This is a genomic window from Mesorhizobium subarcticum (genome assembly GCF_055456085.1).
The window spans coordinates 792621-850291 of sequence record NZ_CM144237.1 but is presented as its reverse complement, the minus strand read 5'-3'; the positions used below and the strand labels follow the sequence as shown (position 1 = coordinate 850291).

At 63.5% G+C, this 57671-nt stretch carries 53 protein-coding genes and 1 tRNA gene (2 of these 54 cut by a window edge); 27 read left to right on the top strand and 27 right to left on the bottom strand.

Annotated elements, in window-relative coordinates; genetic code table 11:
• The 5 genes from ACZYHG_RS03925 to ACZYHG_RS03905 form a co-directional block, all read right to left on the bottom strand.
• Positions 1-712 carry the 5' portion of an Ldh family oxidoreductase gene (locus tag ACZYHG_RS03925; RefSeq protein WP_464614614.1) on the bottom strand. 290 nt of this gene lie to the left of the window's left edge, so only the first 712 of its 1002 coding nucleotides appear in the window; it begins with the start codon at positions 710-712; its stop codon lies off the left edge, out of view.
• A gap of 142 nt (positions 713-854) precedes the next feature.
• Positions 855-1664, bottom strand: a complete 810-nt coding sequence (locus ACZYHG_RS03920) for an ABC transporter permease (protein ID WP_464612628.1) — start codon at positions 1662-1664, stop codon at positions 855-857.
• Positions 1664-2377, bottom strand: a complete 714-nt coding sequence (locus tag ACZYHG_RS03915) for an ABC transporter permease (RefSeq protein WP_464614613.1) — start codon at positions 2375-2377, stop codon at positions 1664-1666. The genes ACZYHG_RS03920 and ACZYHG_RS03915 overlap by 1 nt, the downstream gene beginning before the upstream one ends.
• 160 nt (positions 2378-2537) lie before the next feature.
• Positions 2538-3338, bottom strand: a complete 801-nt coding sequence (locus ACZYHG_RS03910) for a transporter substrate-binding domain-containing protein (RefSeq protein WP_464612627.1) — start codon at positions 3336-3338, stop codon at positions 2538-2540.
• A gap of 55 nt (positions 3339-3393) precedes the next feature.
• Positions 3394-4206, bottom strand: a complete 813-nt coding sequence (locus tag ACZYHG_RS03905; protein ID WP_464614612.1) for an ABC transporter ATP-binding protein — start codon at positions 4204-4206, stop codon at positions 3394-3396.
• A gap of 219 nt (positions 4207-4425) precedes the next feature.
• Here ACZYHG_RS03905 and ACZYHG_RS03900 point away from each other — a divergent pair, with 219 nt between their 5' ends.
• From ACZYHG_RS03900 to ACZYHG_RS03890, 3 genes are all read left to right on the top strand, one after another.
• A complete protein-coding gene (locus tag ACZYHG_RS03900) occupies positions 4426-5274 on the top strand; it encodes a dimethylarginine dimethylaminohydrolase family protein (RefSeq protein ID WP_464614611.1) in 849 nt (282 codons plus the stop codon).
• Complete coding sequence (locus ACZYHG_RS03895; protein ID WP_464612626.1) at positions 5271-6887, top strand: 5-guanidino-2-oxopentanoate decarboxylase; 1617 nt, start codon at positions 5271-5273, stop codon at positions 6885-6887. Before ACZYHG_RS03900 ends, ACZYHG_RS03895 begins: the two co-directional genes overlap by 4 nt.
• Positions 6888-7120: 233 nt before the next feature.
• On the top strand, positions 7121-7828 hold the full coding sequence (locus ACZYHG_RS03890) for an SDR family NAD(P)-dependent oxidoreductase (protein WP_464612625.1): 708 nt from the start codon (positions 7121-7123) through the stop codon (positions 7826-7828).
• Between the two features lie 111 nt (positions 7829-7939).
• Here the strand turns inward: ACZYHG_RS03890 and rpsA are convergent, their stop codons facing one another.
• From rpsA to aroA, 4 genes are all read right to left on the bottom strand, one after another.
• The gene (gene rpsA, locus ACZYHG_RS03885) at positions 7940-9637 is read right to left on the bottom strand and encodes a 30S ribosomal protein S1 (RefSeq protein ID WP_464612624.1); all 1698 of its coding nucleotides are present in this window, start codon (positions 9635-9637) and stop codon (positions 7940-7942) included.
• A gap of 209 nt (positions 9638-9846) precedes the next feature.
• On the bottom strand, positions 9847-10497 hold the full coding sequence (gene cmk / locus ACZYHG_RS03880; RefSeq protein WP_464612623.1) for a (d)CMP kinase: 651 nt from the start codon (positions 10495-10497) through the stop codon (positions 9847-9849).
• A 65-nt stretch (positions 10498-10562) separates the two neighbouring features.
• Positions 10563-10925: a hypothetical protein gene (locus ACZYHG_RS03875; RefSeq protein WP_464612622.1), complete on the bottom strand. Its 363-nt coding sequence runs from the start codon at positions 10923-10925 to the stop codon at positions 10563-10565.
• 86 nt (positions 10926-11011) lie between these two features.
• Positions 11012-12370: a 3-phosphoshikimate 1-carboxyvinyltransferase gene (gene aroA, locus ACZYHG_RS03870; protein WP_464612621.1), complete on the bottom strand. Its 1359-nt coding sequence runs from the start codon at positions 12368-12370 to the stop codon at positions 11012-11014.
• 207 nt (positions 12371-12577) lie between these two features.
• On the opposite strand from aroA, the gene ACZYHG_RS03865 reads away from it, so the two are divergent.
• Positions 12578-12967 (top strand): TIGR02300 family protein, encoded by a 390-nt coding sequence (locus tag ACZYHG_RS03865; protein WP_027032688.1) that lies wholly within the window; start codon positions 12578-12580, stop codon positions 12965-12967.
• A 171-nt stretch (positions 12968-13138) separates the two neighbouring features.
• Positions 13139-13214 (top strand) — tRNA-Ala (locus ACZYHG_RS03860).
• A 113-nt stretch (positions 13215-13327) separates the two neighbouring features.
• Here ACZYHG_RS03860 and ACZYHG_RS03855 read toward each other — a convergent pair.
• From ACZYHG_RS03855 to ACZYHG_RS03835, 5 genes are read right to left on the bottom strand one after another with little or no spacing between them, the layout of a single operon-like run.
• Entirely contained in the window at positions 13328-13747 is a 420-nt protein-coding gene (locus ACZYHG_RS03855) for a DUF4952 domain-containing protein (RefSeq protein ID WP_464612620.1), read from the bottom strand.
• Positions 13748-13793: 46 nt separating this feature from the next.
• On the bottom strand, positions 13794-14117 hold the full coding sequence (locus ACZYHG_RS03850) for a hypothetical protein (protein ID WP_464612619.1): 324 nt from the start codon (positions 14115-14117) through the stop codon (positions 13794-13796).
• A gap of 8 nt (positions 14118-14125) precedes the next feature.
• Entirely contained in the window at positions 14126-14614 is a 489-nt protein-coding gene (locus ACZYHG_RS03845) for a DUF6985 domain-containing protein (RefSeq protein WP_464612618.1), read from the bottom strand.
• Between the two features lie 60 nt (positions 14615-14674).
• Positions 14675-15823, bottom strand: coding sequence for a galactonate dehydratase (dgoD, locus tag ACZYHG_RS03840; protein ID WP_464612617.1), 1149 nt, complete (start codon positions 15821-15823; stop codon positions 14675-14677).
• 6 nt (positions 15824-15829) lie between these two features.
• Positions 15830-16519, bottom strand: coding sequence for a FadR/GntR family transcriptional regulator (locus ACZYHG_RS03835; RefSeq protein WP_464614610.1), 690 nt, complete (start codon positions 16517-16519; stop codon positions 15830-15832).
• A gap of 257 nt (positions 16520-16776) precedes the next feature.
• On the opposite strand from ACZYHG_RS03835, the gene ACZYHG_RS03830 reads away from it, so the two are divergent.
• The 6 genes from ACZYHG_RS03830 to ACZYHG_RS03805 all read left to right on the top strand — a co-directional run bounded on the left by ACZYHG_RS03830 (position 16777) and on the right by ACZYHG_RS03805 (position 23763).
• Positions 16777-17766 (top strand): arabinose ABC transporter substrate-binding protein, encoded by a 990-nt coding sequence (locus tag ACZYHG_RS03830; RefSeq protein ID WP_464612616.1) that lies wholly within the window; start codon positions 16777-16779, stop codon positions 17764-17766.
• Positions 17767-17834: 68 nt separating this feature from the next.
• Positions 17835-19346, top strand: a complete 1512-nt coding sequence (araG, locus tag ACZYHG_RS03825) for an L-arabinose ABC transporter ATP-binding protein AraG (RefSeq protein ID WP_464612615.1) — start codon at positions 17835-17837, stop codon at positions 19344-19346.
• Positions 19347-19355: 9 nt separating this feature from the next.
• On the top strand, positions 19356-20306 hold the full coding sequence (gene araH / locus ACZYHG_RS03820; protein ID WP_464612614.1) for an L-arabinose ABC transporter permease AraH: 951 nt from the start codon (positions 19356-19358) through the stop codon (positions 20304-20306).
• Between the two features lie 24 nt (positions 20307-20330).
• Complete coding sequence (locus ACZYHG_RS03815; protein ID WP_464612613.1) at positions 20331-21110, top strand: SDR family oxidoreductase; 780 nt, start codon at positions 20331-20333, stop codon at positions 21108-21110.
• A 14-nt stretch (positions 21111-21124) separates the two neighbouring features.
• A complete protein-coding gene (araD, locus tag ACZYHG_RS03810; RefSeq protein WP_464612612.1) occupies positions 21125-22837 on the top strand; it encodes an L-arabinonate dehydratase in 1713 nt (570 codons plus the stop codon).
• Between the two features lie 11 nt (positions 22838-22848).
• A complete protein-coding gene (locus tag ACZYHG_RS03805) occupies positions 22849-23763 on the top strand; it encodes a dihydrodipicolinate synthase family protein (protein WP_464612611.1) in 915 nt (304 codons plus the stop codon).
• Between the two features lie 31 nt (positions 23764-23794).
• Here ACZYHG_RS03805 and ACZYHG_RS03800 read toward each other — a convergent pair whose 3' ends face one another.
• A complete protein-coding gene (locus ACZYHG_RS03800) occupies positions 23795-24469 on the bottom strand; it encodes a GntR family transcriptional regulator (RefSeq protein WP_464612610.1) in 675 nt (224 codons plus the stop codon).
• Positions 24470-24815: 346 nt separating this feature from the next.
• Here ACZYHG_RS03800 and ssuD point away from each other — a divergent pair, with 346 nt between their 5' ends.
• The 11 genes from ssuD to ACZYHG_RS03745 all read left to right on the top strand — a co-directional run bounded on the left by ssuD (position 24816) and on the right by ACZYHG_RS03745 (position 36537).
• Complete coding sequence (gene ssuD, locus ACZYHG_RS03795) at positions 24816-25988, top strand: FMNH2-dependent alkanesulfonate monooxygenase (RefSeq protein WP_464612609.1); 1173 nt, start codon at positions 24816-24818, stop codon at positions 25986-25988.
• Entirely contained in the window at positions 25985-27445 is a 1461-nt protein-coding gene (locus ACZYHG_RS03790; RefSeq protein WP_464612608.1) for an FAD/NAD(P)-binding protein, read from the top strand. Before ssuD ends, ACZYHG_RS03790 begins: the two co-directional genes overlap by 4 nt.
• A gap of 166 nt (positions 27446-27611) precedes the next feature.
• Positions 27612-28712 (top strand): dimethylsulfone monooxygenase SfnG, encoded by a 1101-nt coding sequence (gene sfnG / locus ACZYHG_RS03785; protein ID WP_464612607.1) that lies wholly within the window; start codon positions 27612-27614, stop codon positions 28710-28712.
• Between the two features lie 120 nt (positions 28713-28832).
• Positions 28833-29783 (top strand): ABC transporter ATP-binding protein, encoded by a 951-nt coding sequence (locus ACZYHG_RS03780; RefSeq protein ID WP_464612606.1) that lies wholly within the window; start codon positions 28833-28835, stop codon positions 29781-29783.
• Positions 29780-30679: a branched-chain amino acid ABC transporter permease gene (locus ACZYHG_RS03775; protein ID WP_032937304.1), complete on the top strand. Its 900-nt coding sequence runs from the start codon at positions 29780-29782 to the stop codon at positions 30677-30679. The genes ACZYHG_RS03780 and ACZYHG_RS03775 overlap by 4 nt, the downstream gene beginning before the upstream one ends.
• 3 nt (positions 30680-30682) lie before the next feature.
• Entirely contained in the window at positions 30683-31723 is a 1041-nt protein-coding gene (locus tag ACZYHG_RS03770) for a branched-chain amino acid ABC transporter permease (protein ID WP_464612605.1), read from the top strand.
• Between the two features lie 82 nt (positions 31724-31805).
• Positions 31806-33143, top strand: a complete 1338-nt coding sequence (locus ACZYHG_RS03765; RefSeq protein WP_464612604.1) for an ABC transporter substrate-binding protein — start codon at positions 31806-31808, stop codon at positions 33141-33143.
• Between the two features lie 80 nt (positions 33144-33223).
• Entirely contained in the window at positions 33224-34030 is an 807-nt protein-coding gene (locus ACZYHG_RS03760) for an ABC transporter ATP-binding protein (protein WP_464612603.1), read from the top strand.
• Positions 34031-34054: 24 nt separating this feature from the next.
• Positions 34055-35302: an SfnB family sulfur acquisition oxidoreductase gene (locus ACZYHG_RS03755; protein WP_464612602.1), complete on the top strand. Its 1248-nt coding sequence runs from the start codon at positions 34055-34057 to the stop codon at positions 35300-35302.
• A gap of 71 nt (positions 35303-35373) precedes the next feature.
• Complete coding sequence (gene msuE, locus ACZYHG_RS03750) at positions 35374-35934, top strand: FMN reductase (RefSeq protein ID WP_464612601.1); 561 nt, start codon at positions 35374-35376, stop codon at positions 35932-35934.
• A gap of 117 nt (positions 35935-36051) precedes the next feature.
• Positions 36052-36537, top strand: coding sequence for a hypothetical protein (locus ACZYHG_RS03745; protein WP_464612600.1), 486 nt, complete (start codon positions 36052-36054; stop codon positions 36535-36537).
• A 71-nt stretch (positions 36538-36608) separates the two neighbouring features.
• Here the strand turns inward: ACZYHG_RS03745 and ACZYHG_RS03740 are convergent, their stop codons facing one another.
• From ACZYHG_RS03740 to ACZYHG_RS03715, 6 genes are all read right to left on the bottom strand, one after another.
• The gene (locus ACZYHG_RS03740) at positions 36609-37142 is read right to left on the bottom strand and encodes a hypothetical protein (RefSeq protein ID WP_464612599.1); all 534 of its coding nucleotides are present in this window, start codon (positions 37140-37142) and stop codon (positions 36609-36611) included.
• Complete coding sequence (locus ACZYHG_RS03735; protein ID WP_464612598.1) at positions 37135-40017, bottom strand: sarcosine oxidase subunit alpha family protein; 2883 nt, start codon at positions 40015-40017, stop codon at positions 37135-37137. The genes ACZYHG_RS03740 and ACZYHG_RS03735 overlap by 8 nt, the downstream gene beginning before the upstream one ends.
• Entirely contained in the window at positions 40014-40280 is a 267-nt protein-coding gene (locus ACZYHG_RS03730) for a sarcosine oxidase subunit delta (protein WP_464612597.1), read from the bottom strand. Before ACZYHG_RS03730 ends, ACZYHG_RS03735 begins: the two co-directional genes overlap by 4 nt.
• 8 nt (positions 40281-40288) lie before the next feature.
• Positions 40289-41542 carry a sarcosine oxidase subunit beta gene (locus ACZYHG_RS03725; protein WP_464612596.1) on the bottom strand — a complete coding sequence of 418 codons (1254 nt, stop codon included), beginning with the start codon at positions 41540-41542 and terminating at the stop codon, positions 40289-40291.
• Positions 41543-41579: 37 nt separating this feature from the next.
• The gene (locus tag ACZYHG_RS03720) at positions 41580-43991 is read right to left on the bottom strand and encodes a GcvT family protein (RefSeq protein ID WP_464612595.1); all 2412 of its coding nucleotides are present in this window, start codon (positions 43989-43991) and stop codon (positions 41580-41582) included.
• A 159-nt stretch (positions 43992-44150) separates the two neighbouring features.
• Complete coding sequence (locus ACZYHG_RS03715; protein WP_464614609.1) at positions 44151-44810, bottom strand: TetR/AcrR family transcriptional regulator; 660 nt, start codon at positions 44808-44810, stop codon at positions 44151-44153.
• Positions 44811-45085: 275 nt separating this feature from the next.
• Here ACZYHG_RS03715 and ACZYHG_RS03710 point away from each other — a divergent pair, with 275 nt between their 5' ends.
• Positions 45086-46525 (top strand): aldehyde dehydrogenase family protein, encoded by a 1440-nt coding sequence (locus tag ACZYHG_RS03710; protein WP_464612594.1) that lies wholly within the window; start codon positions 45086-45088, stop codon positions 46523-46525.
• Between the two features lie 51 nt (positions 46526-46576).
• Positions 46577-47152, top strand: a complete 576-nt coding sequence (locus tag ACZYHG_RS03705) for a DUF1349 domain-containing protein (protein ID WP_464612593.1) — start codon at positions 46577-46579, stop codon at positions 47150-47152.
• Between the two features lie 69 nt (positions 47153-47221).
• Here ACZYHG_RS03705 and ACZYHG_RS03700 read toward each other — a convergent pair whose 3' ends face one another.
• From ACZYHG_RS03700 to ACZYHG_RS03675, 6 genes are all read right to left on the bottom strand, one after another.
• The gene (locus ACZYHG_RS03700; protein WP_464612592.1) at positions 47222-48796 is read right to left on the bottom strand and encodes a glycosyltransferase; all 1575 of its coding nucleotides are present in this window, start codon (positions 48794-48796) and stop codon (positions 47222-47224) included.
• A 25-nt stretch (positions 48797-48821) separates the two neighbouring features.
• Positions 48822-50030 carry a glycosyltransferase gene (locus ACZYHG_RS03695; RefSeq protein WP_464612591.1) on the bottom strand — a complete coding sequence of 403 codons (1209 nt, stop codon included), beginning with the start codon at positions 50028-50030 and terminating at the stop codon, positions 48822-48824.
• A gap of 226 nt (positions 50031-50256) precedes the next feature.
• Positions 50257-51786 carry a mercuric reductase gene (locus tag ACZYHG_RS03690; RefSeq protein WP_464612590.1) on the bottom strand — a complete coding sequence of 510 codons (1530 nt, stop codon included), beginning with the start codon at positions 51784-51786 and terminating at the stop codon, positions 50257-50259.
• On the bottom strand, positions 51776-53125 hold the full coding sequence (locus ACZYHG_RS03685) for a glucoamylase family protein (protein ID WP_464612589.1): 1350 nt from the start codon (positions 53123-53125) through the stop codon (positions 51776-51778). The genes ACZYHG_RS03690 and ACZYHG_RS03685 overlap by 11 nt, the downstream gene beginning before the upstream one ends.
• Positions 53118-54557 (bottom strand): GH39 family glycosyl hydrolase, encoded by a 1440-nt coding sequence (locus ACZYHG_RS03680; protein WP_464612588.1) that lies wholly within the window; start codon positions 54555-54557, stop codon positions 53118-53120. The genes ACZYHG_RS03685 and ACZYHG_RS03680 overlap by 8 nt, the downstream gene beginning before the upstream one ends.
• A gap of 176 nt (positions 54558-54733) precedes the next feature.
• Positions 54734-55543 carry an IclR family transcriptional regulator gene (locus ACZYHG_RS03675; RefSeq protein WP_464612587.1) on the bottom strand — a complete coding sequence of 270 codons (810 nt, stop codon included), beginning with the start codon at positions 55541-55543 and terminating at the stop codon, positions 54734-54736.
• Between the two features lie 186 nt (positions 55544-55729).
• Here ACZYHG_RS03675 and ACZYHG_RS03670 point away from each other — a divergent pair, with 186 nt between their 5' ends.
• The 3 genes in view from ACZYHG_RS03670 to ACZYHG_RS03660 are tightly spaced (at most 24 nt apart) and all read left to right on the top strand, a layout consistent with a single transcriptional unit that may run on beyond the window.
• Positions 55730-56743 carry an ABC transporter permease gene (locus ACZYHG_RS03670; protein ID WP_464612586.1) on the top strand — a complete coding sequence of 338 codons (1014 nt, stop codon included), beginning with the start codon at positions 55730-55732 and terminating at the stop codon, positions 56741-56743.
• Entirely contained in the window at positions 56743-57585 is an 843-nt protein-coding gene (locus ACZYHG_RS03665; RefSeq protein WP_464612585.1) for an ABC transporter permease, read from the top strand. The genes ACZYHG_RS03670 and ACZYHG_RS03665 overlap by 1 nt, the downstream gene beginning before the upstream one ends.
• Positions 57586-57609: 24 nt before the next feature.
• A protein-coding gene (locus tag ACZYHG_RS03660; RefSeq protein WP_464614608.1) for an ABC transporter ATP-binding protein crosses the window boundary here: on the top strand, positions 57610-57671 show its 5' end (the start). It continues 994 nt past the right edge of the window; the window shows 62 of its 1056 coding nt (coding positions 1-62); its start codon is at positions 57610-57612; its stop codon lies beyond the right edge, outside the window.

Here is a 57671-nt window from a genome sequence, read left to right as displayed (position 1 = left end):
CCAGCACTTCGACCATCAGCGCGATGTTGGCGCCACGCTGACCGCCAAAGGCAAGCATGGCGCCCTTCATGGCGGCCGCCGGATCGGTGGTCGGATTGCCGCTGGCATCCAGCGCCCAGCCTTCGGGGATTTTCTTGCCGTCCTCGGCCGCCTTGCGGATGTTGACGTAAGCGGTGGCGCTCGACGACTGGTCGATGACCAGCGGCGCGCCGTCGGCGGCCGGCGCGGCAAACGACATCGGGTTGGTGCAATAGACCGGCTTGACCGAACCCGAACCGGCCAGCACGGCCGGGCCGTTGGTGGCCGCAAACGATACCAGCCCCTGCGTGGCCAAGCGTCCTGTGAAATAGCCGAGCGCGCCGCACGTATAGGCATTCTTCTGCGAGAAGATGGCGACGCCGAACAGTTTTGCCGCCTTGGCCAGGTCGTCGATGGTGCGGTCAAAGCCGGTATGCGCCAGCCCGCCGCGTGCGTCGGAGAGATAGACGGCCAGCGCCGGCCTTGTGATCACCGGATCGGCATTGCCGTCGATACGGCCGGCCTCCAGCGCTTCGAGATAGTCGATGAAATGCGTCAGGCCCACCGTAGAAAGCCCTTCGGCCTCGGCTGCGATAATCGACGCCGTGAGCGATTGCGCCGCTTCCTCATTGGCGCCGGCGCCGAGTGCCGCCATCCGGCACAGTCCTCTTGCCTGGTCGAGACTGAGTTGCATCATGGTCGTCCTGCGATTGCGGAAATCGGATTGCGTTGTCTGGACTGTGATTAGCAGCAGATAAGGTGGTGTTTATGTTGAAAATCGTCCGCGACTGCAACAAAAGCGGCGGACGCGTCCGCCGCTACCGCCCCGGCACGGGCTAGCCGATCTTGTTGGGGATCCGCGCCTCGATCCTGCTGAAGGCGAAGACCAGGATGCCGGTGATAGTCATGTAGATCAGCGCCAGCAGCAGCAGGGGTTCATAGGTGAGGTAGGTGTCCTGCCGCACCTTGCCCGCGACGGCGAAGATATCGATGACGCTGATCGTCGCCACCAGCGGTGTCGACTTCAGCTGCAGCACCGTCTCGCCGGTCAGCGTCGGCAGCGCCCTGTAGAAGGCCTGCGGCAGCCAGATGCGGCGGAAGATTTTCCAGCGGCTCATGCCAAAGGCACGAGCTGCCTCCAGCTGTCCCTTTGGCACGCCGGCAAAGGCACCGCGCATCACCTCGCCCTCGTAACCGGCGAAGGACAAGGTCAATGCCAGCACACCGTAGGGCCAAGCTTGCCGCAGATACGGCCACATCCAGGATTCACGGATCCACGGATATTGCGGAAACAGCGAACCCAGGCCGTAATAGAGCAGCCACAGCTGGATCAGCAGCGGCGTGCCCCGGATAACCGTGCAGAAGACCTTGGCGGGTGCGGCGAACCAGAAGGAGCCAGTGGCCTGCGCCAGCCCGAGCGGCACGGCGAACAGGAAGCCCAGCACGCAAGTGACGGCCAGGATCCACAGCGAGCGCCAGATGCCGAGCAGACCCATCTCGTAATATTGCGGCAGCCAGTCCCAGCGCATAAAGAATATCGCACCCAGAACCAGCCCCAGCGCGATCAGGATCAGCACGATGCGGTGCGGCTGCAGCCACAGCGACGTTCGCGCGACAACGTTGATGATGGCCGCTTCGTTGGCCATCAGCGCGCTTCCCTGAGCGAAGGCATGCCACGTCGCGACCAGGCCTCGACGCGGCCGATGAGGAAATTGGAAACCAGCGACAGCAGCAGGTAGAGCACGGCCGCGGCAAAGAAGAAGGTGAAATAGGCTTTGGTGACACCCGCGGCCTGCCGCGTTGCCAGCGCCAGTTCGTAGAACCCGACGACCGCCAGCAGGGCGGTGTCCTTGGTGGCGATCAGCCAGAGATTGGCAAGGCCCGGTATGGCGAAAGGCAGCATTGCCGGCAGCGTTATACGTCGCAGCATCAGGCCCGGCGACATTCCATAGGCACGGGCGGCTTCGATTTGCCCTTGCGGAATGGCGAGGATCGCGCCGCGTATAACCTCGGTCGAATAGGCGCCCTGGACGAAGCCGAGCACGGCGATGCCGGCGGCAAGGCCACTGATGTCGACGCGCTGGTAGCCCATTGCCGTCAGCGCCTGGTTGATCAGGTCGGTTCCGGCATAATAGAGCAGCAGGATCAGCACCAGTTCGGGCACCGCGCGCACGATCGTGGTGTAGACGGCCAGGAGGTCGCGCACCACGGGGCCGCCATAAAGCTTGCCGAAGGCGCCGCCCGTGCCGATCAAAAGGCCGAGGCAGGTGGCGCCGAGCGCGATCTCGATCGAATGCAGCAGTCCAAGTAAAAGCGTTCCGCCCCAGCCCGGCGGATTGGGCGAGAGAAGCTCGATGATGCCGGCCGCCGAGGCCGAAAGAAATGCGTCGATCAGCTTTGCCCCCAGATTGCTGGCATCAGCCGCTGGCCATTTTGGTCAGCGAAAGCGTGCGTGGACAGGTTCAGGCGAAACCGCACGGCGCACGATGCGCCGCGCGGTCACAAACCAGGCTTGCCAATCAGTTCGACTGCGCGCCACCGCCGCCGTAAATGTCGAAATCGAAGTATTTCTTCGAGATCTCGTCATATTTGCCGTTGGACCGGATCGCCTTGATGCCGGCGTTGATCTTTGCCTTCAGGTCGGTGTCTTCCTTGCGCACGCCGGCGCCCACGCCAGGTCCAAGCACCTCGTCGTCCGGCGCCACCATGCCCTTCAGGTCGCAGCAGGCCTTGCCCTGGTCGGACTTGAGGAATTCGCCAAGCGCGATGGAATCGGCCTGCACCGCATCGAGGCGGCCGGCGGCGAGATCGTTATTGGCTTCGTCCTGGGTCTGGTACTCCTTGATCTCGGAAGCCGTGGCGCCGAAGTGCTTCTTGGCGTAGACGGCGTGCACGGTCGAGACCTGGACGCCGATGACCTTGCCCTTGAGATCGTCCGGCCCCGGGCCGAATTTCTGATCCTTCGGTCCGATGATCGCCGTCGGCGTGTTGTAATACTTGTCCGAGAAGTCGATCGTCTTCTCGCGCTCGGCGGTGATCGACATGGACGAGACGATGAGGTCGATCTTCTTGGTGGTCAGCGCCGGGATGATGCCGTCCCAGGCAACCGGCGTGATGACGCAGTCGAGTTTCTCTTCAGCGCACACGGCGTCGATGAAGTCGATCTCCCAGCCGACCCATTTGCCTGAGGCATCCGGCGAGGTGAAGGGCGGATAGGGCTCGGCGGCAACGCCGATCTTGACCGGATCGGCCTTGGCCACGCCCATCGCGGCGACGCCGAGCAGCAGCGCTGCGGCGAATGTCTTCAGAACAGTCTTCATTTCACGACTCCCAGTTTGTTGTTGGTTCCCGGTTTTCTTCCGTCTCGGCCTGTCCCTAGCCGATGTTGCGGATGAACTGCTTCAGCCTTTCGGATTTCGGTGCGCCGAATATCTGTTCCGGCGGGCCTTCTTCCTCGACCAGCCCGTTGTAGAGATAGACGACATGGGTCGCGACCTCGCGGGCGAATTTCATCTCATGGGTGACCAGCACCATGGTGCGGCCCTCGCGCGCCAGGTCGCCGATCACCTTCAGCACCTCGCCGACCAGCTCCGGGTCGAGCGCCGAGGTCGGCTCGTCGAAAAGCATGACGCGTGGATTGATGGCGAGCGCGCGGGCGATCGCGGCGCGCTGCTGCTGGCCGCCTGAGAGATAGGCTGGATAGACATCGCGCTTTTCGGCAAGCCCGACGCGGACGAGCAGCTTTTCGGCCTGGGCGATCGCCTCGTCGCGCTTGACGCCCAGCACATGCACCGGAACCTCGATGACGTTCTCGATGAGCGTCATGTGGCTCCACAGGTTGAAGTTCTGGAACACCATGCCGAGCTTGGAGCGGATGCGCTCGATCTGTCTGCGGTCGGCCGGAACGGTGTGGCCGTGGCTGTCCGCCCTGAGTTTGATCTCCTCGCCATTGACGCGGATGATGCCGCTGGTCGGATTTTCCAGGCAGTTGATGCAGCGCAGCAGCGTCGACTTGCCGGAGCCCGAGCCGCCGATGATGGCGATGACCTCGCCATCGCGTGCCGACAGCGAAACGCCCTTCAGCACATGCAGCTCACCGAACTTCTTGTGCAGATTCTCGACATGGATGGCTTCGGCGGCGCCGTCCTGCGCCGTATGTTTCAATGCGGGTGCGGCGCCTTGAGCCATCATCCCCTCGACGCTCCACGGAGCGGTCGAGCTCGTCGCTGCTGGATTTTTTTACCCATTACCCGTCACTGGACAGAGTTCCCATTCTCAAGATGGACCGTTCCGCTTGCCTCCGTCAACCATGGTTTTTGGACCATTGATCACAGCTTGCTGTAGTGGTTAGTGGCGGCAGCGATGTTTCGGGAGAAATTAGTGGGCAAAACATACGGTTCGCAGTCCATGGCAGGGCCGCTCAAGCGCGTGCTGATGCGCTCCGCGTCGAGCGCCATGCGCCACGCCAGGGCACAGGAATGGCACTATGGCCCGGGTTTCGACCCACAAAAGGCCGCTGCCCAGCATGAACAGCTGACTGGCATGGTCGCGGCTGCGGGCGCTGAGATCGAATGGCTGACTGATGCCGATGACGGGCTGGCCGATTCCGTCTTCACCCACGACCCCTCGCTGATGACCGACCACGGCGCCATCATCCTCTCAATGGGCAAGGCGCTGCGCCGGCCCGAACCCGGCCTGCATGAGGCGGCCTATATCAGGATGGGCATTCCCATTCTCGGCCGCGTCGAGAGCCCCGGCCAGGTGGAGGGCGGCGACTGCGTCTGGGTCGATGCAAAAACCCTTGCCGTCGGCCGTGGCGTGCGCACCAACCAGGACGGTATCCAGCAGCTTTCGAACCTGCTCTCGCCGAAAGGCATTTCGGTTTTTGGCTTTGACCTGCCGCTCTGGCATGGCGAGGAAGCCTGCCTGCATCTGATGTCGGTGATCAGCCCGCTCGCCGACGATCTGGCGCTGGTCTATTCTCCGCTCCTGCCGGCCGCCTTCTACCAGATGTTGCGCGCGCGCGGCATCAAGCTGGTCGAGGGCGATGCCGGTGAGTTCATGGCCTCCAACGGCTTGAGCCTCAATGTGCTGCCGACCGCGCCGCACAAGGTGATCGCCGTTGCCGGCTTTCCCAAGACGGCGGCGGCCATGGAGGCGGCCGGCTGCACAGTCGCCACCTTCGAGGCGGACGCGCTCTGCATCGCCTGCGAGGGCGGCCCGACCTGCCTGACACGCCCGGTGCTGCGCCAATGATGACCAACGTGACGACCTCTGGGACGACCACCGGGCCGACCATCGGCGAAGCCCTCATCACGCTGCTCCAAGCCCATGGCGTCGACACAGTCTTCGGCATTCCGGGCGTGCACACGGTCGAGCTCTATCGTGGCCTGGCGCGCTCGAAAATCCGTCATGTCACGCCCCGCCACGAACAGGGCGCCGGCTTCATGGCCGACGGTTATGCCCGCGCCAGCGGCAGGCCGGGCGTCGCCTTCGTCATCACCGGACCGGGGCTGACCAACACCATCACCGCCATGGGCCAGGCGCGCGCCGATTCGGTGCCGATGCTGGTCATATCGGGCGTCAATGCCATGCCGACGCTGGGCAAGGGGCTGGGCTTCCTGCACGAGCTGCCGGACCAGCGCGGCATGATGGAGAAAGTGGCGCTGTTGTCGCAGAGGATCACCGAGGCCAGCGAATTGCCGGGTGCGCTGGCACAGGCCTTCGCCCTGTTGTCATCGTCACGCCCTGGCCCGGTGCATATCGAGATCCCGACCGATGTCATGGTCAAGCCGGCGGACGGCATTGCGGCCCTGTTGAGCAATGCAGCCCCGCCCGCGCCGGATGGTGAGGCGATAGCGAGTGCAGCCAAACTCATCGCCGCGGCCCGTCGCCCGCTCATCCTGGCCGGCGGCGGGGCCAAGCGCGCCGAGGCGCCGTTGCGGCGCCTGGCCGAAAAGCTCGGCGCACCGGTCGTCGAGACCACCAATGCGCGCGGCTTGCTGCACCGCCATCCGCTCTGCGTGCCGGCAAGTCCCAGCCTGAAGGCCGTCCGCGCACTGATGGCCGACGCCGATCTGGTGATTGCCGCCGGCACCGAATTCGGTCCGACCGACTATGACGGCTATGGCGATGGCGGTTTTGTGCTGCCCTCCAACCTGATCCGCATCGATATCGGCGCCGACCAGCTCGCGCGCCGCCCGGTGACGGTCGGCATCCAGGCCGACTGCGCCGAAGCAATCGAAGCCCTGCTCGCCGCGATCGGCTCCACGCATGTGGCCGCGCCAGATGGCGAGGGGCGCGCCACCTCGGTGCGGAAGGTTGCGTTTGCCGAGCTGAGCCCGGCCTATGTGGCGCAGGTGCATGCCGTGGAAATGATCCGCGACGCCTTGCCGGGTGCGATCATCGTCGGTGACTCGACGCAACCGGTCTATGCCGCCAACCTCTATTACGACCACGACCGGCCAGGCGGCTGGTTCAACGCCGCCACCGGCTTCGGCGCGCTTGGCTACGGCCCACCGGCGGCGATCGGCGCGGCACTGGCCATGCCCGATGCGCCGGTTGTCTGCCTGACGGGCGACGGCGGCTTCCAGTTCACGCTGCCGGAACTGGGTGCGGCACTTGATGCCGACGCGCCGGTCATTTTTGTGGTCTGGAACAACAGGGGCTATCGCGAGATCGAAACCTCGATGCTCGATGTCGGCGTCGAACCTGTTGGTGTGTCGCCGGCGCCGCCGGATTTCTGCAAGCTGGCCGAAGCCTATGGCATCACAGCCGAACGGCTGCCCGACATCGCAGCCTTGCCGCAGGCACTCCAGCGCGCCCGCGCAACTGGCTTGCCGCGTGTCATTGAAATCACGGTCGACTGAGAGTCCAGGCCGGCGTTGATTTCCAGCCTGCATCGGATCTTTCGCCGGCTTGCCTGTTACATGGCGCGCGCCGCACGGCTGGCGCTATCGCGCTTGCCGTCGTCCCGACGCATGCAAAGACGCAACAGCTGCCATGTCGAGATATCAATTGAGTGATCGCGCGAAAGGCGCGACGCTTCGCGTCGGGCGCGGCAATCAACATAATTATAAAAAGATGACAGGATCGGTCCAGGATGACGGAAACACTTGAAGGCAGGCATATCGTTGTGACCGGTGGAACCGGCGCGCTCGGCGGTGCGGTGGTTGGCCGGCTGCTGGAGCAGGGCGCGATCTGCCACGTGCCGAACGCGCATGCCGCGGCGCCCCAGCATTTTCCCTTCGCCGAGCATGAGAACGTCAAGCTGGCGCACAATGTCGACCTGTCGGACTCCGCCAAGGTTGAAGCCTTCTATGCTCAGGTTCCTGCCTTGTGGGGATCGATCCATCTCGCCGGCGGCTTTACCATGGCGCCGGTGGAAAAGATCGAATCGGCGTCCTTCGCCGAGATGATGGACACCAACGCCCGCACCACCTTCCTGTGCAGCCGCGCGGCTGTCCGCTCGATGCTGGCGTCGGGCACATCAGGCCGCATCGTCAATGTCACCGCGCGCGCCGGGCTCGACCCCAGGCGCGGCGCCGGCATGGTCGCCTACACCGCCAGCAAGGCGGCGGTGGCGGCCATGACGGTGGCGATGGCGGAAGAGCTCAAGGCCAAGGGCATCCTGGTCAATGCCGTGGCGCCGTCGACGCTCGACACGCCGGCGAACCGCGCGGACATGCCGGATGCCGATTTCGCCAAATGGGTCAGCCTCGAAGCCGCCGCCGAGGCGATCGCCTATCTTGCCTCGCCCGCCAACCAGGCGATGAGCGGAACGCTGGTGCCGCTCTACGGCCGGGCCTGAGTCCCAGGCACCTTTCCTCACTCTAAGACGTAAGCCAAAGAAAAACCCCGCCGGATCGCTCCGGCGGGGTTTTGTACGAGGTGGCGTCGCTCGCCGGAGCGCGCGGTGGCCTTAGCTGCCCTGCTTCTTCAGCGCGGCACCCAGAATGTCGCCCAGCGAAGCGCCGGAGTCGGTCGAGCCATACTGAGCAACGGCTTCCTTCTCTTCGGCGATTTCCAGCGCCTTGATCGAGACCTGCAGCTTGCGGGTCTTCTTGTCGAAGGCGATGACGCGGGCATCGACCTTCTGGCCGACGGTGAAGCGCTCGGGGCGCTGCTCGTCGCGGTCGCGGCTCAAGTCGGAGCGCTTGATGAAGGTCTCTATGCCGCTTTCCACCAGCCGCACTTCCAGACCGCCATCCTTGACGCCGATGACTTCACAGGTGACGACGGCGTTCTTGCGCAGTTCGCCGCTGTTGGCCGCTTCGCCGACCGTATCCTTGGCCAGCTGCTTGATGCCGAGCGAGATCCGCTCCTTCTCGATGTCGACGTCGAGCACCTGCGCCTTGACCATGTCGCCGCGATTGTACTCTTCGATGACCTGCTCGCCCGGACGGGTCCAGTCGAGGTCGGAAAGGTGCACCATGCCGTCCACGTCGCCTTCCAGGCCGATGAACAGGCCGAACTCGGTCTTGTTCTTGACCTCGCCCTCGACCTGGCTGCCGACCGGATGGGTGCGCGCGAAGGCTTCCCATGGGTTTTCCAGCGTCTGCTTGAGGCCGAGCGAAATGCGGCGCTTGGCCGGATCGACCTCGAGCACCACCACGTCGACTTCCTGCGTCGTCGACAGGATCTTGCCGGGATGCACGTTCTTCTTGGTCCACGACATTTCCGAAACGTGGATGAGGCCTTCGATGCCCGGCTCCAGCTCGACGAACGCGCCGTAGTCGGTGATGTTGGTGACGGTACCCTTGATCTTCTTGCCGATCGGGAACTTGGTGCCGATCTCGGACCACGGATCGCTCTCGAGCTGCTTCATGCCGAGCGAGATGCGGTGGGTTTCCTGGTTGATGCGGATGATCTGCACCTTGACCGTCTGACCGATGTTGAGGATTTCGGTCGGATGGTTGACGCGGCGCCAGGCCATGTCGGTGACATGCAGCAGGCCGTCGATGCCGCCGAGGTCGACGAACGCACCGTAGTCGGTGATGTTCTTGACGACGCCTTCGACAACCTGGCCTTCTTCGAGATTCTGCACGATTTCCGAACGCTGTTCGGCGCGGCTCTCCTCGAGCACGGTGCGGCGCGACACCACGATGTTGCCGCGGCGGCGATCCATCTTGAGGATCTCGAAGGGCTGCGGGTTGTGCATTAGCGGGGAGACGTCGCGGATCGGGCGGATATCGACCTGGCTGCGCGGCAGGAAGGCCACGGCGCCGTCGAGGTCGACGGTGAAGCCGCCCTTGACCTGGTTGAAGATGACGCCTTCTACGCGCTCGCCCTTGGTGAATTTCTCTTCGAGACGGACCCAGCTCTCTTCGCGGCGGGCCTTTTCACGGGAAAGCATCGCTTCGCCAAGCGCGTTCTCGATGCGCTCGACATAGACTTCGACGGTGTCACCGACCTTGAGGGTGGTGTCCTTGCCCTTGACGCCGAATTCCTTCAGCGGCACGCGGCCTTCGACCTTGAGGCCGACGTCGATGATCGCCATGTCTTTTTCAATGGCGGTGATGATGCCCTTGACGACCTGGCCTTCGCCGGAATGGCCGGCGGTAAATGATTCTTCAAGCAGGCTCGCGAAATCGTCGCGAGTGGGATTTGCAGCTGACATATTTTCTCCTGGAGTGCCCCGCATCTAGAAGCGGGACGGCGCCGTGGGTTAGCGTTGCGTTGGCCTGCCGGCGTTCCGGGCTTTAAAAAGCCCTGGGCCGCTTTCTAGGCGGCAATTCCGGCGCATGAAGAATGCTGGCAGGCTGGTTCGTGCCCGATATGGGTATTTTCTGCGCTTCCGGCAACGGAAACACGGGGAGAAAACCCGGATCAGGCCTTGTTTCTCCTGGCCAGCACGTCATCAACGATCGCCATGGCCGCGAGAAACGCGGCTTCTATAGCCATTTCGCTGGTATCAAGCAAGTGCGCGTCGGCGGCCGGCTTCAGCGGCGAGTCGGCACGGCCCATGTCGCGCTCGTCGCGACGCGCGATATCGGCGAGGATTTCAGCAAAGTTGGCGGTGCCGCCGATGCTTTCGATCTCGGCCAGCCGGCGCCTTGCCCGCACCTCCGCGCTCGCCGTCACATAGAGTTTGATGTCGGCATCGGGGCACACGACCGTGCCGATGTCGCGCCCGTCCAGCACCGCGCCCGGCGGCGTCTTGGCGAAGTCGCGCTGCTTTTCAACCAGGATGCGCCGCACGGTCGGGAACACCGCGACCTTTGAGGCCGCCTCGCCGACGGCATGCGCAGACAGGACCGTACGGTCGAGCTTGGCCAAATCGACCTGTCGGGCAGCGGTTTCGGCGGCCGAGACATTGTCGAGCGGCAGCGCGTACTGGATGAGCGCGTAGGCGACCGCGCGATAGGTGAGACCCGTGTCGAGCAGGTTCAGCCGGTAGTGGTCGGCGAGCCGCCGGGCGAGCGTGCCCTTGCCGGCACCGGCGGGGCCGTCGATGGCGATGGTGAAGGTCGAAGTCATGGACGACAACAAGCCGAGAACCGGCCTCAATGCAATATGCCACTATGGGGTTTGACCAAGTCCCGTCAACGCGAAACGGGCCGCGCAAATGTCCTAAGCAGGTAGAATACCCAACCCAGTACATGGCCGAAAAAATATACACTGAGGATCGCATAGCCACCCATTGCGAAAAATATCGCCTTTGGTGGCATGTCGATTTTTATAAGTTCGAGCACCCAACCGAAGTGCAGGCCGTATGTGCACCCTATCGGCCCGCAAGAAGAGCCCATGCTCGCAACGGTAAGCCCGACCCAAGATGCCCCGAGCAAACCGAGGCCTATGAGTGAATAGTTCCGCTCATTGATCATCTTGGCCACGGATATGGCCTTCGCTATGACCAAAACGACACCTGCGACGAGCGCAAGCAAAATCGAGGCAAGAATACTCATGGCCCTTCCCAATGTTCGTACGACCTTGAAGGGCCGACCTTAAAGAACAATTGAGTTCGTAGCCAAATTTGACGGCAATTCCAGGTTCACGAGATCTCCGCGCCCAGCCCCTTCATCAGTCCCATGAACTCCGGAAAGCTGGTCGCGATCATGGCGGCGTCATCGATGGTCACCGGCTTTTCCGTCGCCAGCCCCATCACCAGAAAACTCATGGCGATGCGGTGGTCGAGATGGGTCTGCACCGTCGTGTCCTGACCATTGGGATGGCCGCCCAGGCCCTTGCCGCCTGGTTTGCCGCGCACGGCAAGCGACGCTTCGCCCTCGGTGCAGTCGACGCCGTTGAGCTTCAGCCCGTTGGCGACCGCCGACAGCCGGTCGGATTCTTTCACCCGCAGCTCTTCCAGCCCCTGCATCAGCGTTTCGCCTTCGGCGAAGCTCGCGGCAACAGCCAGCACCGGATATTCGTCGATCATCGATGGTGCCCGCTCCGGCGGAACAGTGACGCCCTTGAGTTCGGAGTAACGCACGCGCAGGTCGGCCACATCCTCGCCACCGGCATTGCGCGGGTTCAAGATGTCGATCTCGCCGCCCATTTCCTGCAAAGTGAGCAGCAACCCGGTACGCGTCGGGTTCATCAGGACGTTTTCGATCACGATGTCCGAACCCGGCACGATGAGCGCGGCGACCAGCGGAAAGCCGGCCGAGGACGGGTCGCCCGGCACGGCGATCGTCTGGCCGGTGAGCTTGCCCTGACCCTCGATGAAGATGTGGCGCACGCCGCGTTCGTCGGTCGAGACCGAGAGGTTCGCGCCAAATCCCTTGAGCATCTTTTCGGTGTGGTCACGCGTCATCACCGGTTCGATGACGGTGGTGATACCCGGCGTGTTGAGGCCGGCGAGCAGTACCGCCGATTTCACCTGCGCCGAGGCCATCGGCACGCGGTAGGTGATAGGTGCGGCGTGCTTTGGTCCATGCAGCGTGATCGGCATGCGGTCGCCGGGTGTCGCCTTCAGCACCTGCACGCCCATCTGCCGCAAGGGTTCGAGCACGCGGCCCATCGGCCGGCCCGACAGCGAGGCATCGCCGATGAAGGTCGTTTCCATGTCGTAGGTGCCGACAAGGCCCATGGTGAGCCGCGAGCCGGTGCCGGCATTGCCGAAATCGAGTGGAGCTTCCGGCTGCAGGAGTGCGCCATTGCCGGTGCCGCGGATCACCCACTCGGCGCCGTGCTTTTCTATATGCGCGCCCATCGCCTTCATGGCGGCAGCGGTGCGCATTACGTCCTCGCCTTCGAGCAGGCCGGTGACGCGGGTTTCGCCGGAGGCGAGACCGCCGAACATCATGGAGCGGTGTGAGATCGACTTGTCTCCCGGCACGCGGGCCGTGCCGGAAAGGGCGGATGATTTGCGAGCGGTGGCCGGCTTGGGAGCGGCGGCGTGAGACATGGAATTTCCCTGGACGGAATGCCGGCGCGCCGGCGCTTTTCATTTGTTGCGGCGGTCTCGTATCACGGCGGGTCGAAATGGTCATCCCCAAAGCTCGTCACTTGGCGCGAGGCCTTTCAGTGCTTGGTTTTGTGACGCCGGCTTTTCGCTTTGACAGCGCTGCAAACTGTGGTTAAGGGGACCACTCTTTTATTGACGAGGCTTGCCGTGGCAAAAAACGAACTTGGCACAAAGCGTGTCGACCCTGAAACGGGTCGGAAGTTTTACGACCTGAACAAAGACCCGATCGTCTCGCCTTACACCGGCAAGACCTATCCGCGTTCCTATTTCGAGGACGGCAAGATCGCCGCCATCGAAGAGGAAGAGGAAGTTGCCGAGAAGGAAGTGGACGCCGAGGAAGAGGAAGGCGTGGAGGTCGTGTCGCTCGAAGAGGCCGACGAGGACGTCAAGGGTGACGATCTGCCGGATCTCGGCGACGACGAAGACGATGTCGACCTGGGCGACGACGAGGATGACACCTTCCTTGCCGACGAAGAGGAAGAAGACGACGACGTTGCCGACATGATCGGCGTCGGTGACGACGACGACGAGGTCTGATCGCCTCCGGCGAAAGGCGTTTGCCGGCTTTCGCAACGTTGGAATAAAAAGCCGGTGTTCAGGCTTGATATTGACGAAGGGCGGGGTTAGAAGCCGCCTGCACTAACGGCGCGGTGTTCCAACCCGCGCTGATCTCTTCGCCGGAAACGGCGCCGGCGGACTGCCGGAAGTGGGGCCATAGCTCAGTTGGGAGAGCGCTTGAATGGCATTCAAGAGGTCGTCGGTTCGATCCCGATTGGCTCCACCAAAACAGTCTTCAGCTTTCAGTGCTGACGCCCGACGAAGGTGCTTGTGACCTTGAACGTCCTTTGAAAAAGACACGGCCTGCAGGCAGCCGGCGTTCGCCGGACCGGCGCAGCCTCAGATGTCCTCGGTAAAAGTCTCGACAATGATTTCGAAAGTCCCGATCCGGCGCCATTCGCTGCGGCGGGCGACGATGGTTTCGTCCGAGACCATGGTAATGGAGAATTCGCGGCCGTTGCCGTCGCGGAACTGACTGGCAGGCGCATCCCATTGACAGCAGGAACGTTTGAGCCGGTTCAGTCCTGTGTGTCGGACAAGGTCGACTTCGACCGCGGCCGCAAACCGGCCCGCTACATGATAGACCGCCTGAAGCGGCTTTCCTTGCCGGTCAGACATGGAGCTGCATCCGACGTAGATAACATGGGCGGGCTTTTTGCCCGTCTGCGCCAGGAAGTCGCCGCAACCTTGCACCGCCTGTGCCGACGTCGGCACTGACGGGGAGGCAGCCCGCGCAGGCACGGTGGCGATGCAGGCCATCAGAAATGCCGCGAAAGCTTCTGCTCTCATAGGCGCTGTCGCCGACCTAGTTTCCTGTTTCGATATTGATTTCATAGTCGTCCAGCAGGTTCTGGACGTCTGGATTGCTGGCGTAAGCGCGTTTCAATCGCGCCAGTTCGGCATCGGTCCCGGTGCAAAGCTCCCGCAATGCCGCGTCGATCTGAGCCCTGCGTTCGGCGTCTGGCGAATCTTCGCCACGGAAGTGATCGCATCCGTCACGGCGCTCTGTGAACGCCCGGACATCTTCGGGTACGGAGACGCTTGCGCCGTTTGGACCGGCGCCGAGCGCGGGCCTGCAGCTCAAACCGGCGAGGACGAGAAGCACCAGCCCTTTGGCGATCTCGCGCATATGGCTCGTCATCTCGTCGTATAAGCCGGGTTCGACGCCTTGTAGACGACTTCCTGCAAACTATCGTCGGCATAGGCATTGGCGTTCGTCGCGTGGCCATCGAAGCCGCCGACCTTGTTCAGCATCGCGCCGTTGCGCCACACCAGCAAAAGACCATGCTCTTCCTCCCAGCCGCAATTGGCTTCCAGATAGACATAGTGATTGGCGTCGCCGCCATGGCCGGACCAGACGCCAAGCTCATTGGGATAAACGAAGGACCAGATATCTTTCGGCTTTTCGGGCACTCCCATTTCCGCGTCCATCCAGTCCTCGCCGCCGACAGCTTCCGGGAAATCGCGGTAGTAGGCATAGACGTGTCGGGTGTCCCCTAGCCGATCGTCGGATGTGAGCGTCAGGAAGGCATCGAGGGCGGCGACGACCGGCTGATCGTCCGGGTCGTAGTCGTCATCGGACAATTCGATTTCCATATTATCGAAATAGGGAACCTTGAGCTTCACCTTCTTTCCTCCAACCGAGCGTGGAGATTGCCAGCAATCCGACAAGTGCGGAAGCCTGTCTCACCACTCGGCGAAGGAACCATCCTTGTGGCGCCAGATCGGGTTGCGCCAGCGGTGGCCTTCCTTGGCCCGTTCCTTGACATACTCCTCATCGATCTCGACGCCGAGGCCCGGGCCGTCGGGAATGGCGACATAGCCGTCCTCGTAGCGGAAGACATCCTTGTTGGCGGCGTAGTCGAGCAAGTCGTTGGCGGCGTTGTAGTGGATGCCAAGGCTCTGCTCCTGGATGAAGCAGTTATAGCTGACGGCATCGAGCTGCAGGCAGGCTGCCAGCGCGATCGGCCCGAGCGGGCAATGCGGCGCGACCGCGATATCATAGGCTTCGGCCATGGCCGCGATCTTGCGGCATTCGGTGATGCCGCCGGCGTGCGACAGATCGGGCTGGATGATGTCGACGGCGCCTTGCTCGAACACTGACTTGAAATCCCAGCGGCTGTAGAGCCGTTCGCCGAGCGCTATCGGCGTCGAGCCGAGAGCGGCGATCTCCTTCAGCGCCTCGCGGTTCTCGCTGAGCACCGGCTCCTCGATAAACATCAGCCGGTAGGGTTCGAGCTCCTTGACCAGCATGCGCGCCATCGGCCGGTGCACGCGGCCATGGAAATCGACAGCGATGCCGATAGTGGGGCCGACCGCCTCGCGCACCATGGCGACGCGTTCGATGGCCGCATCGATCTTGTCATGGCTGTCGACGATCTGCAGCTCCTCGGTGCCATTCATCTTGAGCGCCAGGAAACCGCGCGCGACCACTTCCTTGGCGCCCGCAGCCACTTCCGCCGGCCGGTCGCCGCCGATCCAGGAATAGACCTTGATGGTGTCGCGCAATTTGCCGCCGAGCAGTTCATGCACGGGAACGCCGAGCGCCTTGCCTTTTATGTCCCACAGCGCCTGGTCGATGCCGGCGATGGCGCTCATCAGGATCGGTCCGCCACGGTAAAAGCCGCCGCGATGCATGACCGTCCAGTGATCCTCGATCAGCCGCGGGTCCTTGCCGATGAGATAGTCACCAAGCTCCTTCACGGCCGCCTCGACGGTCAGCGCCCGACCTTCGACCACCGGCTCGCCCCAGCCGGTCACGCCGGCATCGGTCTCGATCTTCAGGAACAGCCAACGTGGCGGCACGATGTAGGTGGTGAGCGCGGTGATTTTCATGCTGTCTCAGTTGTTCTTGAGTTTCTTGGCGCTGACGAGGTCGCGCGCCGCAAGATCGAGGATCCGGTTTGCGGCACCGCGCGCGGCTTCGGCGTCGCGCATGCGCAGCGCCTCGACCACTTCGCGGTGTGCCGCGACCGCTTCCATGCGTCGGTCGAGCGAAATCACCGCTGTTGCCTCCAGCGAGAATTTCAGCCCGGTGTCGATCAGATTGCCGATCTGGCGAAAGATCGGGTTGTGGCTTGCCGCATAGACGATCTGGTGAAAGGCGATGTCGCTGCGTGAGAAAGCGGCGAGATCCTCGCCGGCGCCTGCCATGCCGCGCCATGCCGCTTCGAGATCGGCGATCTCTTGCAGCGTTGCGCGCGTGGCGGCAAGCTCGGCCACCAGAGGCTCGATGGCCCGGCGGGTTTCAAGGATGGCGTCAAACAGCTTGTCGTCAAGCGCATGGGGCGCATGCCAGGCCAGCACCTGCGGGTCGATGATGTTCCAGTCGTCCTCGTTGCAGACGACCGTGCCGATGCGCGGCCGCGACAGTACCAGCCCCTTGGCCGCAAGCACTTTCAGCGCCTCGCGGATGACGGTGCGGCTGACGCCGTATTCGACGCCAAGTTCGTTTTCGGTCGGTAGCGAGGAGCCGGCCGGATAGCGGCCGGAGAAGATGTCGGAGGCGATCGCCTTCGTCACATCGGGCATGACGCGCGGGCGGCGGGTGGCCGTGTCGGCTGAAGCCTTCTTAGAAGTTTCGGTCACCTCAGCCCTCCTCCAAGGCGGCGAAACCGCCGATCTCGCACAACCCGACCGGCCTTACCGGATGCGGATGATTTGCGCCAGCGATCCCTGGTCAGAGCATGTATCTTAATTATCATACCAGATCAATTGACGAGTATGATAAAAAGAATTAGAGACTCCAGCACCCGGGCTGAGCGCCCGGCCATCGCTGGGAGGTAATCATGCGACTTTTGAAGACCGCGCTCGTCGCGGGCGCGCTTGCCGTGCTGTCCGTCACGACCATTGCTGCATATGCTCAGGACACCAAGATCGGTTTCATCGTCAAACAGCCCGAGGAGCCGTGGTTCCAGGACGAATGGAAGTTCGCCGACCAGGCCGCCAAGGAAAAGGGTTTTACCCTCGTCAAGATCGGCGCCGAGGACGGCGAGAAGCTGATGTCGGCGATCGACAATCTCGGCGCCCAGGGCGCGCAAGGCTTCATCGTCTGCACGCCTGACGTGAAGCTTGGCCCCGGCATCGTCGCCAAGGCCGCCGCCAACAACCTCAAGCTGATGACCGTCGACGACCGCCTGGTCGGTGCCGATGGCAAGCCGCTGGAAGACGTGCCGCATATGGGCATTTCGGCAACCAAGATCGGCGAGGCCGTCGGCCAGGCGATCGTCGACGACATGAAGGCACGCGGCTGGAAGGCCGACGAGGTCGGCGCGATCCGCGTCTCCTATGACCAGTTGCCGACCGCCGTCGACCGTGTCGAAGGCGCCATTTCGGTGCTGAAGGCGAACGGCTTCAAGGCCGAGAACATTTTTGATGCACCACAGGCCAAGACCGATACGGAGGCTGCCCTCAACGCCGCGACGGTCGTGCTCAACGCCCATGCCGATATCAAGAAGTGGGTCGCTTTCGGCCTCAACGACGAAGCCGTGCTCGGCGCCGTGCGTGCTTCCGAAGGCGTCGGCATTCCCGCCGATAGCGTGATCGGCGTCGGCATCGGCGGCGCGGATTCGGCGATCAACGAGTTCAAGAAGCCGACCGCCACCGGCTTTGTCGGCACGGTGATCATCTCGCCGAAGCGTCACGGCTACGAGACAGCGCTCAACATGTATGACTGGGTGGCCAACAACAAGGAACCTGCGAAGCTGACCTTGACATCCGGTGCGCTGGCCAAGCGCGACGACTACCAGAAGGTCCGCCAGGGTCTCGGCATCGAATAATCCTCCCTGTACAAACAGGCGGCGGCTCGACCGGCCGCCTGTTTGGCATGGCACAAAAGGATCGGCCCGTGTCCTTTCTCGACTTCTCGCACATCACCAAGACCTATCCGGGCGTCAAGGCGCTGTCGGACGTCTCGTTCGGCATCGACAAGGGCGCCGTGCATGGCCTGATGGGTGAGAACGGCGCCGGCAAATCCACCCTGATCAAGATCCTGTCCGGAGACCAGCATGCCGATGAGGGGGAAATCCGCATCGACGGCAAGGTCCAGGCCTATTCATCGACACGCGATGCCTTCGACAATGGCGTCATCGTCATCTACCAGGAACTGCAACTGGTTCCGGAACTGACCGTCGCCGAGAATCTCACGCTTGGACGCTTTCCCGCCAGCGCCGGCATCATCGCCCGCCGGACAATGCTGGAAGACGTTGGCGCCAAGCTGAAATCGGCGGGCATCGACATCGACATCAGCCGCAAGGTCAAGACGCTGTCGATCGGCGAGCGCCAGATGATCGAGATCGCCAAGGCGATCATGCTCGACGCGCGCGTCATCGCGCTGGACGAGCCGACCTCGTCGCTGTCCTCGCGCGAAAGCGAAATCCTGTTTGCCCTGATCGATCGCCTGCGCGGCGAGGGGAAGGTCATCATCTATGTCTCGCATCGGCTGGACGAGGTGTTCCGCCTCTGCGACAGCCTGACGGTGCTGCGCGACGGCAAGCTCGCGGCGCACCATGCATCGCTGAAAGACGTCACCCGCGACCAGGTCGTCGCCGAAATGGTCGGCCGCGAAATCTCCGACATCTGGGGGTTTCGCCCACGCAAGGCAGGCGATATCAGGCTGAAGGTCGTAGGACTCTCCGGAGCAAAGTTGAAGACGCCGGCCAGCTTCGAGGCGAAGGCCGGCGAAATCGTCGGCTTCTTTGGCCTGATTGGCGCCGGACGCTCGGAACTGATGCGGCTGGTCTTCGGGGCCGACCCGCGCTTCGGCGGCTCCATCACCGTCGATGGCAAGCTGGTCCGCGCCACCGATCCGCATGATGCGATCCGGGCCGGCATCGTGCTGTGTTCGGAGGATCGCAAGCACGACGGCATCATCCAGGGCCGCTCGATCGAGGAGAACATCAACATCTCTTCGCGGCGTCACCACGCGCGCTTCGGCGTACTCAATCGCGCCAGCGAGATCGCCACCGCCGAAACCTTCATCAATAAGCTCAAGGTGCGCACGCCGTCGCGCAAGCAGGACATCATCAACCTCTCGGGCGGCAACCAGCAGAAGGTCATTCTTGGCCGCTGGCTGTCGGAGCAGGGCGTGCGGGTGCTCATCATCGACGAGCCGACGCGCGGCATCGATGTCGGCGCCAAAGCGGAAATCTACGAACTGCTCTACCAGCTTGCTGAGGACGGCATGGCGATCGTCGTCGTCTCGTCCGAACTGCCGGAGGTGATGGGCATTTGCGACCGCATCCTGGTGATGTGTGGCGGCCGCGTCAGCGCCGAACTTTCGCGGGACCAGTTTGCCGAGAAGGCGATCCTGGCCGCAGCCCTTCCCGACACGAAAACCCCCGACGCGATCGCTTCCTGAGGATTTGCCATGACCGACCAGTTGAAGAAAATCCTGCTCGGCGAACAGGGCCTCGTCGTCATCTTCATCGTCGCGTTCGCGCTGGTGTCGGCTCTGGTGCCCAACTTCCTCACCGACCGCAACATGCTCGGCCTGCTGCAATCGGTGGTCACCGTCGGTATCGTCGCCTGCACCATGATGTTTTGCCTCGCCGCGCGCGACTTCGACTTGTCTGTCGGCTCCATCGTCGCCTTTGCCGGCATGGTCGCGGTGATGGCGTCGAACTACACCGGGTCGATCCTGCTTGGCCTCCTCGCAGCGATCGCTTGCGGCGCCTTTGTCGGCTTCATCAATGGCGTCGTCATCGCCAAATTCCGCATCAACGCGCTGATCACCACGCTCGCCACCATGCAGATCGTGCGCGGCCTGGCGCTGATCGCCTCCGACGGCCGCGCGGTCGGCATCAACAGCCCGGATTTTTATCAGCTGGCGCTGTCGAAGCTGCTCGGCATCCCGACGCCGGTCTGGGTTTTGGCCGTGCTGTTCTGCGTCTTCGGCTTCATCTTGAACCGCACCGTCTTCGGCAAGAACACGCTGGCCATCGGCGGCAACCCGGAAGCTTCGCGGCTGGCCGGCGTCAATGTCGACTGGACACGCATCTGGATCTTCGCGCTGCAGGGCGTCGTCTGCGGCATCGCCGGCATCCTGCTGGCCTCGCGTATCACATCGGGCCAGCCCAACGCGGCCGTCGGGCTCGAGCTCTCGGTCATCTCGGCCTGCGTGCTCGGCGGCGTCTCGCTTGCCGGCGGCCGCGCCACCATGTCGGGCGTCATCGTCGGCGTGCTGATCATGGGCATCGCCGAAAACGCCATGAACCTGCTCAACATCCCGGCCTTCTACCAGTACATCGTGCGCGGCGTTATTTTGCTGCTGGCGGTGTTGCTGGACAATCTGCGTTCCTCGGCTTTGGGTCGACGTTGACCGTCTTCGACTGGAGTGACTGATATGGCTGAACGCCTGTCCGGCAAACGCACCTTCCTGACCGGTGCCGCGCAAGGCATCGGCCTTGCGATCGCTGAGGCCTGCCTGGCCGAAGGTGCAAAGCTGTTTCTGGTTGATCAGGATGGTGAGCTTCTGAACAAGACCGTTGCCGGCCTGGCCGCATCGAAGGGTGATGTCGGCCATGCAACAGCCGACATCAGCGACGGGGCCGCGATCCACGCTGCCGTCCAGCAGGCAACCGCAGAGATCGGCCCGATCAACGCGCTGATCAACAATGCCGGGATGAATGTGTTCTCGACGCCGCTCGAGGCGACCGAGGAGGAGTGGAACCGCAATTTCGATGTCAACGTCAAGGGCGCCTGGAACTGCAGCAAGGCGGTCTTGCCGGGCATGATCGCAAGTGGCGGCGGCGCCATCCTCAACATCGCCTCGACGCACAGCTTCACCATCATCCCACACACCTTTCCCTATCCCGTAGCCAAGCACGCGCTACTGGGGCTGACCAAATCGCTGGCGCTCGAATATGCGGCACAAGGCGTGCGCGTGAATGCGCTGGCGCCCGGCTATGTCGAGACGCAGAAGGCGGTCGATTACTGGAACAGTTTTCCTGATCCGGCGGCGGCGCGCGCCAACACCCTGGCGCTGCATCCCGGTGGCCGCATCGCCACGGCGGGCGAGATCGCGCTTGCCGCGGTGTTCATGATTTCCGACGAGTGCCCGTTCATGAACGCGGCCACGCTCGTCGTCGATGGCGGGCTGAGCAAATTGCAGCATCCCGCCTGAACGCTGAGAAAATCATGACCAAGAGACGATCGCAGCACTGGTTCGGCGGGCAGGGCAAGGATGCCTTCATCCATCGCAGCTGGATGAAGAACAACGGCCTGCCCGACGACGCCTTTGATGGCCGCCCGGTGATCGGCATCTGCAACACATTTTCAGAATTCACGCCTTGCCATGTGCATTTTCGCGGCCTGATCGAGCACATCAAGGCGGGCGTGCTGGAAGCCGGCGGCCTGCCGCTGGAATTCCCGGTGTTCTCATGCGGTGAATCCAATCTGCGGCCGACGGCGATGCTGTTTCGCAACCTTGCCTCGATGGATGTCGAGGAGGCGATCCGCGGCAACCCGATGGACGGCGTCGTGCTGATGGCCGGCTGCGACAAGACCACGCCGTCGCTGGTCATGGGGGCTGCCTCCTGCGACCTGGCGGCGATCGTCATCTCCGGTGGACCGATGCTCAATGGCCGCTTCCAGGGCCGCGCGATCGGCTCCGGCACCGATGTGTGGAAGTTCTCCGAGGATGTACGCGCCGGCGTGATGAGCGAGCAGGATTTCGCCAATGCCGAAAGCGCCATGTCGCGCTCGCCCGGCCATTGCATGACCATGGGCACGGCCTCGACCATGGCCTCGATGGTCGAGGCGCTCGGCCTCGCGCTGCCGGGCAACGCCGCCTATCCGGCTGTCGATGCGCGCCGCAGCCGCATCGCCCGCATGACCGGGCGGCGCATCGTCGAGATGGTCAATGAGGATTTGCGCCCATCGGCAATCCTTACGAGGCAGTCCTTCGCCAACGCCATCCGCGTCAATGGCGCGATCGGCGGCTCGACCAATGCCGTCGTGCATCTGCTGGCGATTGCCGGCCGCGTCGGCACCGAGCTGACGCTGGACGATTGGGATCAGTTTGGCCGCGACGTACCGACCATCCTCGACCTGATGCCGTCAGGCCGCTTCCTGATGGAGGATTTCTGTTATGCCGGCGGCATTCCGGCTGTAATGAAAGAGATCGCCGACATGCTTGATCTCGATACGCTGACGGTGACAGGCAAGAGCGTGCGCGACAACATCGCCGACGCCCAAAATTACAATCCGGAGGTGATCCGCCCGCGCGACAAGGCGCTGACGCCACAGGGCGGCATTGCCGTGCTGCGCGGCAATCTGGCGCCTGATGGCGCCATCATCAAACCTTCCGCCGCCACGCCAGCCTTGATGAGGCATCGCGGCCGCGCCGTCGTCTTCGAGGACATCGACGACTACAAGGCGCGCATCGACGATCCCGCCCTCGACATCGACGAGACCTCGATCATGGTGCTGAAGAATTGCGGCCCGAAGGGTTATCCGGGGATGGCCGAGGTCGGCAACATGGCGCTGCCACAGAAGCTGCTGAAGCAGGGCGTGCGCGACATGATCCGCATTTCCGACGCCCGCATGTCCGGCACCGCCTTCGGCACGGTCGTGCTGCATGTTGCCCCGGAAGCCGCTGTCGGCGGCCCGCTGGCGCTGGTCAAAAGCGGCGACATCATCGAACTCGATGTCGAGGCGCGGAAGCTGCATCTGGAAGTCACGGAACAGGAACTGGCGCTGCGGCGTCAATCCTGGCAGCCGCCCGCGCCGGCAATGCGCGGCGGCTATCAGGGCCTCTATGTCGACCATGTCCTGCAGGCGGATCGTGGGGCGGATCTCGACTTTCTCGTCGGCAGCCGTGGGCACGCCATCCCGCGCGAAAGCCATTGAGGTCGACCGGGATGCCAAAATTCCAACCCGATGATTTCCATGGCATCTACGCCATCCTCTACGCGCTGTTCGACGCCCAGGAAAAACTCGACCGCACGGCAATGAGCAGACAGGTCGAGATATGCCTGGCGACCGGCGTGCACGGCATGGCGGCGCTTGGGCTTGCCACGGAAGTCGCCAAGCTGACCGAGGCCGAGCGGCGGACGGTCATGGACTGGACGGCTGAGGACACCGCCGGCAAGGTGCCGCTCGCCTTCACCGTCTTCGGTGCGTCGGTCGCCGAACAGGTCGCGCAGGTGCGGCACGCCGAAAGCGTTGGCGCGGACTGGGTGATCCTGCAGCCGCCGCCGGCCGGATCGTATGGCGCGCTGGAATACATCCGCTTCTTCGGCCGTGTCGCCGAAGCGACCGGCCTGCCGGTGGCGATCCAGAATGCGCCGGCCTTTTTCGGCCGTGGCCTGACTTCCGACGAAATCCGCGACCTCGTCACGCAGCACCCCAACATCAGGCTGATCAAGGGTGAAGGCCCGGTCACCGACATTGCCGGCCTGATCGAGCGCACCGAAGGCCGGATTCCCGTGTTCAACGGGCGCGGCGGGCTGGAACTGATCGACAATTTCCGCATCGGCTGCCGCGGCATGATCCTGGCGCCGGATAGCATCGATCATGCTGTGCGCGCCTGGGAGGCGTGCCGCGCCGGCGACGAAGCGAAGGCCGAGGCCACGTACGAAAAGATGCTGCCGGCAGCGGTCTTCGTCATGCAAGGCATCGAGAACCTGATCTGCTACGGCAAGCGCCTGTTCGGCGCCCGCGCCGGCATCGCCATAGAGGATCGGGCGCCTGCGATGCGGCCCGATGACACTGGACTCGCGATGGTGGCGCGATTTGCTGCTCACCTGGGACGATTGCCCCACGGCGACTCCTGACCAAAAAGGTCGCCCGCCCCGCCCCCGGCTGTCAGCCGAGTAGATCAGCGGCGACCTCGAGCGTGTTGCGTAGAGACGTTTCGAGATGGTGTTCCATCGCTTGCGCGGCGCCCGCGGCGTCGTGACGTTTTAGCGCGTCGAGAATGGCTTCGTGCTGCTCGATCGTCTGTTCGCCATAGCCGGGCTTCGGGATGACGAGGTAGCGGCCCCGATCCATCTGCGCCTTGGAGATGTCGACGGCGCGCCAGATTTTCGGCAGGCCGCAGATCTCGGCAATGGTGCGGTGGAAGACGTCGTCGAGCTGGATCGCCGTGGCATATCCGCCGCGCAATATGGCGAGCCGGTGCGCCGCCATATTGTCCTCCAGAAGTTCGCCGGCTGACGGCGTGAATTTGGCGGCCGCGCGCCTGGCGCTTTCCATCTCCAGGGCACGCCGGATGACATAGGCTTCTTCCAGGTCGGCCCGGCTGATCGGTGCGACATAGGTGCCAGTCTGCGCCAGGATCGTAACGAGGCCCTCGTCACTGATGCGCTTGACCGCTTCGCGCACCGGTGTGCGCGAAACACCGAGGGCTTCGGCGATGGCCACCTCGTTGATCACTTCCCCCGGCTTCATCTGGCCGACGACGATCAGGTTGCGGATCTGGTGATAGATCTGATCGCGCAACGGAAACGTCCGATTGAGCGTCGAGGGATCCAGGTCCATGGCTAATCCACGTCTTCGTTCAGCAGAAGTGGTCAGATTATATTGGAATGCCGCGTGTTCGATAGGCCGGCTCAACGAGGTGAAAGCCGCTTTATCTGGCTGCCTCGCGACCTGGGGACCTTCGGGATCCCCGGACGTGATACGGGGGCCGCTGCAGCCATCCTGCGGAGAGAATTTCCAATTTCGGCGGTGTATTTGGAATAAACTAACTCTACAGAGTTTATAGAATAAGCAAAGTGCGCTGGCGATCTGGTTTTCCCGGACAGGACTCCGCCATGCCCGCCTTTCTGCGCCCGCTTTCAACCCCGTCAGGAACAGGCCGCCGCCGCATTGCGGGAGGCCAGCCATGACCAAGGACGTTCCCGATCGCATCAAGGTTCTCTGGTTCCTGCCGACGCATGGCGACAGTCGCTATCTCGGCACGACCGAAGGCGGCAGGGCCGTCGACCTGCCCTATCTCACACAGGTGGCCAAGGCTGCCGACACGCTGGGCTATTATGGGGTGCTGCTGCCGACCGGCCGCGCCTGCGAGGATTCCTGGGTGATCGCCTCGGCGCTGGCGCCGCTCACCGAACGGCTGCGTTTCCTCGTCGCCGTGCGGCCCGGCCTGCAGTCGCCGACACTCGCCGCGCGCATGACGGCGACGCTCGACCGCATCTCCAACGGCCGCCTGCTGATCAATGTCGTCACCGGTGGCGATCCGCTGGAGAACAAGGGCGACGGCATCTTCCTCTCGCACGCCGAGCGCTACGAGGTGACTCAGGAGTTCCTGCAGATTTACAAGCGCGTGCTGAGCGGCGAGACGGTCGAGCACCAGGGCAAGCATTTCCACATCGAGGACGGGCGGCTGCTGTTTCCGCCGGTGCAGACGCCCTATCCGCCGCTCTATTTCGGCGGCTCGTCCGATGCCGGATCGGTCGTGGCGGCGCAGGAGATCGACAAATATCTGACGTGGGGCGAACCGCCAGCCGATGTCGAGCGCAAGCTCGACGCCGTACGCGAACTGGCCGAGAAGGCCGGCCGCAAACTCTCCTTCGGCATTCGCCTGCATGTCATCGCGCGCGAAACCACCGAGCAGGCGTGGGCCGCAGCAGACAGCCTGATCAGCCGGCTCGACGACGCGACGATCGCCTCGGCCCAGAAAGTCTTCTCCCGCATGGATTCGGTCGGCCAGGCACGCATGAGCGCGCTGCATGGCGGCAGCCGCGACAAGCTCGAAATCGCGCCCAATCTCTGGGCCGGTGTCGGCCTGGTGCGTGGCGGCGCGGGCACGGCCCTTGTCGGCGATCCCGACACGGTCGCGGAGCGGATCGACGAATATCGCCGCCTCGGCATCGACACCTTCATCCTGTCCGGCTACCCGCATCTGGAAGAAGCCTATCGTTTCGGCGAACTGGTGCTGCCGAAACTGCCGACCGATCATCCGGTCAAGGCCGGTAGCTCGTCCGTCAACACCGGACCGTTTGGCGAGACCATCGCCGGCGACCACCGGCCGAAGTCGCTCGCCAGCGCCTCGTGAACGCGCTGCCTCCGGCCCGCCGCTTGCGCGTCGCCATCATCGGCGGCGGCTTTTCCGGCGCTGCCGTGGCCTGGCAGCTGGCGCGGTCGCATCGGCCGGAGCGCCTGTCGATTTCGGTGATCGAGCCGCGTCCGGCGATCGGCGGCGGCCTTGCCTATTCCAGCGAGGAGCCGTCGCACCGGGTCAATGTCCCGGCCGTCAGAATGAGCATGGCGCCCGACGACCCGCAGCATTTTGCGCGCTGGTTGACTGGCAGTGGGGAAATCGAGAGCGACACGGACGCCCTCTGGCAAAATGGCGACATCTATCCGCGCCGGCGCGTCTTCGGCCGCTACGTCGCCGAGCACCTCGCCCCCTATCTCGCTTCAGGCGCGGTTCGGCACGTGGAAGGCACCGCCACAGGCGTGACGCGCGACGGTGACGGCCTTGGTTGGATTGTGCAGACATCGGCCGGGCCTGTCGCAGCCGACATAGTCATCCTGGCGGCGACGCATCCTCAACCTGGAATTCCCAATGCGCTGGAGCCATTGGCGGAAGCGCCGGGCTTCATCGCCGATCCCTACGCCGCTTCGGCACTTGCCGGCATCGGACCGCAAGCCTCGGTGCTGATCGTCGGCTCCGGGCTGACCTCGGCCGACATGGTCGCCGAGCTTGATCGTCGCGGCCATCGTGGCCGCATCCTGGCGCTGTCGCGTCGCGGACTGCGCTCGCGCGGCCATCCCGATGTCAGGGGCGAGCCCTTCGGCGATTTTGCCTCGGCGCCGGCCACATCAGCGCTCGGCCTGCTTAAGAACATTCGCGCGACACTGACGGCGGCTCGCGAGGCCAACGTCAACTGGCAGTCGGTTTTCGACCAGTTGCGCCTGCAGGGGCCGGCGCTGTGGGCAGCCCTTGCTCCGCCAGAGCGGGCAAGGCTGGCGCGACAGCTGCGCGTGTTCTGGGACGTGCATCGCTTCAGGATCGCACCGCAAGTCGCTTCCGTACTCGAGCGCCGCCAGAGCGCCGGCACGTTCGACACCATCGCCGCCAGGCTTGTCGCGTCGAACGATGAGGGCGACAGCCTCGCCGTCAGCTTTCAACGGCGCGGGCAGACGCGGATCGAGACCGCCCGCTTCGATGCCGTCATCAACACGACAGGACCGGCGCATGGGCAGGTCCTTCAGCTCAATCCGGCGCTGCGCTCCCTGGCCGAGGCCGGGCTGATCAGGGTCGACCAATACGGATTGGGCATCGAGACGAATCTCGTCAGTCGTGCTGTCTGTCGTGATGGCAGGGCGGCCGCCAGCCTCTTCGTCGCCGGCCCATTGGCGCGAGGGACCTTTGGCGAACTCATGGGCCTGCCCGAGGTCGCCCGCCATGCCCAGGCAGTTGCTGGCGAAATCGCCAGATTGCTCGAAACGCTCCTGCCAGCCGAGGCCATCGGCGCCAATGCCGCGCACAGTCCGGTCGGCCGCTGACAGGCGAAAGCCGGCCTGGCCGGGCAAAATTGGTATTTCCGACCCAAGACGGCGCCAAAAACGGAAAATCCTACTTTGTATATATAATCAGTAGACATAATAAATGTTGGCGAAGTCCGGCGTCGACCGGACCGATCAACGACACGGCCTGAATGGGAGACAGTTCATGGCACATGCAGAGACCGACGCGGTAAAGTTCGCCTACTGGGTGCCGAATGTTTCGGGCGGCCTGGTGATTTCCAACATCGAGCAGCGCACCAACCATTCGGCCGAGTACAACCGCAAGCTGGCGCAGATCGCCGAAAAAGCCGGCTTCGACTATGCGCTGAGCCAGATTCGTTTCACCGCTGGCTACGGCGCCGACGAACAGCATGAATCCGTGGCATTCAGCCATGATTTGCTGGCGGCCACCACGACGCTCAAGGTCATCGCGGCGATCCTGCCCGGCCCGTGGAATCCGGCACTAGCGGCCAAGCAGCTCGCCACCATCAGCTATCTGACCAATGGCCGTGTCGCCATCAACCTGGTCTCCGGCTGGTTCCGCGGCGAGTTCCACGCCATCGGCGAGCATTGGCTCGACCACGACGAGCGCTACCGCCGTTCGGAGGAATTCATCCGTGCGCTGCGCGGAATATGGACAGAAGACAGCTTCACCTTCCGGGGCGATTTCTACCGCTTCAACGAATATTCGCTAAAGCCGAAACCCCCGCAGGTGCCTGAGGTTTTCCAGGGCGGTTCGTCGCGTGCGGCACGCGACATGGCTTCACGCGTTTCGGACTGGTACTTCACCAACGGCAACACGCCGGCCGAAATCGCCAAGCAGGTCGACGACCTGAAGTCCAAGGCCAAGGTCAACAACCATTCCGTCAGGGTCGGCGTCAACGCCTTCGCCATCGTCCGCGAGACCGAGGAAGAGGCCAAGGCGGTGCTCGCCGAAATCATCGGCAAGGCCAATCCCGAGGCAGTCAACGCCTTTGGCCACGAGGTCAAGAATGCCGGCAAGGCTTCGCCGGAAGGCGAGGGCAATTGGGCAAAGTCGTCTTTCGACGATCTGGTCCAGTACAATGACGGCTTCCGCTCGAACCTGATCGGCACGCCGAGGCAGGTCGCCGAACGCATCGTCGATCTGAAGCGCGCCGGCGCCGATCTCATCCTGCTCGGCTTCCTGCACTTCCAGGAAGAGGTCGAATATTTCGGCAAGCACGTCATCCCGCTCGTTCGCGAGCTGGAGGATGCCGAACAGGCAGCTTCACTGGCAGCGGAATAGCCCTTTTCAAAAGGCAGGCCAGGTCGTCCGGCCTGCGCATCGATGAAGGTTCCCAGGCACGCTCGATCCATCGAGCGTCAACGAGGCTTTGCGCCTGCTAAGCAATCGAGGACGATTGGAATGCCGTTGGCCAGCTATGCCCTTGGAATGATGGAGGCCTCGGTCTATGCGCCGGAGGTCTTTGCGCGTGGCTTGCCGTCGGCATTCCGCCCCGTGCAGCAATCCGAAGGTAACGCCGAGCCCACGGGGACCGAACCCACGGGGGCTGCCACGGCCGCCGCTGCTCCGCTGCTCTCGCTTCACGGCATAGGCCTGTCGTTTGGCGGTGTCGTCGCTCTGGCCGATATCGACCTGTCGGTTTGCCCGGGCGAAATCCGCGCCATCATCGGCCCGAACGGCGCCGGCAAGAGCTCGCTGATCAACGTCATCAGCGGCGTTTATCGGTCGGACCGCGGCCATGTCCAGCTCGATGGCGTCAGCTATGCCCAGGTGCCGACGCAGCGGCTAGCGCATCTCGGCGTCGCCAGGACGTTTCAAAACCTTGCTCTGTTCAAGGGCCTCAGCGTCCTCGACAATGTGGCGTCCGGCCTCGCCTACAAGGTTCGCTCCAATTTCGCGGGCCAGGTGCTTGGCATCGGCCGATCGCGTGGCGAGCAGCGTGACTCGCTGAGCAGCGCCGACCAGATCCTCGAATTCCTCGATCTCACCGCTGTCCGCGATCGTCTTGTCGGGACGCTGCCCTACGGGCTGCAGAAGCGGGTCGAACTGGCCCGCGCGCTGGTTGCAGAGCCGCGTCTGCTTTTGCTCGACGAACCGATGGCCGGCATGACCGCAAGCGAGAAGAACGAGATGGCCGCCTTCGTGCGCGCCGCGCGTGACCGTTTCGCCACCACCGTCGTCTTGATCGAGCATGATGTCGGCGTCGTCATGGGCCTGTCCGATCGCATCGCCGTTCTCGACTACGGCCGCAAGATCGCAGACGCCACGCCTGATGAAGTCAGGAACGACCAGCGTGTCATCGACGCCTATCTCGGCGTCGCCTCCGACAATGAGGATGGGGCAGGCATATGATCGCCGATTTCGACTACCAGTTCTTCATTGAAGTGCTCGTCGGCGGTCTGCTCTCTGGCGTCATGTACTCGCTGGTCGCGATCGGCTTCGTGCTGATCTACAAGACCTCGGGCGTGCTCAATTTCGCGCAGGGCGCGATGCTGCTGTTCGCCGCGCTCACCTTCGTCAGCCTCGTCGAGCGCGGCATTCCGTTCGCGCTGGCGCTGGTCATCACCTTCGCCATCATGGTGGCGATGGGGGTTGCTATCGAGCGCACGGTGCTGCGGCCTCTCACCAACAAGCCGCCCATCACCCTGTTCATGGCGACGCTCGGCCTCTCCTACATCATCGAGGGCGCCGCCCAGTTGATCTGGGGTACGCAGGTCCACGGCCTCGACCTCGGCATCGAGGATGTGCCGCTGGAGATCGGCGGCGTGCTGATCAGCCAGTTCGATATCTTCGCGGCGGTTGTGGCCGCCGGCATGGTTCTGCTTTTGTCGCTGTTCTTCCGTTATACCCGCATCGGCCTCTCCTTTCGCGCCGTCGCCGACGACCAGTTCGCCGCGCTCGCGGTCGGCCTCAGGCTGCCGTTGATCTGGGGCACCGTCTGGGCCGCGGCCGGTCTCGTCGCGCTGGTGGCCGGGCTGCTCTGGGGCGCGCGCCTCGGCGTGCAGTTCTCACTGTCGTTGGTGGTGCTCAAGGCGCTGCCGGTGCTGGTGCTCGGCGGCTTCGATTCCATACTCGGCGCCATTGTCGGCGGGCTGTTGATCGGCGCCAGCGAGAAGCTCGCCGAGGTCTATATCGGCGACTATTTCGGCGGCGGCATCGAGAGCTGGTTCGCCTATGTCGTGGCCCTGGTCTTCCTCCTGATCCGTCCTTCCGGCCTGTTCGGCCAGAAGCTCGTGGAAAGGGTCTGAGCCGTGGCCGCGATCACCAGCAGTTTCTCCTCCGCGCCGGTCCTGCCGAAATGGATCGTGCCCGTTCTGCTGCTCGCCTTGGCCTATGGCGTCGTGCCGCTGATCGGCTCGAGCTATCTGTTCGAGGCCATCCTGCTGCCGTTCCTGGCGCTCAGCCTCGCCGGCGTCGGCTTGAACATCCTCACCGGCTATGCCGGCCAGGTTTCACTGGGCAGCGCTGCTTTCATGGCGGCGGGCGTCTTCGCGGCCTATAATTTCAACCTGCGCATTGAAGGCCTGCCGCTGATAGGCAGCATCTTCCTGGCCGGCATTGTCGCCGCCGCGATCGGCATCGTCTTCGGCCTGCCCAGCCTGCGGCTGAAGGGTTTTTATCTCGCGGTGTCGACGCTTGCCGCGCAGTTCTTCGTGCAATGGGCACTGACCAAGTTCAGCTGGTTCTCCAACGAGTCGGCGTCCGGCGTCATCGACGCGCCGAAGCTGTCGATAGCAGGCTGCGCTTTCGACGGTGCCGTGGGCCGCTATCTCTTCGCGCTGACCATCGTTACGGTGCTGACCTTCCTCGCTTACCGGCTGGTCTCGTCGCAGACCGGGCGCAACTTCATCGCCATTCGCGACAATGAAACCGCCGCCCGCATCATCGGCATACCGGTGTTGAAGACCAAGCTCCTGGCTTTCGCCATCTCGTCTTTCATCATCGGCGTTGCCGGTGTCATCTGGGCCTTCGCTTATCTCAGGACCGTCGAGCCGGATGGCTTCGATCTCGACCGCTCGTTCCAGATACTGTTCATCATCATCATCGGCGGCCTCGCTTCGATCCGCGGCGCCTTCTTCGGCGCCGCGCTCATCGTCGTATTCCCGCTTGGCTTGTCGCGCCTCGGCGGCTTCCTGCTCGGCGATGTCTTCGACTCAGGTGTGCTCGACATGAGCCAGCGCATTGTGCTGGGCGCCCTCATCATCCTGTTTCTGATCCTCGAACCCGACGGGCTTGTGGCCCTGTGGGACAGGGTCCGAAGACGGCTCCTGTTCGCCTGGCAGTCGACCTGAGCCGCGCATCTGAAAGTGAATTGCATTTGAAAATGAACCAGAGGCCGAACCTAAGACGGCTCACACCGGAGTAACCCTAACCATGACCTTCCTCAGCACAATCAAGGCGGCGGCGCTGTCCGCGGCGATGATCGTGTCGGTGGCCTTGCCGGCCGCCCACGCCGACGAACAGTATTTCCCGCTGCAGAGCTATCGCGTCGGGCCTTATGCGGCCGGTGGCACCGGCTTCTTCGGCGGGTTCATCGACTATCTCAACCTCATCAACATCGGCGACGGCGGCGTCAACGGCGTCAAGCTGACCTGGGACGAATGCGAGACCCAGTACGAGGTCGAGCGCGGCGTCGAATGCTACGAACGGCAGAAGAGCCATGCCGGTGCCGCCGCCTGGAACCCGCTTTCGGTCGGCATCGCCTATGCCATGATCGACCGCATCACCGCCGACAAGGTGCCGCTGATCACGGTCAACCATGGCCGCACCGACTCCACCGACGGGCGCGTCTTCCCCTATGTCTTCCCGCTGCTGCTCAACCCCTACAGCGAGACCTCAGGCATCGTGAACTACATCGCCTCCAAGGAGGGCGGCATCGACAAGCTTAAGGGCAAGAAGATCGTCGTGCTCTATCACGGCTCGCCCTACGGCAAGGAGACCATCCCGATCTATGAATTGCTGGCGCAGAAATACGGCTTCACCGTCCAGCAGATCGAGGTGCCGCATCCCGGCAACGAGCAGCAGTCGCAGTGGCTGACCATCCGCCGCGCCAAGCCGGACTTCGTCGTCCTGCGCGGCTGGGGCGTGATGAACCCGGTGGCGCTGAAGACCGCGGTCAAGGTCGGCTATCCCGTCGACCATATCGTCGGCAATGTCTGGTCGAATTCCGAGGAGGATGTCATCCCGGCTGGCGATGCCGCCAAGGGCTATACGGCCATCACCACCCAGGCTTCCGGCAATTCCTATCCGGTGGTGCAGGAGATCGTGAAGACCGTCTACGGCGCCGGCAAGGGCAACCTCGAAGACAAGTCGCGCATCGGATCGGTCTACCACAATCTCGGCATCGTCAACGGCATTCTGAATGTCGAGGCGATCCGTGTCGCGCAGGGGAAATTCGGTCATCGCACGCTGACCGGCGACGAAGTCCGCTGGGGCTTCGAACACCTCAAGCTTGATCCGGCCAAGGTCGAGGCGCTCGGCGCCAAGGACCTTTTCCACTCCATCAATGTCAGCTGGGACAACCACGAAGGCGAAGGCTACGTGACCTTCCAGCAGTGGGACGGCAAGAAGTGGAACGTCGTCTCCGACTGGATCGCGCCGGACTGGGCGCTGCTGCGGCCGATCATCGAGAAGTCCGCCGAGGCCTATGCCAAGGAGAAGGGCATCAAGCTGCGCACCGCCGACGATGCCAACGCCGTGACCACCAACTGATCAGCCAATGCCAGGCGCCACGGACAAGTTTCCGTGGCGCCTGGCCTCTTACGGTTCCTCGAACCGCGGAAGAAGAGCCCATGCCGGACAATGACGTCATCCTTGCGGTCGATGCGATCCACGCCACCTACAACCACGCCATCACGGCGCTGCATGGCGTCAGCTTCGAGATCCGACGCGGCGAAATCCTGGCGCTGCTCGGTGCCAATGGCGCCGGCAAGACCACGACGCTGAAGGCCGTCTCCAACCTGCTGCCGGCCGAACGCGGCCAGGTCAACGCCGGCACCATCCGCTATGGAGGCTCGGATGTCTCGCGCCGCAAGCCGGGTGACCTCGTGCGCGCCGGACTGGTTCCGGTGCTAGAGGGTCGCCACTGCTTCAAGAGCCTCACCGTCGAGGAGAACCTGATCGCCGGCGGCATCGGCCGCAGCGGCCGCCGGGCCGAGATCAACGCGGATCTCGAACGTATCTATGGCTATTTCCCTCGTCTCCTGGAAAAGCGCCGGACACTGTCCGGGCTGACCTCCGGTGGCGAACAGCAGATGACCGCCATTGGCCGGGCACTGATGTCACGGCCGCGCCTGCTGGTCCTGGATGAGCCGTCAATGGGGCTCGCCCCGCTCATCGTCCAGGATATCTTTCAGACGCTGAGAAAACTCAACCGCGAGACCGGCCTGTCGATCCTGGTCGCCGAGCAGAACTCGGCGGTGGCTCTCAAATACGCCGACCATGCCACGGTGCTCGAAAACGGCGTCTCGGTTCTCTCGGGAGCGGCTGCCGATCTTCGCCAGCGCGAGGATGTCCGAGCCTTCTATCTCGGTCAATCGACCTCCGGGCAACAGCCATCGCCAGCCGCCAAACCAACCCATCTCCATGCCGTCGTCTGAAACGAATTTTCAAGGAGCAGTGAAATGACCGTCTCGACCGTCAAGACCGACCACGCTTCCGCCGCCGTGCCGCCAGTCGCAAGGCCGTCGGCGCCGGCCCACATCATCAGGGATGACGCCGAAGCGATCGCGGTCGCCCATGCGCTCGCTGCCGAATTCGTCAAGGAGTCCTCCAAGCGTGACCGCGAGCGGATCTGGCCGGTTGCCGAACTCGACGCCTTTTCGCAAAGCGGCCTGTGGTCGATCAATGTGCCCAAGGCATTCGGCGGGCCGGAAGTCTCCTACGTTACGCTGGCCAAGGTGATCGAGATCATTTCGGCAGCCGATTCCTCCATCGGCCAGATCGCGCAGAACCATCTCGGCGTCATCGCCGCGATCCGTACCGTCTCCGACGCGGATCAGCAGAAATTGCTGTTTGCCGAAGCGCTGAAGGGCACGCGGTTCGGCAATGCCTTTTCCGAGTTCGGCTCCAAGCGCGCCGCCGATTTCGAGACCCGTTTCACTGATGCCGGCGACCATGTCGTCGTTAATGGCCGTAAATTCTATTCGTCCGGCGCGCTGCTTGCCCATCTGGTGCCGATCGTGGCGCTCGATGACGAGGGCCGTGCCTGGTACGCGATCGCCGACCGTGGCGCGCCGGGCCTCACCGTCATCGACGACTGGTCGAGCTTTGGCCAGCGCACGACTCTGTCCGGCACGGTGATCATCGACAACGTCAAGGTGCCGAAGACGTATCTGGTGCCCGGCTACAAGGGCTATGACAAGCCGACCGCCGACGGCGCCATCTTCCAGATCATCCAGGTGGCGGTGGACACCGGCATTGCCCAGGCGGCGATCGACGAGACGGTTCACTTCGTCAGGACCAGAAGCCGCGCCTGGATCGACAGCGGCGTCGACAATGCCTGGGACGATCCCTACACAATCCAGGCGATCGGCGACCTGACGCTGCGGCTGCACGCCGCGCAGGCGCTGCTCGAAAAGGCCGGCCTGGCAATCGATCGCGCGGTTGCGGAGCCGACTGCCGAGACGGTCGCGCATGCGCAGATCGTCACCGCCGAGGCGAAGATCCTGTCGACCGAGATCGCCATCGCCGCGACCAACAAACTGTTCGAGCTGGCCGGGACGCGCTCGACGCTGGCCGAGCACAATCTCGACCGGCATTGGCGCAATGCCCGCACCCACACGCTGCACGATCCGGTACGCTGGAAGTACTCGATCCTCGGCAAATACTTCCTCAACGGCGAAAGCCCGCCGCTGCACGCCTGGAGCTGATTTCCCACCGGCAGGCGAGCGGCCCGCCCTTCAAGATTTCGACCATCATGACCAAAGAGAGCCCAGTCACCATGTCAAATCCAACAGTCGTCGGCTTCTCCGGCAACATCACCCGACCGTCAAAGACGCGCGCCTTCGTCGAGCTGGTCACCAGGGACATCGCCGCGCGCCATGGCTTGTCGGCCAGCACCTACGACATCGAGGATGTCGGCCCATCGCTGGGCACGGCAAGATGGGCACGCGACCTCGACGGCCAGGCGCAACCGATCCTGGCCCAGATCCTCGCCGCAGACGTGCTGGTGGTTGGCTCGCCGACCTACAAGGGCAGCTATACCGGCCTGTTCAAGCATTTCTTCGACCTGATCGATCCGGCGGCACTGCGGGGCAAGCCCATCCTGCTGACCGCCACCGGCGGCGGAGAGCGCCACGCCTTGATTGTCGAGCACCAACTGCGGCCGCTGTTCGGCTTCTTCGAGGCCTTCACGCTGCCGACCGCCGTCTATGCCACCGACAAGGATTTCACCGACGGCGTGCTGCGCTCCGATGCCATCCTGAAGCGTGCGGCGCAGGCGGTCGACGAGGTTGGCTTCGTGCTGGCCAATCGCTCTGCGGGCAGGGTCGCTGCCGAGTAGCAGGCCGACAGCGGATTTCGCCGATCGAAATCCGCGCGGGCGGCACGCTCGCTTACGTGCAATTTACGACCGCCGGTTAAACCTGTTCCTGTCTGATTCGCCCGGGACAGGAGCACCATGAGCAAAGCCCTCACGACCTTCGCACTTGTCGCCGTGCTGACCGCCTTGCTCATGGCGCTAAGTCTGGCGGTGGCCCGGCACGGCTATCCCTATGGCGTGATCGGCGTGAAGCGCCTCGACGGCATCGCCGATGCCGGAACCTTCATTCCGCTGGCTGCGGTCTTCTTCTTCAGCGCGCTGCTGATGATGATCCTGCCGATCCGCGCGGCCAGCATCGTCCTGACCCATGCCGCCGACGCGATCTTCTGGACGGTGATTGTGCTGTTTGCCACCATTGTCGGCGGCCTTCTCGCGCGATGGGCCTTCGGCCAGGGCAGCGCTCTTCTGGCATTGCTGAACTGGCGGTTCCTGTTTGCCGTAGCGATTGTCGGCTGTCATTTCGTCATGAACGAACTGCGCCGCAACGTGCTGTTGCGCAGCCTGTTCTTCGTGATCTTCGCCGCCGCGACGCTGGCCTGCCTGTTCTGGTCGTTCACGCTCTGAGCGTGCTGGCTAGACTTTTTGTTTAACGCAATTCCGGACGGAAAACCGTTCACACTTTTCCTGGAATTTCTCTAGTTTCCGGCCGCGATGTGGCCGGCGGCCTGCTCCATCCACGTCCAGAGATAGGCTGAAAGACCGCGGTCGACATGGACGCGCAGCCTGTCTTCATGACGATAGACGATGGCGCTGATGCCGGCGAAGGAGAGCGTGGCACTGGCGCTTGGCTGCCTGGGATCAAGCGTCGTCCCGCGTGCGATGAATGCGTCAAGTGCCGAGCCTTCGACCTCGAACACCTGCAGCCCGGCACTGATCTCCGTCACCGCAAACCCTTGGGGGAACCATCCCGTCGCCATGCCGATCGGCGTGGTGGACACGGCAAGCAGCCGGTCGCGTGCCAGGCGGACCGTGTAGCGTATGCCTTCGGCTGGGCCGAACGCCCCGACCGCCGTTCCATCGAAACCAGATGCCTCGGCCCATGTGGCAAGGTCGCCGCTGACCAGACGTTGGTGCAGCCCAGGGATCGAGCCTATCTTGAGCCCCGGCACATCGATCGTGGCGTTCTGCCAGTCCGGTGCGACGGACCATTTTTCCGCGAGATCACGCATGCAGCCGGTCTCCCGCGGGGTCGAAGGCACAAGGCGCGGCGATCATTGCCTTCCTCACCTTGCCGAGATGCTGGATCTCGATTGTCTCGCCATGCCTTGTCGCGCCACGCTCGATCAGGCCAAGCGCAATCGGCCAGCCAAGTGTCGGGCTCTGGTAGCTCGAGTTAACAAAGCCCTGGCTGTGCAGCCTGCCGTTCTCCCGCTTGATACCATGCGCCCCAGTCGGCAGCGGTGGCTCGCCCTCGGGCACCGTCAGCCCGACAAGCTGCAACCGGTCGCCACGCGACGCTTCCTCGGTGAACAGCGAGCGGCGGCCGACATATTCGGTCTGGCGTTTGGCCCGGGGCGCCTCGCTGCCGAGATCATGTGGCAGCGTGGTGCCGTCCGTGTCTTTGCCGATGACAACAAAGCCTTTCTCGGCACGCAGGATCATCAGCGCTTCGAGACCGATGATGACGGCATCGAACGCCTGGCCGGCCTGACGCAGGTGTGCCCATAGCGGCTCGGCGCGATCCGCCCGGATCGAAATTTCATAGCTCCTGTCGCCGGTGAAGCTGACGCGGGTGACGCGCACTTCGTCGCCGGCATAGCTGCCGTGGCCGATCGCCATATGTGGCAGGTCGGCATCGTCGAGCGACAGGCGGAGATCAAGTTTTTCAAGCAGCTTCCGGGCGTTCGGCCCGGACACCGTCAGCGTCGCCATTTCCGCTGTGGCGTTGTGGATGTAGACCGCGTCGCGGCCGAAGCGGTCCTGCCGCCACTCCTCCAGCCGGGCGTGCACGGCGGCGACATGCGAGGATGAGCACGAGACAACGAAGCGATGCTCGTCCAGTCGCACCAGCACGCCGTCGTCGAAAACCACGCCGTTCTCCGACAGCATGAAGCCGTAACGGCAGCGGCCCGGCTTCAGCGTCGACATGGTGTTGTAGTAGAGGAAATCGACGAATTCGGCGGCTTTCGGCCCGATCACCTCGATCTTGCCCAGCGTCGAACCGTCGAACAGCGCGACAGACTGGCGCGCGCGCCGCGCCTCCTCCTGGATGGCGCGATCCGCGTCGGTTCTGCTGCCATAGTGGGCTGGACGCAGCCAGCCGCCATATTCCTGGAACACGGCGCCGCTGCCGCGATGCACGTTTTCCAGCGGTAGCCGCCGCACCGGCGCCATCAGTTCACCGACGCGCGCGCCGGCAAAGCTTGCCAATGGCACCGGCGTGAAGGGCGGACGGTAGGTGGTGGTGCCGACCTCCGGCACTGTCCGGCCCGTAATCCCTGCCATCAGCGCCAGGCCGGGCAGGTTGGAGGTCTTGCCCTGATCGGTCGCCATGCCAAGCGTCGTGTAGCGCTTCAGATGTTCGACCGAGATGAAGTTTTCACGTGCCGCCAGTTCGACATCCTTCACGGTCACGTCGTTCTGGTAGTCGATCCAGATGCGCCCCTTCGAGCCGGGCATTGGCCATGCGGCTGTTATGCCGCCCGTCGCCTCCGGCCCGGTGCTGCGCGGCACGGCTGCCTTCGTCTGGCCGAGCGATGCAACAGCTTTCTCGGAGCCCGCAAACACCTCCGACAAGGAGACTGCGCCGGCCGCAGCGCCAGCGACCGAAATGCCGTCGACAGGATCGCCCGGCAGGAAGACAGCACGCGCCTCGCTCCATGTGAGCTTGCCCTTGGCCTGGCCGAACAGATGAATCGTCGGTGTCCAGCCGCCCGAGACCAGCACGCAATCGGCGTCGAGCTTGGTGCCGTCGTCCAACGTCACGCCCTCGACGCGCAGTTTGCCGTTGGCGGAGGCAAGCGCCCGTCCTTTGACAAGCCGCACCTTGGCTGGCGTGTCGGGCGTGCCGTCACGCCTGATATCGACCAGCGTGAGATCGGCTCCGGCCTCGGCCAAAGCTGCTGCGACCTCGTAAGCGCTGTCATTGTTGGTCGCGACGACAATGCGGCGGCCGACAAGCACTGCATGGCGTCTGAGATAGGCGAGCCCCGCATCCGCCGACAGGATGCCCGGCAGGTCGTTGTTGGCGAAGGGCAGCGGCCGCTCGATGGCGCCGGTCGCCAGCACGATCTGGCGTGGCCTGACCCGCCACAGCGTATCGCGCCGGCCGTCGAAATGACGCTGGTTCAGGCCAACCAGATTGTGGTCGTAGATGCCGAAGGCCGTCGTCGACGATAGGATCAGGTGACCGCCGGCGGCAAGCTCCGTAACCGTCTCCTCGATCCAGGCATCCGCCGGTTTCCCGTCGATCTCACCGGCACGGTGGCCGAGCGACCCGCCGGGTTTCTGCTGATCATCGACCAGCACGACGGAGAGACCCGCGCCGACCGCCATCCTGGCCGCAGCCAGCCCGGCCGGCCCCGCGCCGATAACCAGCACGTCGCAATGATGATTGATCTGGTCCGCCTTACCCGGCGAGGTCCAGTCCGTATCGACCTTGCCCAGCCCGGCCATGGCACGGATGCGCGGCTCGAACATATGCCAATCCGGCCACATGAAGGTCTTGTAGTAGAACGCCGCCGGAATGAAGCGCGAGAAACGGTCGAGGAAGGCATTGCGGTCGGCCAGTGCATTGGGTGTCGCGTTGACGCTTTTCGCCGCCAGCCCGTCGCGTGCCGGCTCGGTCGTGGCCCGCGTGTTCGGGGTCGCCTGTGGACCGCCGACATCGACCAAAGCGTTCGGCTCCTCGACGCCGGCGCCCCAGATACCGCGCGGCCGGTGGTATTTGAAGCTGCGGCCGACGATTGCGACATCATTGGCGAGCAACGCCGAAGCAATGGTGTCGCCGGCAAAGCCGTCCACGGTTGTGCCGTCGAAGTGGAAGCGGATTGGCCGCGAGCGGTCGATGGCGCTGCCGCCGGTGGGAAGACGCGAGGCGGTCACGCGGCGTGCTCCCCGCCAAGGGATGCCGAGGAATGCACCTTGTGCGTGACGGTGTCACGTTCCATGACGAAGAACTCGCCGCAATTCATATGCACCCAGATTTCGCGCGCCGTGCCTTTCGGGTTGCCGCGCAGGTAGAGATATCCCGCCCAGCGATCGATCGGCACGTCGGCCCCGTCGGGCCTGGCATTGCCGGCATCGCCGCCATAGTGAAATTCGGTCTCGTCGCGCGGGCCGCAGAACGGGCAAGGGAAAAGCTGCATAGGAACCTCTAGTGCGCGATGCCGGAACCGGCCGCTTCGTCGATCAGCCGTCCGGTGGCGAAGCGATCCAGATCAAAGGGACGGCTGATATCGTTGTGCTTGCCCCTCGCCAGCAGGTTTGCCAGCAGCGTGCCTCCAGCGGGAATGGCCTTGAAGCCGCCCGTGCCCCAGCCGCAATTGAGGAATAAATTGGGCAGCGGCGAGGGACCGATGATCGGCGAGGAATCCGGCACGACGTCGACAATGCCGGCCCATTGCCGCATCAGCTTCAGCTGGCCGAAGATCGGGAACATCTCCAGCAGGCCGGCAATGACTGCTTCCAGCGTCGGCAGATTGCCGCGCTGCGCATAGGAGGGGATGCGGTCGAGCCCGCCGCCGATGACGATCTCACCCTTGTCCGACTGGCTGACATAGACGCCAGTGCCGGGCGACAGCACCACCGTGTCGAGGATCGGCTTGACCGGCTCGGAGACGCAGGCCTGCAGCGCATAGGAATTGATCGGCAGCCGGAAGCCGGCCTTGGCGGCAAGCACCGAGGAATGGCCAGCCACCGCCATGCCGATGCGGTCCGCGCGGATCGTGCCGCGCGTCGTCCGGACGCCGCGGCAGCGGCCACCCTCGATGATGAAATCGGTGATCTCGCAGTTCTGGATGATGTCGACGCCGAGCCGGCTCGCGGCTCGCGCATAACCCCAGGCGACCGCGTCATGGCGCGCCGTTCCGGCGCGGCCCTGCCAGATGCCGCCGAAGACGGGGAAACGCGCGTATGGCGAAAAATTGTAGATCGGCGCCACGCGCCGCACATCCTCGGGCGAGAACAGCTCGGCATCTATGCCGTTGATCTGCATAGCGTTGACGGTGCGCGCGCCGATTTCCATTTCGGCGGTGGAGTGGCAGAGATTGACCATGCCGCGCTGCGACAGCATGACGTTGTAGTTCAAATCTTTCGACAGACCTTCATAGAGCCGATGCGCCAGCCCATAGAGCTCGACGCTTTCCGGATAATAATAATTGGAGCGCACCACGGTGGTGTTGCGGCCGGTGTTGCCGCCGCCGATCCAGCCTTTTTCCAGCACGGCCACTTTGGTGATGCCATGGTTCTTGGCCAGATAGTAGGCCGTCGCCAGTCCATGACCGCCGCCGCCGATGACGATCGCGTCATAGGATGACTTCGGCTCCGGCGAGCGCCAGGCCTGCTTCCAGCCGGTCTGGCCGGCCAGGCCCTCCTTGAATAGCGACAGGGCGGAATAGCGTCTGGTCATGGCTTGTCTTCCGCAGGGATGGCAGCGCTTCTTTCGGTCATGCCCGCATCGCCTTGCCCGTTGGATCGTAAGGCGACGAAGCGATGACGCGCGCACCTCTTTCGACGCCGACGATATGGGTTGTCAACTCGGTATCGATACCGGCCGCATCGCGATCGACAAGCGCCATGGCGAGGCTCCTGCCGACCGTATGGCCATAGCCGCCCGAGGTGACGAAGCCGGCAAGTTTGCCTCTGCTCCAGACCGGTTCGTAGCCGCTGGCGTCGGCATCCACGGCATCGATTTCGAGCGTCACCAGCGTACGCCTGGCCCCGGCCTTCTGCTCTTTCAGCGCCGCCGCGCGTCCGATGAAGTCGCCCTTGTCGAACGCGATCCAGCGGTCCATGCCGGTCTCGGCTGGTGTGTAATCCTGCGTGAACTCGCGCGACCAGATGCCAAAACTCTTTTCGAGCCGCAGGGAATTGACCGCGCCAAAGCCGTATTCGGCAATGCCGAGGTCGCTGCCTGCCGCAAGCAGCGCGCGGCGCAGGCCCGCATGCTCATTGGCCTGGCAGTGGATCTCGTAGCCGAGCTCGCCGATGACCGAGAGCCGCCCGACCTTGGCCCGCACCAGGCCGACATCCAACGTCTTGCAGGCGAGGAAGCCGAATCCCTGGTGCGAGATATCCTGATGCGTCAGCCGTTCGAGCAGACGGCGCGCATCGGGACCGGCCAGCGAAAAGCCGACCATCGCGTCCGAAATATCGTGCACGGTGACGCCGTCGGTGAGGTGTTGCTCGAACCAGCGCATGTGCCATTGCCGCAGATAGTAGGACCCCATGATCCACCAGGAACCGTCGCCCCAGTTGAAGACGGTGAGATCGCCCTTGAGCTTGCCGTTCTCCCCCAGCATCGGCGCGAGTTTCGCGCGGCCCGGTTTGGGCAGCGCACAGGCAAGCAGCCGGTCGAGCCAGGCTTCCGCCTGCGGCCCGCTGATCTCGTAGCGTGAGAAGGCTGATATATCGAGCAGGCCGACGCCTTCGCGCACCTTGCGGCATTCCTGGGCGACGATGTCGAAGGCGTTGGAGCGCTTCAGCGTCGGTGTTTCGACGAAACCTTGCGGCGCGAAATAAAGCGGCACTTCCATGCCCCAGGAACTGCCCCAGCGCGCGCCTGCCGCATCCATGGCGTCATGCGCGCCGGCTGTCTTCAGCGGACGCCCCGCCGGCAATTGCTCGTTGGGGTAGCTCATGACGAAGCGGCGCGAATAGAACTGCCCGGTCGTCTGCTTGATGTATTCGCGGTTGGAGGCGAAATCGCCGTAGCGGGCGATGTCCATGCCGTAGACGTCGGCTTCCGGCTCGCCATGGATCATCCACTCGGCCAGCGACTTGCCGACGCCGCCGCCTTGCAAGAAGCCGGCCATGACTCCGCAGGCCACCCAGTAATTGGGAACGCCGCGCACCGGGCCAACCAGCGGATTGCCGTCCGGCGAGAAGGTGAAGGCTCCGTTCACCCAGCGCTTGATGCCGGCTGTCTCCAGGCAGGGATAGCGGCTGAAGCCGAGCGCCAGCTCGTTGGCGATGCGGTCGGTGTCCTCCTGGATAAGTTCGATGCCGTAGTCCCACGGCGCGCCGTCCATGTTCCAGTGCTTGTGGTTGATCTCGTAGATGCCGAGCAGCAGGCCCTTCTGCTCCTGGCGCATGTAAGTGAAGCCTTCGAGGTCGACGATCAGCGGCAATTCCCGGTCGAGCGCCTGGATCTCGGGCAGCGCCTCGGTGACGAGATAATGATGCTCCATCGGTGAAACCGGCAGGTCGATGCCGGCCATTCGGCCGACCTGCTTGGCCCACAGGCCGCCGGCATTGACGACGTGCTCGGCAACCACAGTGCCCTTCTCGGTGACCACGTCCCAGCAGCCATCGGCGCGGCGGTTGAGCTCCAGCACACGGTTGTGCTCGATGATCTCGGCACCGCGCCTCCGTGCCGCCTTGGCATAGGCGTGGACGACGCCCGACGGGTCGATATGGCCTTCGCGCGCGGCATAGAGACCGCCCAGCATGCCGTCGGTGTTGAGGATCGGGCAGCGCTGCCTGATCTCGTCGACGCCGACCAGATGGACGTCGTCTATGCCCATGGTCTGAAAAATGCGGTAGGAGGCCTTCAGCCATTCCCATCGCTCCGGTGCCGACGCAACCGAGATGCCGCCGGTCATGTGCATGCCGATGTTCTGGCCGGATTCCTTCTCGACCTCCGACAGCAGATCGATCGTATAGGCCTGCAACGCGGCGATGTTGGGGTCGGCATTGAGCGCATGGAAGCCGCCGGCCGCGTGCCAGCTCGACCCCGCGGTCAGCACCTCGCGTTCGATCAGCGCGACATCGCTCCAGCCGAACTTCGCCAGGTGATAGAGCACCGAGGCGCCAACCACGCCGCCGCCGATAACGATCGCCCTGTATTGGGATTTCATTTTGCCGCACTCCACCCCGTCATGGCGGTGCACCCTACCGTCATTGTACATATGTGTCTAGTGCCTGCGAGGTTTGACCCACATGAGGCGGACATGCTGGTTAGGGGTGGGCGCGTGTCGTTGGGAAAACCGTCGGGCCAGGCCGGTCGATAGCCGCGTCTACCGTTTGCCGGAAAGCGTCTTCTCGACGTAGCGGGCGAAGTCCTCGACATCTTCCGCTGGAGGCTCCTGGCCGGTGAAGCTGCGCAGATACGAGGCGACCTGGGCCAGGCGGGTGCTCATCGGTTCGTTGAGCTCGAGCGAGTAATAGCCGATCTGCATGAAATAGAGGACGCGGGCGCGCACGAACGCGTCTTCTTCTTCATAGCCATGGCGCATATACATGTCGCGTATGGCATTGACGCGCTCTTCGTCGGCCTCGTCGAGCGCGCGCCGGATTGCGGGCGAGCGGCGTGCCCAGGCCCGGATCGCGAAGTCCAGCCGGGGATCGAACAGCCTTTCGTCGACCCAGCATTCGAAAATGCTCATCACGCCGCGAATGACGGTCGCGGAGGGCCGGTTGGCGCGTTCGACGATGAACCTGGTGTTGGTCTGGCGCCAATAGTCGAGCAACTGGTCGAGCAGATCCTGCCGGCTCTTGAAATACCAGTAGAAGCTGGAGCGCGAGACATCGAGCTGCTGGCCAAGCGTCAGCACACGGACGCGTTCGACGCCATCCGAGATCAGTGTTTCAAGCGCCAGCTTCAGCCAGTCTTCACGAGTGGCCTTGATGTTGCCGGTGGTGCCGGGGCGCTGAATCGTCGCTTCGAGTGCTGCCATCATCACGACGCATGACACGCCGCATCAGGCAAATCAAGGCTATGTACATATATGTACAGAGCAAATCGTTTGGGCCTGGGATCACATGCCGCGGACATTAGCCGGGTTACCTGTCGATAGGGCGCCTCGGCCACCAGGCCATTGGCGCAAAGGCAAGCCCGGGAATTTTGTCGCGGCCGCTTGGCCAGTGCGAGCTTTCCCGCAAGGCATTTGTCTGGCAAATACCAATTCAGACAGATGCCGCCGCGCGGCCAACCAGCAGGAAAGGCCAGGACATGGCTCAGTTTCGAAAGAACCTCATCGATGGCGAATGGGTCGGCGACGCCGGCTCCCGCAACATCAACCCCTCGGACACCGGTGACGTCGTCGGCGAATATGCCTCGGCGGGGGTCGAACAGGCCACACAGGCGATCGCGGCGGCCAAGGCTGCCTTCCCGACATGGTCGCGCTCCGGTCCGCTGGCACGCCATGCGGTGCTGAAGAAGGCCTCGGACGAGATCATGGCGCGCAAGGACGAAATCGGCCGAAACCTCGCGCGCGAGGAGGGCAAGACGCTGGCCGAAGGCATTGGCGAGACCATTCGCGCCGCCCAGATATTCGATTTCTTTGCCGGCGAAACATTGCGTCTGACTGGAGAGATGGTGCCGAGCGTGCGGCCGGGCGTCGGCGTCGAGATCACCCGCGAAGCGGTCGGCGTGGTCGGCATCATCACGCCATGGAATTTCCCGATCGCCATCCCGGCCTGGAAGATCGCTCCGGCGCTGGCGCATGGCAACACCATTGTCTTCAAGCCGGCGGAACTCGTTCCCGAGAGTGCCTGGTCCATCGTCGAAATCCTGCATCGCGCCGGCCTGCCCAAGGGCGTGCTCAACCTCGTCATGGGCAAGGGCTCGGTGGTCGGCCAGGCGATGCTCGACAGTCCCGATGTCAACGCCATCTCCTTCACCGGTTCGGTCGGCACGGGAAAACGCGTCGCTGCCGCAAGCGTCGAGCACATGCGCAAGTTTCAGCTCGAAATGGGCGGCAAGAACCCGCTGGTCGTGCTCGACGATGCCGACCTCGCGGTCGCTGTCGATTGCGCGCTCAACGGCGCCTTCTTCTCGACGGGCCAGCGTTGCACGGCGTCGTCCAGGCTGATCGTGACCGAAGGTATCCATGATCGCTTCGTCGACGCGCTCAAGGACCGCATGGGCAAACTGGTGATCGGCGATGCCCTCGACACCCAGACCCAGATCGGTCCGGTGGTTGACGCGACACAGCTGAAGCAGGACGAGGATTACATCGCCATTGGCGTCAGGGAAGGCGCCACGCTCGCCTTCGGCGGCGAGAGGCTCGACCGCAAAACGCCGGGCTTCTACCTCAGCCCAGCGCTGCTCACCGAGGCCACCAATGCCATGCGCAGCTCGCGCGAGGAGATTTTTGGCCCTGTCGCCAGCGTCATCCGCGTCAAGGATTATGACGAGGCGCTCGCCGTCGCCAACGACACGCCTTTCGGGCTTACCTCGGGCATCTGCACATCGAGCCTGAAGCATACCACGCATTTCAAGCGCAATTCCGAAGCCGGTATGGTGATGGTCAACCTGCCGACGGCGGGCGTCGATTTCCATGTCCCCTTCGGTGGCCGCAAGGGCTCGAGCTTCGGCCCGCGCGAGCAGGGCCGCTACGCTGCCGAGTTCTACACCACGGTGAAGACCGCCTATACATTTGCTGGATGATCGGTCGGCGGCTCGTAGGGTCGGCGAACCGCCATTCACTTTGAGAAAGCTATGGCATTGCAGGACCTGATCTGGCTCAACCCGCCGCCGTATCACGCCGTCGACAGCGATACCGTCCGCGTGCGCACCGGCAAGGAAACCGATTTCTGGCGCGAGACGTTCTACGGTTTCTGGCGTGACAATGGCCACTTCCTGCATCGGCTGGTCGACGGCGACTTCACCGCCGAAGTTACCGTCAAAGGCGACTACAAGGTGCTCTATGATCAGGCCGGGCTGATGGTCCGGCTGAGCGAAACGCACTGGATCAAGGCCGGCATCGAATACACCGACGGCCTCGCCTATTTCTCGGTCGTCGTCACCAACGACACATCGGACTGGTCGCTGGTGGCCATCCATGCCGATCCCAATGGCGTCAGCATCCGCCTGACCCGCCACGGCGAGGCAATCCGCGTCCAGTATCTCGATGCTTCTGATAGCCACTGGAAGCCGGTGCGGCTTGCCTATTTTCCGATCTCGAAGACGGTCGATGTCGGCATGATGTGCTGTTCGCCGCAGCGCGAGGGTTTCGAAGTCACGTTCTCCGGGTTTTCGGTCGGCCCGCCGATCTCGAGGGAATTGCACGACTGACGGCTGGCGACATCTGCGGCCGCAGATCTATCTGGAGCCTTCAGGCAAGAACGTCGGCACGCTGCAGCGTCACCATGGAACGTGTAGGATCTCCAGTTTCGGCAAGCCGACCGGCCGGATGCCGAGATCATTGGCGAGCAAGCCAAACGCTTCGGTCTCGATCAGGTCGCGGTAGGGAATTTCGGGGAAGCGCAGGCCGCCGCGATGCAACGCCGCATCGACCAGCAGCATGGTTCCACCGACCGCATCGAGGCCGACAATGTCGAGATGCCTGACATCGCTCAGATGATAGCGATGTGGTGTCGTCGCCGGAGGCTGATGAAGACCGCCGCGGATCTCGCGAAAATACCGGTAGTCCCTGGCCTGGCGCCTAATAATGAAGCTGTTGAGGTCGAAGCTGCCGCGGCCGGCGATCTTCACACAATGGGGCACCGCGATGCGATGTCCGCTGGCAATCAGCCGGTTCAGCACATCGCCGGGAAAGCGCCAGACGTCGATATCGATACACAGCGCCCAGTCGTCGTCCTCGTCCAGCCCATGATCGATCAGGTAATTTCGCACCTTGGCAATCGCGCCGCGCCGGGCGCGCTGCATCCTGGGCCTTGCCCGTTTCGCCCTGTCGAACCTGGTTCCGACCTGTCGCTGCAACAGTACGATGTCGCGATATTTGCCGGCCACTCCAGCTGTCGCCGCCTGAAGGCGCTCCCAGCTGCCGTCCAGGCTGTCGCCTTCGCAGAAAACCAGCTTGATCCTGTCCTTGGGGTAGTTGAGTCCGTCCAGCGCGTCGAGAAAGGGCTGGATCAGATCCGCGGCATCGCGAAGCGGCACCAGAATGGCGATGTTGCGGCCTGTGGGCGGCGGCGCTGACAGAACCGCCTTGTCGACGCTGGCTTTTGCCGCGGCTTTATCCAGATGAGTGCCGCGCGTCAGATGATATTTTAGCCGGTAGGCTTTGTTGCGAAGCTTGGTCAGCCATGTCGGCGGCGGCTCGGGATTCCACCACGTACCGGCCCAGTGGTGGGTGGAAAGTGCTGCCGTCTCGTCGCCTGCCTCAAGCTCGGTATTCCCCGAAGACGTCACGGGCGTGAACAGGCCGGACGGGTGAATGGCGAAAGCCCCCTGATCGATGTAACCGAGCTGAGCGGACGTCAACAGGCAGGGACCTGTCGAGTCGAGCACGTCCTTGGCGCCGACCAGCCCCGGCATCATGGACAGGAGATGCATCCAGAAGGGGTGACGGGGCAGGCTCGCCATTGTCCCATTGAACAAGAGATAGGGCAGACCCCGGAAATCCGCCTGCACGGCCGCATGTGAAGCAGGTTCCTTGCACAGCACGACACGGTTCTCATTCATGATCGGATCGAAAGGTGCGACGCATTCGCAGTCGATGTCGGCATAGACCCCGCCAAAATGATGCAGAAGCATGTAGCGGGCCGCATCCGACCGCTGCACGCCGTTCGTGTAACTGCAGAACATCGGCAGGAAATCAGGGTAATGCCCGGCCACGAATTCGAGCAGCATCCGGTCGCTCCAGAACATCACCGTCCAGTGCGGATTATGCCGCTTCCAGCTGTCGGCATATGCCTGGAAGCGCGCGGGAACGCTGTCGGCCTTCCATGTCTGGTGCAAGATTGGCGGGATCATCGGCGGCTCATGGGGCGGGAGATTGTCATGTGCCTTCATTCTCCAGTTCAAGCCCGGCACGGATGGCATCGCGGATCGCTTGCGGGCCGAACCTTGCCGATACGGCGTGATGCGCGCGCATGCGCTGTCGTGCCCGGCGCTGGGCGTCGTGACACAGCCCGATAGCCACATCGGCAAGCCCTTCGTCGGTGGCCGACAAGAGCACCTCGTCGTTCTCGGCCAGCTCCAGGCCCTCGGCCGCCAGCGGTGTCGCGATCACCGGCACGCCCCAAGCCATCGCCTCCAGGATCTTGATGCGCGTTCCGCCGCCTGCGTTGAGCGGAATGATGCTGAGATGCGCGCCGGACAGAAGCGGCGCCACGCTTTCCGGATTTTCGACCAACTCCACCCCTGGCAATGCGGCCAGCGCCAGCATGGCCGCTTTCGGGCCGCGCCCGGCGAGAATGAGCTTGGCGCCGGGAAAGGCCTGCCGGATGCGGGGCAATATGGCATGGGCCAATCGCCGGGCGGCATCGACGTTCGGTGGATAACCGAGGTGGCCGATGAACAGGATCACCGGGAAGCCGCTGTTGGTCGAGGCCTCGGTGGGCAGCGTCTGCGGAATGTCCTCGACATTGGGAATTCCATTGGGAACGACGTCGATCGGCACCTTGCGCCGGGAGAGGACCGTCAGCCTGTCGCGGTCCTGGTTCGAGCAGACCCAGACCCTGTCGACAATGGCGAGTGCCTTTCTTTCGAGGCGCCTGATGCCCAGAGATGCCGTGATCGCGGCAAGACGCGGTCCGAGCGCCTCAGTGCGCCCTATTTGCTGGGCCAGGTCGGACTCGACATTGTGCATGTCGAGGATGAGCTGCCGCACCAGCGGCCGCAACGGCCGCAGCAGCTTGAACAGGCCGATGCTCTCGACCACCACTGTATCAGGACCAAAGTCTCGGATGATTGCTTCCAGCCGCATCAGGGCAGCACGCGAAATGCGATGCTCGGCCCTGATGCGCCACCACCCGATCGAAGCCGTACGGGCTTCGCCCTCAATCGATAGCGCCTCGGCGCGGATCAACGGATCCGGCAGCTTCGCCGCGCTGGCCCGCGGCAGCACCGAGACCAGGCAGGCCGGTCCGAACCCGGCCGCAATCGCGGCATTGCGATAGTTTCTAAGATCTGCGCCGGAGGTTGGCGGAAAGGCCGGCTCGTGGGACAGGATCAGCACGCGCCGTTCGCTGCTGCGCGCCGTCATGGTATCCGCGCGCGCGCCCATGCGATTCAAGGCGAGCGCCCAGGGCGCTGCGTTGCAGGCTCAATCCCAGATGGCATTCACGAGGCCCCCGAAGCCATGGAAATAAGCTTCGACTTGTTTAGCCGAACGGCGCTTTCGTCAAGCGCTGGATGATCCCTGGACCGTCGGATGTGCCCTGCCTGGCGAAACGGTCACAATTCGTGCCGGCAGAATCCGGATGAAAAGATCATCGCCTGGACCATGCCAGCCAGCGCGCCGCAAGACGCCTGCGTAAGGAGGTGAACCGGGTTCGCCTGTAGGCATCCCCCGCCATCTTGATGCCTTGCGCCTGCGTCGGGAAGGGATGGATGACATCGGCCAAGGCATGCAATCCCATGCCCGACTTGATGGCGAGCGTCACCGCATTGATCATCTCGCCGGCATGGCTGGCGACGACCGTCGCCCCCAGGATGCGGTCGGATCCCTCCCGGACATGGATCTTGACGAACCCCTCCTCCTCGCCGTCCATCACGGCACGGGCGACATCATGCATCAGCACTGTATAGGTCTTGACCGGGATGCCGTTGCGGCGCGCCTCGATCGGATAGAGGCCGACATGGGCGATTTCCGGATCGGTATAGGTGCACCAGGGAACGATGAGCTCGCTGAGCTTTTCGTGCCCGCGAAACAGGGCATTGCGCACGACAATGCGCGCTGTTGCCTCGGCGGTATGGGTGAACTTGTATTCGAGGCACACATCGCCCGCCGCGTAGATGTGCGGATTTGTGGTTCTCAGATGATCGTCCACCTTGATGCCGTTGGCGTCATAGGCCACCCCGGCATTTTCCAGGTCGAGATCGTCGACATTAGGCGAACGGCCGACACCGGTGATGATCTCGTCGACGGAAATCGTCGACGTATCGCCGTCGCGCAGCAGGTCTGCGAGCTTCTTGCCGCGCTCTGTTCGTACCGCCACCACTTCGGTGTTCAGGCGAACCTCGATGCCTTCGCGCGCCAGCGCGTCCGAAAGGATCTGCGCGGCGTCGCGTTCCTCGCCGGGCAGGAACATCGGATCGTTCTGCGCCAGGATGACTTTCGCGCCGAGCAGGCAGAAGGCCTGCGCCGTCTCGCAGCCAAGCGGCCCGCCGCCGATGACCAAGAGCCGTGGCGGGCATTTTGTGAGGTTGAACATGCTCTCATTGTCGAGATAGCCGGCTTCGGCGAGGCCCGGAATCGATGGTCCGCTCGGATGCGCGCCTGTCGCCACCAATGCCTTCTTGAAATGCAGGGTCTTGTCCGCGACCACCACGCAATCCGGTCCGGCAAAGCGCGCTTCGCCGAAATAAAGGTCGATGCCTTCGGCGGCGATGGCCGCGGCCGAATCGGCGCGGCTGATCCGCTGCCGGACCTGCCGCATCCGCATCATGGCCCGCTCGAAGTCGACATGAAGACGCTCCGGCGTGTGACCGCCGAAACTCTCGGCATCGCGCATTTCGGCATAGAGCCTGGCCGTGCGGATAATCGACTTCGACGGGACGCCGCCGACATTTGTGCAGGCACCGCCGATCAGCCAGCGTTCGATCAGCGCGACTTTGGCGCCGAGGCGTGCCGCGTCGCGCGCCGCGGTCAGCCCGGCCGGCCCGGCGCCGATGACGACGAGATTGTAGGGGCCGTCGGGGGTCGGGTTCTTCCAGTGCGGCGGATGCGCGGCCCGGACCAGTTCGACGTCGTTGCGATCGACGGGGAAGGCGGCAGCCTTTGACCGTTTACGCGGCATCGCGGCCCCCTGAAGCGGAGGCTGCCGGCTGCGCCAGCCAGCCGCCGGTGAAGCCCGCTTTGCCCAGGCCCCGGCGGATGTGCGGATTGGAGCGCATCAGCTCCCAGACCAGTCGCGAGCGATGGTTTTCGATCATCATCACCACGATGCCCTGGTCCAGCCCGTAATGGCCCTCCGACACCCAGCCGTTGCGGCCGAATTGTCGCCGGTTGGCCAATGTCGGATTGAAGCCGCTCGGCAGCCTGAAATTGTCGATCACCTCGGGATAGCGGTCACCGAGATGGCGCAAGGCGGCCAGGCAGATATCAGGTGCGAAAGGCAACGACGCCGGATAGGACCATGGCGCGATCGTCCCGTCATCCGGCCCGAAAGGCGCGCCGCGCGCGGCATAGCCGGAAAACCGATGCCTCCTTCGCTCGACGCTGGCGCGGAAGCCGCCCGGCCCGTCGCCGGCCGAAAGCCCCCAAAGGTTCTCGCCATAGCCGTCGAACCCATAGGGGTTGTGGCGGGCATAGTCGCGTTGGAGGTAGGTCGAGCGCCGGCTGTTTTCGAAATAGTCGGAATTCTTCTCGCGCATGAAAGCGTCGCGGATGCCGGCGAAATCGATCCAGGCATGCGAGAACTGATGCATGAACAGCGGCCCGCCATAGAGCACGTCATGGCCGTAGATGTTTTCCCACTGGTAGGTCGCCGTCCAGGCCTCGTAACTGTCGTCGGAGGTCGGACTGTCGGGTGAAGCCATCGACAGCACGTAGAGGATCGTCGCCTCGTTGTAGCCTTCCCAGCCATAGTGCAGGAAACCGCTCTTCGGCTTCCAACCCTGACGCAAGGTGGGAGTGCTGCCTTGCGCCCAGCGCCAGTCGACACGCCGGTAGAGCGTCTCGGCCAGCTGGCGAATTTCGGTTTCCGACGCATCATCGCCAGAGAAATAGGAAGCCGCCACCAGCACACCGGCGATCAGCAGTGCTGTGTCTACCATCGACAGTTCGCAGCGCCAGACCCGCAGGCCAGTCCGCATGTCGAGGAAGTGGTAATAGAAACCCTTGTGGCCGGTGACGTCGTCGCCGCTGCCTTGCGGGCTGGCCGAGAAGAAGCGCAACGCGGCAAGCGTCAGCTTCACCGCCCTCGCACGCGTCATCCAGCCACGCTCGACGCCGATTGGATAGCAGGACAAGGCGAAACCGACGACTGCGATGCTGGCCGGCGAATTCGGCCGCGATGTATCGGCAACCAGGCCGTTGTCGGGGTTCACATTCTCCAGGAAATAGCCGAAGGCGGCGCTCTGGTAGCGGTCCAGAAGATCATCATCGGACAATGCGGCAGGTTCTGTTTTAGGCAAACGATACAAACTCCAGCCTGATGGACGCGACTCCCAGCGGCGGCAGGGTCACATCGAATCCAAGGGTGCGGTCGCGCCAGGCGACCGGTTGTTCCTGCTCCGGCATTGCCGAGGCCGCATGCAATTGCTCGACCATTGCCGGGCTCAGATAATCAGGCTTCCCCATTGTCGCCCATAGCGCCTTGGCGTTGGCATTTCCCGCACCGATCCGCCGGATGATTGCTGCGGTGGGCACGGGCACATTCTTGAGTTCGATATGGACGATCTCATCCGCGATTGGATGCCGCGGCAAGGCGAAATTGGAGATCAGCACGGTCAGCGAATTCCGGTCACGCACGCACCAGCTGTCGACAGTCGGGTGGTTACCTTCCACAGGCAGGATTTCCGCTCCAAGTCCGTGCAGCATTTCAAAGGCACGGTAGGCCGGTTTGGCGATGCCGTGAAGGTTCATCAGGCCAAAACCGCCATGAAACGGCACGGAGGGAAAATAGTTCTCCTCGAAAATATCCGAAAACGTCCAGTAGCTGTAGCCCTGAACCAGCCCCCTTGCTTCCATCACCGTCTTGACGACGAAGGCGGCGGCATAAGGCTCGTCATGCAGGGGATCACGCGGGTTCGAAGACGTGCACCACTCGGTGTAATAGAGCGGACGGTCTCCAGCCTGCTGGCGCGCGGTGCGTGCCTGCTCGCGCAACACGCTTCGCGTGCTTTCCGAAAGCTGGGTTTCGGTGTCATCGCCAGGTTTGCCGAACGCATCGGTTGGGTAGTGGTGCGTGCTGATGAAGTCAGCGGGAAGGCTGTTCTGGCCGCAGTAGGCGATGAACTCGTCGATCCAGGCATTGGCCGCGGTGGCCGGGCCACCGACCTGCAATTGCGTGTCGACGGATTTGATGGCCTTCGCTGTATAAGCATACAGCTTGAAATAGTCGTCCTGCCTGCCGCTGCCGAACGCTTGGAGATTGGGCTCGTTCCAGACCTCGAAGAACCATTGGCGGACCTCCTCCAGGCCGTAGCGGTCAACCCAATGGCCAACGAGTTTGGAGATAAGGGTTGCCCACTGTCCGTAATCCTTCGGCGCACTGACATTGGCGCGGTCGTGGAAGATGATCTGTCCGCTGGACGACAGCATCGTCGGCATGAAGCTCAACTCGACAAAGGGCCGGATACCGATCGACAGCAGGAAATCGAAGATCTGGTCGGCATTGAAGAACGAATAGAGCGGCTGATCGTCCTGGTCGATCAGCGTGCCCATGTCGTCATCAAGCAGGCCGTGAAAGCGGACATGGCGAAAGCCGAGCTCGTCATGCGCGCGGCGCATCTGTGCCTGCCAGTCCGCGCGCAGCGCCAGCGTCGCATGGCCGCTGCCGACCGTATGTTCCCAGAAATGCGGGAAGTCCTCGCCTTTGACGCCGAGATCACAGCGAAAGGTCACGCCCGTGGAACTGTCTGAAGGACTATTGGCCTGTCGTATGCACTGCATTGCCAACCATACGTCGGCCAGGCTGCATTCGTTGCCTGCTCACGCGGATTTGTAGTCGCTGCCTTGCCGTGACAACCCTCTAGGAGACAGCAGAACGGAACGATGTCGACGCTGACCGCCCGCCCGGACTATTCGTGGTTTCCCTCGAGCTGCTGGCGCAGGGCTTCGACCATCGCCGCAAGCGCCGGTCCGATTTCGGCATGCGCGCGCTGCTCGGTGATGATCTCGCCAATGCCGCCACAGGTGATGGCGACAAGCGGCGAGCCGTCGCGCGGGCGGAACGGCACGCCGACCGCGTGGATATAGCTGTGCCAGGCGCCGAACGACGTCACATAGCCACGCTGTGCGTATTGCGTGACCGCATCCTCGACAGCGGCAATGATCATCGCTGCCTTGTCGGGTTCCGCTTCCTGCAGCCTTTGCACAAGACTCGTGCGCTCCTCCTGTGAAAGTCCCGCCGCATAGGCCAGCCCCATCGACGTCTTCCAGATCGGCAAATAGGAGCCTGGATTGAGCCGCAGCGTGACCAGGCTCTCCGACCGGCAATTGGCGAGATAGACCATGTTGAGGCTGTCGCGCGTGCCGATCGCCACCGCCGCCCCGGTCAGGTCGGCCAGCGGCTGCATCAGCGGCCGGGCGATGTGGACGACGGCGCTGGAACTGAGCGCGGAATAACCGAGTGCCACGGTCGCAGGCCCCAGGCTGTAGCGGCCGAGATCCTTGTCGTAGAGGAGGTAACCGAGCGCGCTCAGCGTATAGGTGATGCGTGAAACGGTGGCCTTGGGCAGGCCGGTGCGCGCGATGATGTCCTGGTTGCCGAGCGAGACGTCACCCGGCCGGAAGGCGCGCAGGATGCCGAGCCCCCGCACCAGCGAGGATGAAAGCTGTGCGCCTTCGCCGTCAAGTTCCGTCTCGTCCCTTGTCGCTCGCTTGCGCACGCTGGCGGTCTTTCTGGCGGAGTATCCACCTGTCGGGCCGGTCTCGCCGGCGCGGTACAGTCAAAAATGAAATTAAATTCCATTTATATTGACAGCGGCTTTTGCAGCCTGTCAATATGTCCCCTCGATGGCATCTTCCAGCGCCTTGTGCCATCTTACGAAGCCCGTCCTTGTGAAGGTAGCCACGTGTCCCGCTATATTTTGCGCCGGCTTATCGCCATGCCGTTCCTAGTGCTCGGCATCGTCACCATCGCTTTCCTGATCACCACGGTGACCAAGGGCGATCCGCTGACCGCGATCGTTGCCGAGCAGCAAATGAGCAATCCCGAAGTGGTCGCCGCCGCAAAGGCCCGCTGGGGTCTCGATCGTCCTCTGCCGGAACGCTATATGATATATCTCGGCAATCTGCTGAGCGGCGACCTCGGTACGTCGTTCATCACCAAGCGCAATGTCGGCACCGACATCCTCTATCGCTTGCCGGCAACGCTCGAATTGGTTTTCGCGGCGATGATCTTCGGCACCACGCTCGGCATCGTGCTTGGCGTGCTGGCCGCCTATTTCCGTAACAGCCTGATCGATCACGGCGCGCGGCTGTTCGCCCTGTTTGGCTCGTCGCTGCCGGTTTTCTGGTCGGGGCTCGGCCTGCTGTTCATCTTCTCGGTCATGCTGCACTGGCTTCCGGGGCCGGGCAGGGTCGATGCCCGTCTGGCATTGCCACCCGGTATCACCGGCTTCCTCACCATCGATTCGCTGTTGGCCGGCAACCTCACCGTCTTCAAGGACGCGTTGTGGCATCTGCTGCTGCCGGCCTTCGTGCTTGGCTGGACGGTCTCGGGAACCATATCGCGGCTGGTGCGCGCCAACATGCTTGATGTGATGAGCCGCGAATTCGTGCTCACCGCGCGTGCCAAGGGCGCGAGCGAGTTCCGCGTCGTCATCGTGCATGCGCTGCGCAACACCATGGTGCCGACCTTGACTGTCATCGGCTATTCCTTCGCCTACCTGATCACCGGCGCGGTGCTGACCGAGACTATTTTTTCGTGGCCGGGCATGGGCTCCTACGCGGTCGAGGCGGCGCGCGCGCTCGATTTCCCGGCGATCATCGGCGTCACCATCGTCGGCGGCCTGGCCTTCCTGGTCACCAACCTGATCACCGACATCCTCTATGTCGTGGCCAACCCGCGCGTGAGGTTGAGCTGATGTCGGCTATCGTCACGAAATCCCGTTCCGCCGCCATCCCCGAATGGCTGACCGCGCCACTTGTCATAGGCACGGTCGTCATCCTGTTCTGGCTGTTCATGACCGTGTTCGCCAATCTGGTCGTGCAGTTCGATCCGCTCGAAATGGTCGCTCGTCGCCTGCAGCCGCCAAGCTGGGCGCATTGGCTGGGCACCGATGCTCTCGGCCGCGACGTCTTGAGCCGCACCTTGCACGGTGCAGCGCATTCGCTGCCGATCGCCGTTCTGGTCGTCGTCTCCGCCGTCGTCATCGGCTCGCTGCTCGGCGCCATCTCCGGCTTTGTCGGCGGCTTGACAGGTGCATCGATCATGCGGCTGGTCGACATCACGCTCTCCTTCCCACCGATGCTGCTCGCCATGGCTGTCGCCGCTTCGCTCGGGCCGGGCCTCGGCAACGCCGCCATTGCCATGGTGCTGGTCTGGTGGCCGGTCTACGCCCGCCTGATGCGCGCGCAGGTGCTGGAGGTGAAGGAGCGCGAACATGTCGAAGCGGCGATCGCCGCTGGCGCAAGACCACGCCGCGTCCTGTTCACGCACATATTGCCGCTCTGCTGGACCCCGGTGCTGATCAGCGCCACCATGGATCTCGGACAGGTCGTGCTGCTGGCCGCATCGCTGAGCTTCATCGGCCTCGGCGCCACGCCGCCGACGCCCGAATGGGGCTCGATGATCTCCGACGGCGCCGTGCATTTCTATCAGTGGTGGATCGCCTTCGGTCCCGGCGTCGCCATCCTCACCATCGTGCTCGGCTTCAACTTCATCGGCGACGGCCTGCGCGACATTCTCGATCCAAGGTCGGACTGAACCATGAGCGCAAAGGTAGTTTCCATGCGCACCGGGGCAGCCGACAAGGCAGCTGAACGCGAACCGCTGCTGTCCATACGCGGCCT

Excerpts from the sequence above, each read along its gene's own strand:
- ACZYHG_RS03920 (WP_464612628.1), bottom strand. The coding sequence starts at position 1,664 with ATGGCCAACGAAGCGGCCATCATCAACGTTGTCGCGCGAACGTCGCTG.
- ACZYHG_RS03910 (WP_464612627.1), bottom strand. The coding sequence starts at position 3,338 with ATGAAGACTGTTCTGAAGACATTCGCCGCAGCGCTGCTGCTCGGCGTC.
- ACZYHG_RS03905 (WP_464614612.1), bottom strand. The coding sequence starts at position 4,206 with ATGGCTCAAGGCGCCGCACCCGCATTGAAACATACGGCGCAGGACGGC.
- ACZYHG_RS03900 (WP_464614611.1), top strand. The coding sequence starts at position 4,426 with ATGGCAGGGCCGCTCAAGCGCGTGCTGATGCGCTCCGCGTCGAGCGCC.
- ACZYHG_RS03895 (WP_464612626.1), top strand. The coding sequence starts at position 5,271 with ATGATGACCAACGTGACGACCTCTGGGACGACCACCGGGCCGACCATC.
- ACZYHG_RS03890 (WP_464612625.1), top strand. The coding sequence starts at position 7,121 with ATGACGGAAACACTTGAAGGCAGGCATATCGTTGTGACCGGTGGAACC.
- rpsA (WP_464612624.1), bottom strand. The coding sequence starts at position 9,637 with ATGTCAGCTGCAAATCCCACTCGCGACGATTTCGCGAGCCTGCTTGAA.
- cmk (WP_464612623.1), bottom strand. The coding sequence starts at position 10,497 with ATGACTTCGACCTTCACCATCGCCATCGACGGCCCCGCCGGTGCCGGC.
- ACZYHG_RS03875 (WP_464612622.1), bottom strand. The coding sequence starts at position 10,925 with ATGAGTATTCTTGCCTCGATTTTGCTTGCGCTCGTCGCAGGTGTCGTT.
- aroA (WP_464612621.1), bottom strand. The coding sequence starts at position 12,370 with ATGTCTCACGCCGCCGCTCCCAAGCCGGCCACCGCTCGCAAATCATCC.
- ACZYHG_RS03855 (WP_464612620.1), bottom strand. The coding sequence starts at position 13,747 with ATGGCCTGCATCGCCACCGTGCCTGCGCGGGCTGCCTCCCCGTCAGTG.
- ACZYHG_RS03850 (WP_464612619.1), bottom strand. The coding sequence starts at position 14,117 with ATGCGCGAGATCGCCAAAGGGCTGGTGCTTCTCGTCCTCGCCGGTTTG.
- dgoD (WP_464612617.1), bottom strand. The coding sequence starts at position 15,823 with ATGAAAATCACCGCGCTCACCACCTACATCGTGCCGCCACGTTGGCTG.
- ACZYHG_RS03835 (WP_464614610.1), bottom strand. The coding sequence starts at position 16,519 with ATGCCCGATGTGACGAAGGCGATCGCCTCCGACATCTTCTCCGGCCGC.
- ACZYHG_RS03830 (WP_464612616.1), top strand. The coding sequence starts at position 16,777 with ATGCGACTTTTGAAGACCGCGCTCGTCGCGGGCGCGCTTGCCGTGCTG.
- araH (WP_464612614.1), top strand. The coding sequence starts at position 19,356 with ATGACCGACCAGTTGAAGAAAATCCTGCTCGGCGAACAGGGCCTCGTC.
- ACZYHG_RS03815 (WP_464612613.1), top strand. The coding sequence starts at position 20,331 with ATGGCTGAACGCCTGTCCGGCAAACGCACCTTCCTGACCGGTGCCGCG.
- araD (WP_464612612.1), top strand. The coding sequence starts at position 21,125 with ATGACCAAGAGACGATCGCAGCACTGGTTCGGCGGGCAGGGCAAGGAT.
- ACZYHG_RS03805 (WP_464612611.1), top strand. The coding sequence starts at position 22,849 with ATGCCAAAATTCCAACCCGATGATTTCCATGGCATCTACGCCATCCTC.
- ACZYHG_RS03800 (WP_464612610.1), bottom strand. The coding sequence starts at position 24,469 with ATGGACCTGGATCCCTCGACGCTCAATCGGACGTTTCCGTTGCGCGAT.
- ssuD (WP_464612609.1), top strand. The coding sequence starts at position 24,816 with ATGACCAAGGACGTTCCCGATCGCATCAAGGTTCTCTGGTTCCTGCCG.
- sfnG (WP_464612607.1), top strand. The coding sequence starts at position 27,612 with ATGGCACATGCAGAGACCGACGCGGTAAAGTTCGCCTACTGGGTGCCG.
- ACZYHG_RS03780 (WP_464612606.1), top strand. The coding sequence starts at position 28,833 with ATGCCGTTGGCCAGCTATGCCCTTGGAATGATGGAGGCCTCGGTCTAT.
- ACZYHG_RS03775 (WP_032937304.1), top strand. The coding sequence starts at position 29,780 with ATGATCGCCGATTTCGACTACCAGTTCTTCATTGAAGTGCTCGTCGGC.
- ACZYHG_RS03765 (WP_464612604.1), top strand. The coding sequence starts at position 31,806 with ATGACCTTCCTCAGCACAATCAAGGCGGCGGCGCTGTCCGCGGCGATG.
- ACZYHG_RS03760 (WP_464612603.1), top strand. The coding sequence starts at position 33,224 with ATGCCGGACAATGACGTCATCCTTGCGGTCGATGCGATCCACGCCACC.
- ACZYHG_RS03755 (WP_464612602.1), top strand. The coding sequence starts at position 34,055 with ATGACCGTCTCGACCGTCAAGACCGACCACGCTTCCGCCGCCGTGCCG.
- msuE (WP_464612601.1), top strand. The coding sequence starts at position 35,374 with ATGTCAAATCCAACAGTCGTCGGCTTCTCCGGCAACATCACCCGACCG.
- ACZYHG_RS03745 (WP_464612600.1), top strand. The coding sequence starts at position 36,052 with ATGAGCAAAGCCCTCACGACCTTCGCACTTGTCGCCGTGCTGACCGCC.
- ACZYHG_RS03740 (WP_464612599.1), bottom strand. The coding sequence starts at position 37,142 with ATGCGTGATCTCGCGGAAAAATGGTCCGTCGCACCGGACTGGCAGAAC.
- ACZYHG_RS03730 (WP_464612597.1), bottom strand. The coding sequence starts at position 40,280 with ATGCAGCTTTTCCCTTGCCCGTTCTGCGGCCCGCGCGACGAGACCGAA.
- ACZYHG_RS03725 (WP_464612596.1), bottom strand. The coding sequence starts at position 41,542 with ATGACCAGACGCTATTCCGCCCTGTCGCTATTCAAGGAGGGCCTGGCC.
- ACZYHG_RS03720 (WP_464612595.1), bottom strand. The coding sequence starts at position 43,991 with ATGAAATCCCAATACAGGGCGATCGTTATCGGCGGCGGCGTGGTTGGC.
- ACZYHG_RS03715 (WP_464614609.1), bottom strand. The coding sequence starts at position 44,810 with ATGGCAGCACTCGAAGCGACGATTCAGCGCCCCGGCACCACCGGCAAC.
- ACZYHG_RS03710 (WP_464612594.1), top strand. The coding sequence starts at position 45,086 with ATGGCTCAGTTTCGAAAGAACCTCATCGATGGCGAATGGGTCGGCGAC.
- ACZYHG_RS03705 (WP_464612593.1), top strand. The coding sequence starts at position 46,577 with ATGGCATTGCAGGACCTGATCTGGCTCAACCCGCCGCCGTATCACGCC.
- ACZYHG_RS03700 (WP_464612592.1), bottom strand. The coding sequence starts at position 48,796 with ATGATCCCGCCAATCTTGCACCAGACATGGAAGGCCGACAGCGTTCCC.
- ACZYHG_RS03695 (WP_464612591.1), bottom strand. The coding sequence starts at position 50,030 with ATGACGGCGCGCAGCAGCGAACGGCGCGTGCTGATCCTGTCCCACGAG.
- ACZYHG_RS03690 (WP_464612590.1), bottom strand. The coding sequence starts at position 51,786 with ATGCCGCGTAAACGGTCAAAGGCTGCCGCCTTCCCCGTCGATCGCAAC.
- ACZYHG_RS03665 (WP_464612585.1), top strand. The coding sequence starts at position 56,743 with ATGTCGGCTATCGTCACGAAATCCCGTTCCGCCGCCATCCCCGAATGG.